Below are 57,671 nucleotides of genomic sequence, written 5' to 3' on the forward strand. Positions count from 1 at the left end.
AGTCGCGCACGATGCAACAAATGCTCCCGGTCCGATCACGACGTCGGACGAGACCACTGCACTGGGATGGACAACGGTACCCCAGCGCTCCTCTGGAATTTCAAGGCTATTGATGCGCGCCACGCGCGCCTGCATATCTTTCACCTTCTGAACCGCCGGAGAGAACAGAATGTCGTTGTCCAGCTTTCTCCAATCCTCGAACCGTCCGAGAACCGGCACGCCCTGAAGGATTTCACCGGGGGGCAACACATCGTTGAGGAAGCCCACGAGCTCAACCGCATGACCGGCCCGCGCGGCGTGATGCAATGCCTCTGCAACGACAAGACCATCGCCCGGACCTCCGAGCACCACGAAACGTTTCTGGAGCACTCCACTCACCATATTTTCTCAGTACCGCGGCAGTTGATCAGCACGTGCGCGCTTCTGCTATCGTCCCTCTGAACCGCGAGACGAAGCAGGCATCATTGGCTTGGTCACGATGCACTCCCAGACCCGCAAATTCCCCTGAAAATGGAGATCATGCAAAGGTCTTATCTGCGAGTCCGCTCTGTCCGAATCCAACGACAACGAAGCGTCGCGCCCCCAACGGAAGTTCGTAAAGCCGACGGATTGTGCGATCCGCTCGAACTCTTCCGGGCCGTATGGCCTATTATAAAGAGGAATATCCGTCGTATCGAGCGCTTGCTCGCCGCTTGTGCCCCGAAGGCGATTTCGCAACCACGCCCGCACCGGTCGCAATCGTTGCTTGACGTATTCTTCCAGCGTGACGTCCGCTTGCTTCTTCGACGGACTGGCCCATCCAACGCGCTTCAGGATGGTATTGGCCAATGCGAACAGAGTGTAATCTGAAAAGCGCTGAATTGTCTCTGCCACTTGCTTTCGATTCTCATCGAGAGCGAGGGTAGGAAGCAGCTCGACCAAAGCCTCGCGATCCCGGCTATTCAGGACACGCTTGAGCTTCTCCAAGAGGCGCGAGCGCGCCCGCAAGCTGCGCACACCACCACAGCGCGCCACATACGCATTGCATAGCGCTTCGACGTAAAGCTGCCTCTCCTCGTCAGCACGATCTTTTAGACGATCCTCGACGAGATATTGATACCATCCATCCCCGTTCACCGACAGGAAGCACGACGCTCCGGGTTTCAACACGCGGTAAAGCTCCTTCAGGGCGGGGATCGACTGCACGAGGAAGATGACCCCGTAACATATCGCGAAGTCGAAATGGTCATCCGGATAACCGGAGGCGTAGATGTCGCGAACTGAAAAGTCGATGTCGACGCGCGCGGCCTGCGCGATGCGTTGGCCCATGGCAATGGCGTCCGCACTCGAGTCGAACCCGACCACTTCATCGAAGCGCTCGGTAAGGCACAGTGACCACTGCCCGACCCCGCATCCTGCGTCGAGCGCTCGCTGCCCCCTGGGATTCAGATGGTCTATGCGAGACTGAAAGTAAGGAGCCGTGTGGGTGTGAAACTGCACGTAGTAATGCTGGTCGGCATCGCTCGCCCGGTCTCGTGAATATATGCGGGCTATTCTATCGATCTCGACGATCGGCGCCTTGCTGGCCTCCTCATCCAGCAAGTCGGCGAGACGGACCACCTCTATCTTGCCGTCCGTCCGCTTGCTGTTCAGCCATTCCAGCGCGCGGACTGACTCTTCAGTCAACGGATGACCGTCTGGCGCATACGCCCAGCGGTTCTCGTCGTGGTGACATCCCCAATGCTGATAGATAATTATGTTTTGATCGTTGGCGAGCCAATGATTTAGATTGTCGTCATTGAGTTGAAGCTGGAAGTTCTGACCGTTCGGCGCCCATGGCATGACGCCCATGAAGCGGGTGAACACCTGGATGGTGTGTCCGCTGCGCGTGCGCTCGGGCGCGACGAGGCGAGCCGGGGTCCCAGGATGGACGATCAACCTTTCATCGGTCCAAAAGTACTTCACGCCCGCGTCGAGAAACAGATCCAGGATATAGCAGTCCGAAGCGGGATCATCCCCTAAACGATATCTCGGAGCACTGCTGCCGGCGATGTTGTCTACACAAAGCTCATCGCCATGGTTCGTCCAGACGCGGGGAATCCGGGCGTGCTTCGCCAAGTACTCGACTGCCTGGCCAATCGCCTTGCGATCGGGCCTCAATCCTCCACCAAACCGGCTCGAATATTGACCGGCGCTATGAAACACGTCGATTCGGCCAGCCCGGACCTCCTCAAGGATCTCGTCGTGGCGAGGACCTTTTTCGGTGCAGTCGCGGCGAAACAGGCCCATGTCCCGACCGGAAGGGTCGAACAACCAGAACGAATCGCCGGCCGGTATTCCCATTCCGTCCAGGGTGGCGTGCACCGAACGGTATCCCTCCCAGGTCTGCAGATCGCAATCGTTGCAGAATGCCAGCTTGATCACTGCATCTCTCTTTCGCTTGCAACCTGGTCCTTGGCAGAGAAGCTCACCGGCACTTTCACGTTAACGAGCCCGCCAGCGAACGGCCGGTTCAGCGCAACCGTGAAGCGCTCCCCAATACGCTTGTCATAGATATCCGATGGCGGCCCCGTTTCCGCGGAGAACGAGTTTGTCACGAACGTATTGATCTCGTATTCGCCAGCCCCGAGCGGATTGGGATCGAACTCGAATTCCACCAGGTCGACCTCATCGGCCGCCCCGAGGGTCCGGTCGAAGCAGCTTGCCTGATAGAAAACGTACACGCCATCCGATCGGAATATGTTGATGCTCGCATTCAGCGTATCGACCGGTTCGTTGCGTTTGAGCGCAACTTGAATCTTGAACGGTTCATTCTCCCGCAGATGAAACAGGGCGCCGCTTGCCGCTCGGACCGTTACGCTGACAATTTCCACCGGAAGCCGGTGCTCTTCCGTGGAACGTTCCACGAGAGCCCGGTGCGCAGTCTCGCTAGGTACTTGCACCTTTCCGCCGACGACGACCCGCTGCCATCCGTCTTTCTGCTTCTCTCGCGCGCGCAGATCGAGCCGCGACCACTCTCCGTCGGCAATATTCAGCACGTCGGCCGTCAGCTGCTCGTCGCCGTCAGCACATGAATGCTCAAATGAACACTGGATCGAAACGGGGCCACTCGAACCGGGCGCGCGTCTGACGAGGATGTAGCCTCCTTTGCGGACGCCTATCTTGGAAGACAGAATTCTGCTCGGCTCACCCAACCTGTCGAACATTCGACCCCACTCGCACGACAAGGTGTCGAGTGCGGCCGCAACATCCGGTCGCCTGATATCGAGGATTTCGAGAGGTACGTCGAATTTTGCGCCATCAATCGCAACGCCGATGTCCTTGATGTAATGCGTTTGCGAAAGGTGGAGATCATTCATCGGGCGCACCCGAATACACCAGAGGTCATCAACCTTGAGGTCCTCCGGGGAAACGAGGTGCAACGACTTCTCGATTCGCGCCTTGTTTCCCTCGCGGTTTGCAGCCTCGTCCTTTCGAAGCATATCCTCTTCGTACTGGCGGACCACGGTTTCGGCTGGCCCTGACAGGCGGACGTTGCCGTTTTCGATCCAGATGCACCGCTGGCACATGGTTCGGACGTGATGGGTCGAGTGACTGACGAAGAGCAAGGCGCGTCCGCGCTCGCAAAACTTCTTCATTCGCGCCGCGGCCTTGGCGGCAAAGTACCCATCGCCGGTGCCAAGCACCTCGTCGATAATAAGGATCTCGGGATCCAAAGCGGTGGCGATCGCAAACGAAAGCCGCGCGCCCATACCCGTACTGTAGGTCTTGACCGGCCGCGAAAGAAAGGCGCCCAATTCCGTGAAGTCCGCGATGTCTTCCAACATCGTCCCGATTTGCCGATCCGACGCTCCCTGCATGGCGAGATTGAAACGTGCATTCTCGATGCCGCTCATTTCCTCGTTCCATGCCGGAACCATGCTCAGCAGAGAAGAAATTTTTCCGTGAACCGACACCCGACCGCTGGTCGGTGTCAGGTTGCCGGCGATCACCTTTAGGAGCGTGCTTTTCCCTGCGCCGTTCGGTCCAATAATGCCGACGCGCTCTCCTTCTGCGATCGTCAGTGATACGTCCCTCAACGCCCAGAACGTGTCGTGGCGCCGTCCTCCGAACAGTGCCTCGCGCAGAATGTCTGAAGGCTTGGAGTAGAGCTTGTAAGCAACGCTCAGGTCCGAGACCGAGATCGCAGTCGTCATAGGACCTTACCGAAGTATGGCTTCAACGCTTGAAACAGTCGGAAGCCGAAGGAAAAAACCAGCAAAGACATTGCAGCAAAGAATATCCATGCGCCAGGGTGTTCGATTCGTCCGAAATAGATCGCGTCCTGATAGACCCAGATCAACGAACTGAATGGGTTGAACTCAACGAACGGACGAAAGAGACGCGGCACCCACGCCGGCAGATAAACGACGGGAAGAATGTAAATTCCGGCCGTCACCAGAACCGCGGCGATATCTTTCATGTCGCGAACGAACACGCCGACCGCCGACAGCATCCAGCCCAACCCGATCGCGAAAAGCAGATTAAGTCCCAACACGAAGGGGAGCAGCAGGTAAGTCCAGGGCAAGGATCCGTTGACCGCGACCTCGTAAATCGCGGTCAGCACCATGCCGACCATCCAGAACACCATGGAAATCAGCACATCCTTGATCGGCAGGACTTCGGTCTGGAAGGTGAACTGCTTGACCAGCGTCGAATTGCTGAGAACCGATGAACAAAGGCCTGGCAGAGCGGAGCTGAGCGTGAGCCACGGGACCAGGCCGGACAGGATATAGGTGGTGTAGTCGCGCGGGAGCTCGACCGTGCCACCGATCCGCTGCTTAAACACCACGCCGAAGACGAATATAAAAACCAGCATCTGGAAGATCGGGTGGCCAACGATCCAGAATGCGCCAGCGAATTGCCCGGAATAGCGCGACCGAAGTTCGCGTACCGCCATTGCCGCCGCGAGCTTTCGCGACCTCCGCAGCAACCTCAGCCCCTCAACCAGATTCAGAAGAAAAGCCCTGGGACTCAATACGCCGGCGAGGCCGAGCCGATGCGACTGAATATCGAGTTCGCTCTGGTATTCCATCAGAAATACGCGTCCATTAACTGCTCCAGATTGAGCAGTGACCAGATCAGCAAGCGGCGATTTTGACGGCCCCCAAGATGGTCATCGACCAGATTCTTGACGACCTCGTAATCCAGCAGGCTGTAGATCTTGGCTTGCGGGTTCATCACCCTTCGCCTCACATATTCAATGCTTTCGCCCTTGAACCAGCTGGCGTCCGGCGCTGAAAACCCTTGCTTCTCCCGGCTCGCAACATCAGCCGGGATATGACGTTCCATCATCGTGCGAAGTGCGAGCTTGCCGTCCCGCGTGCGCTGGTAATAGCGCTCGGCCTTTCCGCCCGGCTCGTTCTCGTTGAGCGAGACGACGTCGGTCAGGTTTCCAAGCTTCATATGCGCTGGCAGCCGCATCGCGAAGTCGGCCAGGTCATTGTCCAGGAAAGGTACCCTGCTCTCCAGTCCATGCGCCATTGCCAGCTTGTCGTCGACGACCAATAGTCCGTTGAGAAACGTCTTGGCCTCAAAGTACAGCGAGTGATTGACGTAATCTTCCGGACGCGTCAGCGTCGCGGCGTGCTCATGGAATACGTTGCGGAAGATGTCCTCCGGCGACACATCCTTCGCGTCGTTCCAGACCGGGGCGAGGAGTCGCGGCAGCACGTCGGCGGGCACCAGGCGCTGCCAGAAACCGAAATACTTCTGGACGTAGTGATCGAAATCGTCGTTCACGACGGCGCGGTAGTAACGCCAGGGATAGCCCGCAAAGAGCTCGTCGCCCCCGGTGCCGGACAGGACCACCTTTCCGAACTTCGAAGCCAGCTTGGCCGCATAGTAGTTGGGGTAGGACTGGCCGACGCGCGGTTCTTCAAGATGCCAGGCAAGGCTAGGCAGGGCTCGCTCCATGTCGCCCGCCTTCAAGACCATCTCATAGTGCTCGGTCTTGAAGAGATAGGACATGTATTCGGCCTTGGCCCGCTCATCGTAGCCAAGTTCGACGCCCGAGGCCGAGTTCAGATCAAAGCCGATCGTGAAAGTCCGCATGAACGGCAATTGCGCCGCAGCCAGCGCCGTGATCGAGCCTGAGTCCATGCCTCCGGACAGGTAAGAACCAACCTCGACGTCGCTCACCAACTGTCGGTTGACCGCCTGACGAAACAGACGATCAAGCTCCTCAACGACTTCGGCCTCATCGACAGTCCCGCAAGGCTCCTCGAAACTGAAGTCCCAATAGCGCCTAGGCACCACGCTATCTCGGCCGTCGAGGCCGATCTGAATGTAGCAGCCAGCTGGAAGCAGCCGAGCTCCCTCGAAAATAGTGCGCTCGGTAAAGAAGTTCTGGAATGTCAGATACTCAGCCAAGCCCTTCGCATCGGGACGCGCCGTGAAGCGGGGATAGGCCCGAAATGCCTTGATCTCGGAGGCAAACAGAAACACGCCATCGATCTCGGCATAGTAGACCGGTTTCACCCCGAACCGATCACGCGCAATCGTCAGCCGCCGCTCCTCCGTATCCCAAATTGCAAAGGCAAACATGCCGTTGAATTTCAGGAGAGCGTCGAGCCCCCATTCGGCAAAGGCGTGCAGCAAGACTTCACTGTCGCCCGTCGAGTTGAAACGATGTCCGCGCGCTGAAAGCTGGACCTTCAATTCCTTGAAATTGTAGATCTCGCCATTGTAGGTCAGGACATATCGGCCATCCTGCGTCTCCATCGGCTGACGCGCGGCATCCGTCAGGTCAATGATCGACAAGCGCCGATGACCGAGCCCAACGGGGCCATCACAATAATGGCCTTGGCCGTCGGGGCCCCGATGAGCAATGATATCGGTCATGGCCGTGAGCGTCCTGATCGACGCTGGACGACCGTCCCTATGGAAGATGCCGGCGATACCGCACATACCGAAATCCTCTTGCCGCGATGGCCTGTCAGGAAACTCTAGATCTGCGCCTTGGCGCGGCGCTGGTCGACCTGGTCGATATGGCTTCGACGCCAGTCGATCAGCCTGCGCAGCCCTTCATCGAGATCGATTGCCGCCGTGAAGCCGATCTCCTCCTGCGCGCGCTTGGGCGATCCAATCCGGTTGCGGACAAGCGTGGCCTGGCTGCGAGGGGCATAGTTGATCGGCTGGTTCGAACCGGTGAGGTTCAGCAGCTTCTCGGCGATTTGCTTCAACGAGGTGCGCTTGCCGGTTCCCACGTTGTAGAAGCGATCCGTCGCAGCCGCTCCCATGGCGCAGAGGTTGGCGCGGGCACAATCCTCGACGGCAACAAAGTCGAAGGCTTCAGAGCCGTCACCGAGAATGGTCGGGCCCTCTCCCTTGTCGATCGCATCCAGCATCTTCATGATGACGGCGATATAGGCGCCCCGGTAATCCTGGCGCGGCCCATACACGTTCATGTAGCGCAGGCCGACATAGTCGAGGCCGTAGCGGAAGTGGTAGGCGCGTGCCATCGCCTCGCCGCAGATCTTGGTGGCGCCGTAGAAGTTCTTGTTGTTGAACGGATGATCTTCGGTCATCGGCTCTTCGACCGCGTCGCCATAAACCGACGCCGACGACGACCATACCAACCGCTTGACACCGTTGCGCACGCAGCCATCGAGGATGTTGAACATCCCTTTCACGTTCACATCGAACGCGGTCCGCGGAAATTCATGACACTGCAAGAGCCAGAGCGCTGCGAACTGAAAAACGCCGTCGGCTCCCTTCAGCGCAGCATCGAGAATATCCGTTTGCGTGATGTCGCCGCCGGCCTCGAAGATCCTGACCCGCGGATCGCGCAGCGCCCCGGCAAGATTCTCGTGCGTACCGCGTACGAAATTGTCGTAGATGACGATTTCGCCCACATCGGTCTTGGTCAATTGGTCGATCGCGTGCGACCCGATGAGCCCCGCTCCGCCGATGACGACGACTTTTTTACCGCGAATATCCATGTTTTTCAGCCTTCGATTTCCACAAGCGTTTCGTTGCGCAGCTCATAGCGGCGATGGGTACGTGGGCAAACGAGATCCCCTCCCAGCCGCTCACCGGCCGTGCTCATCCAGCCGAGCCTTCGCGCCGGATTTCCGGCCATCAAGGCGAAGTTCGGAACGTTTTTGGTGATCACTGCACCGGCACCGATGAAGCAATACTCTCCCAGCGAATGGCCGCAAACGATGGTCGCATTCGCTCCGATGCTCGCGCCGCGCCCGATCGGCGTTTTGCGAAACTCATCCTTTCGCGAGACGTCGGCGCGCGGATTGTTCACGTTGGTGAAGACGCAGCTCGGGCCACAGAACACGTCGTCAGAAAGCTCGACGCCGTCATAGATCGAGACATTGTTCTGGATCTTGCAGCCGTTGCCGATCTTGACGTTTGGACCGATCATCACGTTCTGGCCGATCGAGCAATTCTCGCCGATGACCGTGCGCGGCAGAATGTGGCAGAAGTGCCAGATCTTTGTACCGCGCCCGAGCACGGCGCCGTCGTCGACATAGCTTGACTGATGGATCAAGACGCCGGGAAAGCGCGGATCCTCGCGCATCTCGCTCATTTGTGCATCGCCCGCTGGGCAAAGGCGTGAACGCCGTTGCTCCTGACGATCGGCGCGTGGCGGAAGGTCGAGACGATGTCGATCGAGGGACGAACCTCATCCAGGCCGAAGCCGCGGCCGGCGACGATCTCTTCGTAGCTCCGCGTGTGCAGATCCGTGAAGCCCTCGGAGAACTCGACCTCCTCGCCGTCGACGGTGATGGAGCGATATGTCGTCTTCTTGCCCTTGACGCTCTCAGGCAGATCGTTGCGATCGAGCGACAGGAACCAGCTGACGTCGGCGCGCTCGCACTCGAGCGAGCCCGCTGCCCGCTCTTCTTCGCGCAGATGCGCCTCGTTGCGGCTGGCGGGCCCGAACACGAAGCTGAGCATGTCGAAGAAATGCACGCCGATGTTGGTGGCCACGCCACCTGATTTATCCCCCGCACCCTTCCAGGAGGTATGATACCAGCGCCCGCGCGAGGTGATGTAGGTCAGCTCAACCTTGTGGCGCTTGTTGGTGTTAGCGAAGCGATCTCGCAGCGCAATGATGGCGGGATGCAAACGCAGCTGGAGGATGGTGGAGATACGCTGTCCCGTCTCGCGCTCGATAGCAGCCAGGTCGTCGATATCGCCGGGATTGAGGACCAGCGGCTTCTCGCAGATGGCATCGACGCCCGAGCGGAGCGCGAACCGACAATGAGCGTCGTGGAGATAGTTCGGCGAACAGATGCTCATGTAGTCGAGCTTCCTGCCGCCGCGCCGCAGCGCGTCGACATGACGATCGAACAGCTCGAACTCGGTGAAGAATTCCGCATCGGGAAAATGGCTGTCCATAATTCCCACGGAGTCATTGGGATCATAGGCCACCGCCAGCCTGCCGCCGGTCTCGGCCATCGCCCGCATATGCCTTGGCGCGATGTAGCCGGCCGCGCCGATCAACGCATAGGTCGTCATGGAACTCTCTTTCAAGCTTCGCGCTTGCTTCAGGCAAGCTACCGCACTCGGGGTGAAACGACCTTCACTCCCCGAGCCAAATTTTCAACGACGCCTGCCAAGTGGCAGACGGACTTACGCGGCGGCGATCAGATCCGCCCCAACAAACACACGCACCTTGCGGCCGAGCAAATTCAGAAGTACGGCGACACGATGGTGATCGCTCACGTCTTCCACAAGCGCAAGACTGTCGACGAATGCACCTTCGACGATCCGCACCTTGTCGCCGGCAGAGAAGGCCGGCCGGGCTGCAAGCTTGATGAATCCCGCATCGTCTTCGCGCGCCTTCAGCGCACCGACAACGCCGTCCGCAACTTGAGCCGGCCGGTCTCCGACACAGACAAGATGCGAGATGCCAAGGGTGGACTGGATTGAGCGCCATCGCTGTGCCGCGAGATCGATGGCCACAAAGACGTAACGGGGAAAGAGCGGGCGCGCCACGGTCTCGATCTTCCGGGCATGGCTGCGACGCTTCAGGTATTGCGGAAGATAGATGGAGAAGCCCTGGCGCTCGAGATTGGCGGCCGCCTTTGCCTCGGAATTGACGTGCGTCTGCGCGACGTACCAACTGGCGCGATCCGTTGTCATCAGACCACTCCCTGCTGTTGTTTGGGACGCAAGCTCAGCAGATCGGGCACGAGCACCCTGTCTGCCCCGAATTGACCCACCGCGTCGTCAAACACCTTCCGCGCAGCCGTCAGATGGGTCACGACCACCGCATCAAAAGGCTCGCCAACCGACGCGTAGGAGGACACGACCTTGACGCCGATGAAGCTTCCCGCCGCAGCCGCATCGGAATCGACGATAGCGACGATTGAAACGGGCCCCTCGACCGCGCTCAAGATTGCGATCTCGCACAGGTCGGAGTACCCGGCGAGCACGATCCGCCTGAAGCCGAGCGCCTGGGCACGGTCCAGGATCTTCGCGTATTCCTGCTTCGCCTTGCGGAAGAGCAAAAATGAGTCCGAAAGGAATTGAATCGTCAGCCGGGATTTCTCGGAGAAGCCCTGCGGCGTGAGGTAGTAGGCATATCGCCGCGCTGGAGCCTGGCCGACTTTAACGAAGCCCTTCTTGACGGCACGTTTGAGGTAGGCGTTGACGAGGCCGAGCGCGACGCCGAGCTCGGCGGCGATCCGCCGCTGCGATCGCGCGCCGTCCGCTTCGACGGAGGTCAGCAGACCGAGCACGAGCCGATCGCTGTCCTTTTCGTCGGTTGGTAGCGTACCCGCCATCTTACCCCCTGCTGGACCGGGAGGTAGCGCGTTCAGACGGTGAACGTCAAGCGAATTCGTTCACGCCATGAACAATGCAAGTAACTGATAAGACATACATTTTTAAAAATGACCTGTATCATCCAAGTCACATTTCATTCGGAAGTGACCGCTTCCTCGAGGTAGCGCGCCGCGAGCCTCGAATAGCTGTACTGACGCGCGACCGCCAGCCGATCATCCGGCGGGCGCTCCGGATCCTTGAGTGCCGATGCCAGACAGGCCGCAAGCGCCGCAGGATCATCCGGCGCGCATCGCGAGGTCACCAGATCCTCAAGCCCGGCGAGCGCCCGGTCTTCGCAGGCGATGACAATGCGCGGCGCGAAGAGACAATAGTCGAACAGTTTGTTTGGGCTGATACCGTGATGATAAAGCGCATTCCGATGGAAGGACACGACTGCGCAATCGGATGCATTGAGCATGCCGTGCACAACTGCCCGCTCAACTTCATCGTGGAATTCCACGTTGGCAAGGCCTGCGGCCCGCTGCTTCAGTTCGGTGCGCGACGTGCCCGAGCCGATCAGGATGAAATGGATTTCGGAACTTGATTTCCCGAGCGCGGCCGCCGCATCGATGATGACCTCCATCGCATTGGGCGGCCCCATACCGCCCGCGTAAAGGACGACCCGTTTGCCCGCCCGCTTCATCTGCTGGATACGATCGATCAGCGGATGGTCGAGGTGATCTATTCTCAGCGCGCTCTGGATTTCCCCCTCTGAAACGCCATTGGGAATCCAGGTGAACCTGCCGGCCGGCAGTCCGCGCGCGCGCATATGGGATTCCGCGCCAGCCAGCAGGCAGATGACGCGGTCCGCCGAACGATAGGCGGAGCGCTCCATCCAGCCGAGCGCTTTCATCAGCGGATGCCATGCCGGGGTCATCCCGAGCGCCACGATGCTCTCCGGCCAGAGATCGCGCACCTCGACCCAGAACTTCGCGCCGAAGCGCCGCGCGATTGCATGCGCAGCCCCCACGAAGAACAAGTGCGGGCTCGACGCGATGACGATATCCGGCGCACCGAACTGCTTGGCAATTGATCCCGATTTCGATTTCAGCCCCGTCCCAAAACTCAAATTGTTCCAGAGACGGCCAACACTACCCTTGCCGTAGCGCGGCGTGTCCAGAAACCAGAAATCGACGCCCTCAATCCGCTGAGGACCCGGCGCGCGGGGCTCTCTGTGCAGGTGATGAAAGCCGGCGCTCACCACCACGACCGAATGGCCCATCTTGCCCCAAGCGTCTGCGAGCCAGAACGGCCGCCAATGTCGGCCCAATCCCGGTCCGCCCGCAAATGGATGCAGCAACCAGATGTTCATGGTGACGCGGCCGCCAGGGTCGACCACGCGGCCTCTCCGATCATCAAGGACATCATGGAGCCTGGACCCGGAAACGTTCGCCCCAGAGCGCCACGCAGTAGAGTCTCCAGCGCATCCCAAGATCGAGCCGATGAAATCTCTTCTTGAGCTCCGGCATGTCGACGTAACGGAGAAGAAGCGAACTGGCGACCACCTTGTCGTACATCGTGGCCGAGTGACGCGTTAGCCACAGTTTATCGGGAGCCGCAAAGCCAATCTTGTCCTTCCGCCAACAGATGCCGGCCGGGAGCATGTCAGTCACCGCCGCGCGCAACGGCCACTTGGTCCAACCATGATTCAGCTTTATCCGCGTCGGCAGCCGCAGCGCGAACTCGACAAAACGGTAGTCGAGAAACGGCAGGCGCGTTTCGATCCCGAACCGCATGGAATTCTTGTCTTCGAAACGCAGCAGCATCGGCAAGTTCGTCTCGGTGATCTCCAGCACTTGCATGGCTTGCGGGTCTCTCGTGGTGCGCGCGAAACGGCGCAGCGCATCGGGTAGATCCGGATTTCTCAGGAAGGAATAGCGCCAGCGATAGAACGTCGCGCGCAGGCTCGCTGAGCTCGCTCCGAACAAGTACATCAGCATACGCCGGGCCGGAATTCCGGCCTCAATTGCGGCCTTGAACGCGCGGACAAATCCGCGCAGCCCATCCTGGCGATAGTGTTCACGCAGCCACGCGGCGTAGTAACGATGATAGCCCAGCAAGGTCTCATCACCACCCTGACCGTCCAGGAGCACTGTCACCCCGTTCGCGCGCGCGGTCTTCATGACCTCGTACTGCATCATGATCGAGGGACCCGCGAAGGGTTCTTCCTGCACGTCCAGCATCGCCTCCGCGGAAGACGCAAAGTCTTCATAGCTGGGCTTGGTGCGCAACCAATTCAGTTCGGCGCTGGCTGCGACCTGGGCCGCATACGCCTCCTCATTGTTGCTGGCCTGTTCGCTGACGGCTGTGATCGCGAAAAAGCGTTCATTGGAACTCGCAGCATGACGTCGTGCGGCGAGCGTTGCGACACTCGAACTATCCAGCCCGCCCGACAAGCAGGTTCCGACGCGAACGTCAGAGCGCAGACGCAAACGGGTGGCATCATCGAGCAGGTCCCTCAATTGCTGGACGGCGTTATCCGCGCCGGCGGCCGTCGAACCAGGAGAGAGGGAATAGTATCGTGCGATCTCAATTTGGCCCGTCGACACGTCGACGCGCATCTGGTGTCCAGGAGGCAGCTTCTCGATTCCCTTGAAGAAGGTTCGAGCGGTATGATCGGTCAGACCACACACGAGAAACTCGCCGACCAGATCGTCGTCTGCGACCGCCCCTTCGATCAAGGGAAGGAGTTGGCGGATCTCCGAGCCGAATGCGAACTGCGCCGGGGTGTTGACATAGTAGAACGGCTTCACGCCAAAGCGGTCGCGGGCGCAAAATAGCGAATTGTCACGTTCGTCGTGGATCGCGAAGGCCCACATGCCATTGAACCGCTCGAGGCAATTCGTGCCCCAGCGGATATAGGCCGCCAAAAGGACTTCGGTATCGGACGCGGTATGGAAGACGTGCCCCAGCGCTTCGAGCTCCGCCCGAAGTTCAAGATAGTTGTAGATTTCGCCGTTATACGTAATCCAGATCGGAAGAGACCGGTCGCGCATCGGCTGTGCGCCGTCGTCGCTCAGATCGATGATGGCCAGCCGTCGGTGGCCCAAGCCGACATTGCCATTCACCCTCACGCCCCGTCCGTCGGGCCCGCGGTGGGCAACCAGATCGGTGAGCCGCTCCACCTGCTTCGCATCAACCGGTCCGGTCTTGCTAAGGAGGCCGAAGATCCCGCACACGCGCTCACCTATCTTGTCGACGATTGCGGGCCCGTGTCCGCAGAAAGAAGGACCGTCGGAACCCTTCAAACCAAGCGCAACCGGGCACCAATGCAAAATTGTTGGCGGACCCTAGCGTGTTCATGCGATGAACGTCAACCTGGTCGGCGCGCACATGGTCGGCCGGTCCCGAAAGTTTCGCACAAGAGCGAGCTGCGCGTGCGGGGAAAATCATTGTTGTCATGCGTCCTGTCAGGGTGAGATGCCGGGGCAAAGCGTTCCCGGGGGGCCCATCAAGGACTTGCAATTGGGGTAGATATGACGGATGCAACTGGCGCACGATGATCTCTGACATGACCGCAGCACCGATTGAGAAGGGCACGCGCCGGGCAACGCCTTCAGAAGGACCGCAGCGCTTGAGCCAAGGCCTCCGGGAACCATCAAAGCCCGGCTTCCGGGCTTCGATGCTCAAGCACTACCGCCTCGCGAAGGCCAACGCCGCTCTCAAGCTGACGAATGCTGTGGTCGAGAAGGCCCGGAGTGCCACGCAGAGACGACTCGCGCGCGGGACAGTCCGTACGCTTTGGGCGTCCACCCCGATTCTGACACTTCCCATCCTCGCCCGCTGTGACCGCCTGCTCGGATTCCGTTCATCGTCGCTCGTCTTCAACACCTACTACATCACGAGATCATTCGACATAAACCTCATTCTATTCGAGGGCGCGCTCAGACTGACGCGGAGCAGACGAAGCCTGGCGCTGTTTCGCTGGCTCGTGTTCGCATGGGCTTTGCTGCGCTTCGATATCTTCAACTATTTTTACGATCGAGGCCTGCTTCTGAGCGACCAACGTTACGGGATCAATCCGGACGAGCTCGATCTGCTTTCGAGGTCAGGCAAGCGCCTTTACACCTATGCGTACGGCGCGGACGTCAGGAGCCAGGAGCTGACGTTAGCCCTGGGCACCCCAAACCTGTGCGAGGAATGCCCGCAGCCGGGAAAATATTGTGTTTGCACCACCGAAACGCTCGGCTCCTCGCTCGAGCGGCTCGCCGGGCGAGCCACGGCGCAAATCGCCATGGGCGATATGACGGCCTATGTGCCTGGCTGCCGCGACATTCACTATTGGCCGCTCGACATCAGCAAATTCGTCGCGATTCCGCCGATTTTTCGGGCCGGCGAGACCTTGAGGATCGCGCATGCGCCGAACCACAGTCATTTCAAGGGAACGCGTCACCTCATGCAGGCGATCGATCGATTGATCGCGGAAGGTGAGAAGATCGAGCTCGTGTCGATCCAGGGCGTCTCCAACAAGAAGGTCCTGGAGTTGTTCGGCGCCTGCCATGTGGTCGCCGATCAATTCGTAGCAGGCTTTCACGGCTACACCGCCCTTGAAGCAATGGCGATGGCGAGGCCCGTTCTCTGCTATCTGCGCAACGATCGCATGATGATCGATCCGGCGACGTGCCCCATTATCAAGACATCTCCCGGTGAGATTTACGACACGCTCAAAAAGTGCCTGCAAGGCAAGATTGACCTCGAAGCCATCGGCCGAAGCGGACGCCAGTATGTAGAGAGGTACTACAGCATCGAAGCTGTGGCCGCCCGCCTCGGAAGACTCTATGCGGAGACCGCCCGCTTTCCCGACGAACTCAATGCAAGGCTTGAAAAGCGGATCGACACGCTTGTGAACGAGCATCATCTCTTGCAGAGCGGGCCTCAGCCGCCGGTCGGCACGCCATGAAAATTCTTCATGGTCCGGTCAACGTCGGGAACCAACCCTGGGTGCTCTCTCGCGCCGAGCGCCGGCTTGGCGCCGCCAGCGAACTCGTGATCCGCAACGACACCTGGTTGAAATATCCCGCCGACGTCGTGCTTGCGGGGGAGAAAGCGGGTTTCGCCGAAGTCGCGATGCGAAGCATCGCCTATGGCCTGCTCAAGGAGTGGAGCTACGACGTCCTGCACTTCTATTTCGGACAGACCTTCCTTCTGCCCGGATTTCCGGTCTCTGGTAACAAGACGATGAACGGCATCATCAGCCGATTGACGAGCGCCGACCTTCGGCTTTGCCGCTCGCTCGGAAAGAAGCTGTTCATGACGCTGCAAGGGTGCGACGTCCGGCTGGCGCAGGAAGGCAACCGAAGAAACGAGTGGACCATGTGCGCGAGCCAGCATTGCGAGCTGTTTCAGCGCTGCGTCGGCGTGCTGGACCAACAGCGGCGCCATCTTGCGGCGAACGTGCTTCCCCTGTTTGATCGCGTGTTCTATCTCAATCCGGAGCTCGGCCACATCGCGACCACCGCGCAATTTCTGCCCTATGCGAATGTGGAAATTGGCAACTACGCAGTCACGCCTCCTTCGCCGCGCGGCAGGCCCAGGATTGTCCATGCGCCGAGCGTTGGGCGCATCAAGGGGACGCCGCTCATTCTCGATGCGCTGAAGAAGCTGGAATCCAGCTACGATTTCGAGCTCGTCCTGGTCGAGAAGAAATCCCACGACGAAGCACTCGAACTGTATCGCTCCGCCGATATCGCGATCGATCAGGTCTTGGCCGGATGGTACGGAGGCTTTGCCGTGGAAATGATGGCCATGGGTAAACCGGTCGGTTGCTACGTCCGCGAGAGCGACTTGAAGTTCGTCCCCGAGGCCATGAGGCAGGAGCTTCCGGTCTTCAATCTCGACCCCGGCAATCTTGCCGAAAGTATCGCCGCGATGCTCGATCGTCGTTCTGAGTGGGAATGGCGCGGACAGCAGTCACGACGATACGTCGAGCGTTGGCACAACCCCGACCTCATCGCCAAGGAAATGCTGCGGGCCTATGCACGGCCCGATAGCCGCTTCGAGCTCGAGGTTTCCGATTAAACGCCGTTTGCATCGTCAGACTACGATGTGAACCATCCAGTAGATGACGCTCAGTGGGGCAACGAGGAGCGCTCCGGCTCGCATGGTAAGACCCAAACAATCGACGAGACCGGTGCAGGACGACCAGTTCGCCGACAAGTAATAGCCCGCCGTAAACAGGCCTATGGCAATCGAGATGATGGCTCTGCGATCGGTTTCCCAGGCAACGTGCCCCATGCCCTCGAGCGTGGCGCTCACCCCTTGCGTGACGAGCCACCACGCAGGCCACATCGCAGCGTAGAGCAGGTGCCGAAAAAGCAATGCCCCGCCGCGGTCACGATAAAACTTGCCCAAAGTTCCCAGCGCACCAACCGAATAAACGAGAACGGCTCCCAAAATCCAACAAGGAATCAAAGCACACCCCCAAAGCTGTAGTCGCGCAATATAGCTCGCAAAAGTAGGCAGGCGATACGTCGATGAATCTAGCAACCATATTGGTCGCACCAAGCCTTCCCGACGAACGGGGTCAGCCGCCGCGCCGCTTCGGTAAATCGCCGATCCTTGCTGATGATACCGGCGGCCTGCAACATGGCCCACATAGGCCAGCGGTAACCATCAGGCATCGTGCCGCCGTACATAGAGAAACGTAAGTCGCCGTCAGGAGCTGTGTAGAGATCGAGTTGCATGGAGAGGCTCGCGAAATAGCGTGCAGAAATCCGAAGCATATCGCTGTTCCCCAGGAGGCGCGCCGCATCGAAGATTGCAATTGCGGTATCGAGCTCGCCATCAAAGACGCGCACATTCGGAATGGGCGGGGTTGGATAGACGTATTCGGCTGGCAGCCTAAGGCCAGCCACCTCGTATTCCGCGCCACCTTGTGCGATCGGCGTTCTGATGAACTTGAACGCGTCCTCAGCGAGCGCCTTGTATTTGTCTTTTCCCGTGAGGCGGTAGAGTAGTGCGCAGACGCTCAGAACCTGGCTGTTCGCGAAAGCCGAGTACCAGGGAGGACTGAGCTTGATCCCCCAGTTGATGGTCCATTCAAATTGGTAAGGCCATGCGAAGAGACCCGGTGCAACTTCGTGCTTCTGGCCGATGACGTAGCTCTGCACAAACGTTTCCGCCGCGGCAACGGCAGCAGCTTTTTGTTCGGACGGAATATCCTCTCCAAGAGCGGTGAACAGCATCCCCCGCGCCGTGGAAGCAGCAAAGAGCGGATGAACTCCACCTTGATTGCCGCCAGACAGTTCCGCGGCGTAGCGCTCCGGCTTCGACAACAGATCTATTAGCCGGGCAAACTCAGTTCGGTCATGATTGACCGTCTGTTCGAAGAGCCTCACTCCGTCGACCTTGATCGAAGCATTGGCGAAAAAGCGGTCCGGATCGGAGGCCACGACCAAGTCTCCACCGACGGGCTCTGTCTCACCGAGCACTGTCTCGAGCGTGAGATAGCCGTCGGGCTTGCCGGCCCGTCGGATCTTTACGAAAGGTGCACCTACCCCGAAGTCGTAAAGAACATCATCGACCAATTGAACCTCTTGACCTGGGAAAATGCCCCAGAGGCCATCGGCGCCGTCGAACGTCTGCCAGGACAGGATCTGCCGTCCGCCGATGTCCGCAGGAAACCACATCATATCCGGCTGGTTTGTCGAAAAGATGTTGCGCACATAGCGTAAGCGAACACCCGCACGCAGTGCGGAGTAAGGCTGAAAGAAGCCCGCGTTCTTGTGTTCGACTACGGCTGGAATTCCGAGGTAGGAAGACAATCCGGTTGCGGTCGCCGCATTAAGCGGGGGGATGAAACGCGGCGTAAACCGTAGCACTCCGGCAATTGCAATTGCTGCAACAGCCAATCCGAACAGACCTGCGTAGTAGCCCGATCGGCCGACTGAGCGCTTTACCATTTGCTCCCCCAAAGCTAGCGACGATCCCATCGCTATGACATTGCGCAGTCCTTCGTACTTGCCCGAGAAACGAATTGGCAGACCTAACGCTGCTCAAGACGACAAGACTCGGAGCCGATGATCTCGCGACCGGGAACATGGTGGCGTAAGTCGCACCGGGCGGGAATTCATAGCTATTGCCTATCGTCGGCTATGACACAAGTAAACGCGCTATGTCTTAGTCTTTCGAAGGGTTAGAGCGCATCAGTTCCAATTGTAGGAGCTCGAACGGCCGGACGAATGTGGGTGAAGACGGCAAGATTTGCCAGCGTCTAAAGACGCAGGTGTGGTCCCTTGAAAATCAGTTTTCGGTTTCCGCCGCGCGGGAGATCTATACAAAAACCAAATGATCGTACACGAGAGCATGGTTGAGCGGATCGACCGCATGGTTGTCGATGGTATTCACAGAAGAGTCGAACATTTGGTGGACCTGTGGCTGGGCCGCTGCCCATGTCGATTGGGGCGTCGACTGATGGGAGAGGATAAGCTCGTTTACATCGGCCGGATGGCTTGTGCCGGTCGTTTGTCGGAAGGAAAAGTTCTCTTCCTGTGGAGATTGAGGTCCAGAGGGAGTCGGCGATGCCGGCTGTTGATTTGCGGAAATGCCGCTCGCAGCACTTAGATTCTGGTGGAAGGTGGCGCTAAGGCTCACAAGAGCTGAACTTGTGCCGGATACATTCGCTGCAAGCAAAGCGAGAAAATTACCGCCGCTATCGGTCGTCCAAATTGTATATTGATCCGCGGCGGCATTCTTCCACGCGACATCGAAACCGCCTGCTGTTTGCTCCGCTGCAATGGGAGCCCAGGTGCCCGCTTGTCCAGCCACAACAGCCGCCCCGGCGTTGCTTAGTTCGGGCCCCGTTCCGCCCGCGAGAGGGTTGAGAAAGTAGTTCGATCCGACCTGCACCAACGCTGTCGACCCGACCGCCTCGATCACCGTAGTGACCGGCCCGGTAACCCCATCCCCATTGAGATCCTGATGAAAGGCGGTTTCCAGATTCTCCAAAGTTGAGTTCATGCCGGACACGTTGGCTGCAAGCAGAGAAAGAAAATTGCCTCCGCTGTCAGTTGTCCAAATGGTATATTGATCTGCGGCCGCATTCTTCCAGACGACCTCGAAACCGCCCACAACCTGCTCCGCACCAATCGGTGCCCACGTGCTGGATTGTCCGGCCGCTACAGCCGATCCAGCGTATTTTAGTTCAGGCCCTGTTCCACCCGCGGCAGGGTTGAGAAAGTAGTTTGCTCCGACCTGCTCCAACGTTGTCGACCCGAACGCCTCGATCGCCCTTGTGATCGGGCCAGTGACGCCATCACCATTGAGATCTTGATGAAACGTGGTTTCTAAATTCTCTAGAATCGAGCTCGTGCCGGACACATTTGCCGCGAGCAGCGAGAGAAAGTTGCCCCCGCTGTCGGTCGTCCAAATGGTATACTGATCCGCAGCGGCGTTCTTCCACACGACCTCAAAACCGCCCCCAACCTGTTCCGTGCCAATCGGTGCCCACGTGCCGGATTGTCCGGCCACTACACCCGATCCTGCGTATTTCAGTTCTGGCCCGGTTCCACCGGATACCGGATCGAGAAAATAGTAGCCGCCAGCCCGTACCAGTTCGGTCAAGCCGAAGGCCTCCATCACGACCGGCGTATTGCTCGTGAGATGAAACCCGAGTGCCGCGAGCTGTTTTAAATCGATACCAGTCAGCCCCTGAGCGGTACTGCCGGTATAATATTCATTGAACGGGTCGTTCGCCCCTTGCACACCGGTGTTCAGGAAATCACTGGGGTCGGAATATTGGCCGTAGTCCGCCAGCTTCGTGCTCCCGCCATCCAGCGAAAAGTACGCGGCAGGCGCGGTCGCGCCGCCTGAAAAGAGGCGTACGCCTGGACTGGCAAACCGGTAGAAATCAAAAACGTCGGGCGCCGATCCGTAGGGCACTCGCCCCAACGCATGCGTCAGCTCGTGTAGCGCGACGCCCACCAGGAGGTTCGAGTTAATGTCCGTGGCAAAGGTGGCACTCCCGTCGTCGGTTGTTGTGTCATTGGCACCGATGACGCCCCAGAGCTTGAGCTCAGCATTCCAGACTGCGACGTTTGACTGACCTTGGATTGAAGAGCCCGTCGGGAGGTTCGCGAAAGTGGTATCGCCGGCGCTCGCATTGTTGATCAGCTCGGAGCGGACCCAGGAGTAATTCTCGTAATATCCTGAATCCGGCCCTGCAGCAGCGCCACCTCCGGTTCCGCTATAATCGATGTTGATGTTCACCGTGATCTTGTCGGTGATGTTGGCGGCCATGATTGCGACGGCTTGTTGCAAGCCGGATTTAAAGCTGGCCGGCGCAGCCTGCGCGGCTGCATCCAGGATAAGATTGATCGTGATGCCGCCCGAGGAGACCGACATCGAAGAGCCCGAAACTGAGCCGCTGGACGAGGAACTTCCGGAACTCACAGGGATGTAGCTGCCCGCGATGCTGCGGCCAGTAACCGTGTAGAACAAGTCATCCGAGAGCAGGTCGTCCTGAGCCGTTTTCGAATTCATCTTTCCACCAGCGGCGAAGCCGGCACGGATACGCTTTCAGCCAACGGTGAGATTGGCCCGTGCCGGACTAGTCGTCGTCCATCGTGAGCGATTTCGGTTAATTCTTCTCGACCGTGGAGAAATTTGGGCGCACTCCTGCGGTGCCGTAGTGCTACGGATAGGAACCACCAATTCGATTTTGCCGCTCCTGACAATTTGACAGGTTTTCTGTTTCGCGCCGCATTCTGCTATTGACCTCCCTGATTGCCCCCGAAGGTCTGACTGATGCGTGTCCTCACATTGAACGCCGATTATCCGCGCTTTCTCGCATGGCTCTATAGACAGCGACCGGACCTCGAGAACGAGACCTACGCGGCGCAGATGACCGTGCGGAACGGCAGCCTGTTCGGCGTCGCGGACTTTTACTCGCGCAATTTTGCCGGCCTCGGGCATGCCGCAGCGGATATTCATGTCAACAATCCCTGGATGAGAGCAGCATGGGCGCGCGAGCACGGCATTGCCGTCGCCGAGCCGCCACCACCCGGCGCCCGGCCGGCGGGCGGCGCCATTCCGGGCTGGCTGCAGCGCACGGTAGCGCCATTCAAGCCGGTGCTGCGGCCGCTCGCACGCCAGGTCGGACTGAGCCCGCGCCTCGATCCGGAAGCGGAAAAGGTCTTGCTGGCCCAGATCGAGGACTTCAAGCCTGATCTCGTCCTCAACCAGGATCTGTTTCACGTCGACACCCGCCTCGCGCGCCGGATCAAACAGATCGGACACCCGATCCTGATCGGCCAGACCGGCATCTCTCCGCCGCGCGGCGAGGACTGGTCGGTTTATGCCCTCATGGTCTCGCAGATGAGATCAGTCGTCGAATTCTTCCGTAAGCACGGCGCCCGCGCTGAATTGGTGCATCTTGCCTTCGAGCCTGCAATTCTCGACATCTTGCCGCCACCGCCACCACAGCAATTCGATGTCACCTTCGTAGGTACGGTGTCAGCGGATCACCAGAGCCGCGTCGCGCAGCTCGAGGCGGTGGCACGGCGCTATGATCTGAAACTGTTCGGTAGCGGCCTGGACACGCTTCCCACCTCCTCACCGCTGCACCGCTGCTACCAAGGCGAGGTGTGGGGCGCGGCGATGTACCAGGCGCTGCGCGCCTCACGCGTCACGCTCAACTCGCACATCGATATGGCCGGCCTCGACGCCGGCAATGCGCGACTGTTCGAAGCGACCGGCGTTGGCACATTCCTGCTCACCGACTTCAAGGACAATCTGGATACCCTGTTTGCACCTCAACGCGAGGTCGCGACATGGCGCGATCCCAACGATTGCCTTGCCATGATCGATCATTATCTCGCCGACGAGGCAGCGCGCGTGGTCATTGCCCAGGCCGGCCAAACCAGGACGTTCGCTGCCCACACCTTTCGCCGGCGCATTGAACAAATCCTTGGGTTCTTCGGCTGAATCCCGATCGAGCGACATATCGTGACCGGTCCTCCCTCGACACCCATCTCGGGGAGCAGAACCAGCCAAAGCCAAGATTTTTTTTGCCAAGAAGACGCTGCGTCGCCGACACTGGACCTTGTTAAGACCGCCCCAGGTCCGGTAAAGCGGAATTGGCGAGATGCTCGGGACAAGGTCTGGCGCAAGCCTTTTCTGTTAAGGCCGCAGCCTGCAATCTCACTTCGGAAGGAAGCTGGTTATGCCCATGGAATTTATTGATTTGAAGGCGCAGCTGCGATCAATTCGAGGGACGATTGACGTGCGCATGCAACGCGTGCTCGACCACGGCCAGTACATTATGGGCCCTGAAGTCGCCGAGATGGAGCAGCGGCTCGCCACCTACACCGGTGCCAAGCATTGCATCAGTGTGGCTTCGGGTACTGAAGCGCTTCTGATTGCCCTGATGGCGTTAGGCGTGGGACCAGGTGACGAAGTCATCACGACTCCCTTTACGTTTGTCGCGACCGCCGAGGTCATCGTTTTGCTTGGCGCAACCCCCGTGCTCGTCGACGTCGAGCCGGACACCTGCAATCTCGACGCCGAAAAGATTGAGAGCGCGATCACGTCGCGCACAAAGGCGATCATGCCAGTATCTCTTTACGGCGCTACCGCTGACATGGACGAAATCAACGCGATCGGCGAAAAACACGGAATTCCCGTGATCGAGGACGCGGCCCAGAGCTTTGGTGCCGAGTACCGCTCACGCAAGAGCTGCAACGTCTCCTCGATAGGCTGCACCAGCTTCTTTCCCAGCAAGCCCCTCGGTTGCTTCGGTGATGGCGGCGCGATCTTTGTCTCCGACGACGCGCTGGCGAAAGCCATGAGGGAGATACGAACCCATGGCCAGGAAAAGCGATATTATCACACGCGCATTGGTGTGGGCGGTCGCATGGACACGCTGCAGTGCGCGGTGATCCTTGCGAAGCTTGATATCTTCGATTGGGAGATCGCAGAGCGGATCCGTATCGGGCGAACTTATCGCGACATGGTCTCGGAGATCCCCGGTATTCAGGCTCCGGTCGTTCGTAATGATCGGACCTGCGTCTGGGCCCAGTTTACGGTGAAGACGGACAAACGTGATGCTGTCGTCGCTGCACTGAAGGACGCTGGCGTGCCGACGGCAATTCACTATCCGATCCCCGTGCACAAGCAGCCGGCCTATCGGTCGCTGTGCCGTATCGCTGGCGAACCAGACGTTTCAGATCGCGTCTCCCAGCAAGTTCTCAGCCTTCCGATGCATCCCTATCTTGACGTCGAGACGATGCAGACGATTGTTCACGCACTCGACAAGGCCGCTCGATCGTCCTGACGCGCCGAGGGGAGCCTTACCTCTCTTCGCGCGCATTCGCCGCGACGATGAGGCGAGCGCAGCTCGTTCATCGAAGCGTTGACATGCCAACGTCGCTCGACCTGAGCCGGCCGCCTCGCCTGCTAGCTACGGTCCACCCTTGACGGTCCCGGCCAAAATGGCCAAAGTGCCGGAAACTGACGCTATATCACTCTAATCACAGCTATTTTTGTCGAGGCCTGAGATGGAACACGTCGAACATGTTCGATTCGGCGATCAGCTCTATGCGATCATCGTGCGCGCCTCGTTTCGCGAGCCCGGTGTCCACTTCTTTTCCTCGCCGGAACTGTCGCAGCAGCTCGCCTATATGAGCCATCCCAAGGGTAAGAGCATCGAGCCGCATCGCCACAACAAGGTGACGCGAGAGGTGCACTACACCCAGGAAGTGCTCCTGATCCAGAAGGGCAAGCTCCAGGTCGATTTCTATACCGTCGACGAAGAATATCTGGAAAGCCGCGTGCTCGGCGCTGGCGACATCATCCTGCTCTGCAGCGGCGCCCACGGCTTCCACGTGCTCGAGCCGCTCGAGATGTTCGAGATCAAGCAGGGCCCCTATTCCGGCGAGAACGACAAGACCCGCTTCCCCGAGGCCGCCCCGTCCGAAATCCGGATCAAGGGTCCCAATCTGTGATGTCGTCCGTGAGCGCGCCGTTCATTCCCGTCAACACGCCGCTGCTCGACGGCAACGAGGCCGACTATCTCGCCGAATGCATCCGCACGGGGTGGATCTCCTCGGAAGGACCGTTCATCAAGCGCTTCGAGCAGGCGATGGCGCAAGCTGCCGGACGTCGCCACGGCATCGCGGTGACCAACGGCTCGGTCGCGCTCGACATCGCCGTCCATGCGCTCGGCCTCGAGGAAGGCTCCGAGGTCATCCTCCCGACCTTCACGATCATCAGCTGCGCGGCAGCCATCGTGCGCGCGGGTCTCGTGCCTGTGGGCGTCGACTGCGATGCCGCGACCTGGAACATGACGGTCGAGGGCGTGGAGGCCGCGATCACGCCGCGCACGCGCGCGATCATGTTGGTGCACATCTACGGCCTGCCGGTCGATCTCGAACCGATCCTGGCGCTCGCCCGCAGGCGTGATCTGAAGGTGATCGAGGACGCCGCCGAGATGCACGGCCAGACCTATCGCGGCACGCCCTGCGGCAGCTTCGGCGAAGTCTCGACCTTCAGTTTCTATCCCAACAAGCACGTCACGACAGGTGAAGGCGGTATGATCCTCACCGACGATGGCGCCCTTGCCGATCGCCTGCAAGGCTATCGCAATCTCTGTTTCCAGCCGCAGCAGCGCTTCGTCCACGAGGAGTTCGGCTGGAACGCGCGCATGACCAACCTCCAGGCCGCGCTCGGCGTCGCCCAGGTGGAACGCCTGCCGCGCACGGTCGAACTCAAGCGCCGGATCGGCCGGCTGTATGACGAGCATTTCGGCGGTCTCAACAGCATCCGCCGTCCGCTCGCCCACACCTCCTATGCCGACAACATTTACTGGGTCTACGGCATTGTGCTGAACGACGACGTGCCGTTCGACGCCAAGGAGGCGATCCGCCGTCTCGGCGAAAAGGGCATTGGGACGCGGCCGTTCTTCTGGTGCATGCACGAGCAGCCCGTGCTTCGCAAAATGGGCCTGATGCAGGGCGAGAGCCATCCGAACGCGGAATACATCGCGCGTCGCGGCTTTTACCTGCCGAGCGGACTCGGCCTGACCGACGACGAGATCGCGCGCTCCGCGCAGGCGCTCAAGGAGATCCTGGCGTGACTGTCTTCGCCGACTACGCGCCCTGGTACGACCTGCTATATCAGGACAAGGATTATGCGGCGGAGACGGCCTTCGTCGCAGCGCGCCTGCGCGACCACGGTGTCTCCTCGGGCAGGCTGCTCGATCTCGGCTGCGGCACCGGCCTGCATGCGCTCGCGTTTGCCCGCCACGGGTGGCACGTTGCCGGCATCGATCTCAGCCACGAGATGATCGCAAGTGCCAAGGCGCGTGCGGCGCAGGCCGGGCTCTCGATTCCGTTCCGCCAGGGCGATGCCTGTGAGACCGGCCCCGAGCGCGACTTCGACGCGGTGGTGTCGCTCTTTCACGTCGCCAGCTACCAGACTAGCCGCGATGCACTGGCGGCCATGTTTCGCACGGCGCACGCCGCGCTGAAACCTGATGGCGTTTTCTTCTTCGACTATTGGTACGGCGGCGCCGTGCTGGCGCAAGGCGTCGAGACCCGCGTCAAGGTGATCGAGCAGAAGCCGCTGCGGCTCACCCGCATCGCGCAATCCGACCATGACGAACAGGCAGCGACCGTCACCGTGACCTACACGTTGTTCTGCGAGGACACGGATCGTGCCACGATACGGCGCGTCGATGAAGCGCACCGCATGCGCTACTGGTTTCCGTTCGAGATCGATGCGGCGCTCAAAGCAAGTGGCTTCCAGCCCGCCAACCACGCCGCATGGCTGACGCAGGACGCCCCCAACTCGAAGATCTGGGCGGCCTACTCGATCGCCAGAAAGAGCGGCACGCCGTGAGAGCACTGCGGCTCGCGATCATGCTGGAGCAGGCGCTCGAGGTCGGCGGCGGCTTTCAGCAGCCGCTCAACGACATGCTCTGGCTGCGGGACTGGGCGGCCGAATCCGGCAACGAGATCGTGGTCTACTCGCCCTATCCGAAGACGCTGGAGATCCTGAAGGAGTTTGGCGTTGCGGCCCGCCTGCTCAAGTTCGGCGCGCTCGACCACGCCTACCTGTTTCTCAAATATATTGGGCCGTTTGACCTCGTCCAGTTTGCCCTGGAGCTGAAATCGGCTTTTGAGCGCACGCTGATCCGCGATGGCATCGATGTCGTGCATTTCACCTCGACCTCGAAGCGGCACCTGCTGCTCAACCAGCTTCCCTTCATCATCACGATCTTCGACGGCTGCCATCGCGACGCGCCGGAGTTTCCGGAAGTGAGGAGCTTCGGCGAGTTCGAGCGCCGCGAGATCCTGTTCGGACTTGCCAGCACCAAGGCCGCGGTGGTCATCGTGAACGCACCTTCGCTGGTCGACGATCTCTCCCGCCGCTATGCGATTGAGCGGGATCGCGCGGTCTGCATCCCGTTCTCGCCGTCGACCTATGTCACGAGGTCTGCACTCGATGCCGCCGCCGACGCGGCCGTGCTGGCGAGATACCGGCTCGAGCCGGGCTATTTGTTCTATCCGGCGCAATTCTGGCCGCACAAGAACCACATGACGTTGCTCGCGGCGCTCGCGCACTTGCGCGAACGGGGCGTCACCGAACGGCTGGTGCTGTGCGGCTCGGATCGTGGCGGCCGCGACAAGATCGATGCGGCAATCCGCACTTACGGATTGTCGGACCAGATCTCGATCGTCGGCTTCGTCGAGTCCGCCGAGCTCGGCGCACTCTATCGCGGCGCCTCGGCGCTGGTGATGCCGAGCTATTTCGGCCCGACCAATCTGCCGCCGATGGAGGCCTGGGCGGTCGGCACGCCTGTGATCTACCCCGAGGCCTTCAAGGCGCAGGCCGGCGATGCCGCGATCCTGTTCGACTATGACGACCCGCACTCGCTTGCCGACGCCATCGTCAGCCTCCGTGCCGAGGGCACGCGCGAGCGCCTCGCCGCGGCGGGACAACAGCGGCTCGCGCAGTTCCGCGACGAGACCAAGGCCGGCCACCGCGCGTTCGCCCACCATCTCGAACGTTTGAAGCACCGGCTGGCGCTGACGCCGCGCCGAGGTTGAGAAACCAATCGACGGCACTTTGAATATTGCGACGCTGCCACGCCATCGTAATACGACGGCACACGGCACTCGTTCTAGTTTATTAAACCGGCAGCGATGAGGCGTGCGTAAGAGAGGCTGCTGACCTGCAGGCGAATTCCGTCCAGTCGTGATTGCGATCGTACCCGGCAATATTGCTGAGGCCACGTATGGCGAGGACTCGCGTCGTGCCGGCCCCGGCCATATAGATTCCGCCCAGCTCCATTTCAACCGCGCTCGCATGGCGCGCCGATTGCCCCCATTGCCGGGCAAGTGCAGTGTCTTTCACGAGCGTGTTGCTTGCGATGGTAGCTGCAACGAGGTAACGGGGCGGCGATGGGCTGCCTCACCCGCAAAATTGGCCTTAATGGATTTGTAAACCTTCGCTTTCCACTTCGCATCGCCATAGTAACGCTTGCCCGGTGCACGGGGTACCGTCTCAACCGGCCTCGCCATTCCCAAAGACTCCACCAAATTCCAGTCGCCGAAATCCTTTTCCATCGCCGAGAGATGGGCCAGGAGCTTGTTGACCTCATATGCGGAGGTCCTCCTTGCTGTTGATACGCGGATGCCCCTCCCTCAAAAGCCGCCGTTACGGAAAAGTCGTAGACCCTGCTTGAAAGCACGACATCGCCAAGTGAATATTCAGCGTCCGGAATCCCTCCAGCGATCCCAACCAAAAGAATCCATCGCGGCGCAAGCTCCATAATCATATTGTTGGCTGTCGCTTGAGCCGCGATCTGCCCCTGTTCAGGAGACTTGGTGATGGCAACACCGATCTCATCCCCGTCCCGAGGCCGTGCGTGTTCGTAATATTGGTTCTTTCCTTCGGCGCGGGTGGTCCAAAACGGAGCGAAACTCATCAGGCCGAATGGCGATAATTCCGATCTGGGTAGCCGCTTTGAGGGAACCTGCGGGTAGCATTTCGTTTGATTTCGCGTGCTGAGCTTTCATAATTGAAACCATCTCGTTAACAGACTCCCTGGTTTCCGGATTCAACACCTTGTTCAGCTCTTCGGTGTGCTGCTCGCAAATGCGGCCCGAGGACAGCGACTTTTCAAGGTCGCGCCGGTGCCCTTTGAAGTCAAAGAAGCAATCGCGGGTCTCACGGTGAGACTTGATTTTGGGGTCGACAAAGCTCAGCGCATAGCGGATGAAATAATAACACAAGAAGGAGCGGTGAGAATCTGCATAGAAATGCCAATCTCGCAAAGTGATGGCTGCGAGTCCGCGACAAGCTCGGTTTGCTCCAAACAGGTTCCCCATCTGTCCGACCGGAGCTTCTGGTCGACCACGGCAATGACGTAAGGCCGCGGGGCTCTGGCCGCTGTACGATACTCGTCGAGACGACTCCACATCTCCGTTGAGAGATACTCCTCCCTTGTAAAATCATAGGCGAACGAGCGGAGGCGCTCGGGTGCCAAGGCGAACTCGAAATCTTTCTGGACCGAGTTGAGGATGCTGACAGCGTCCAGAATCTTGGCATCGAGGTTGGCGCCAAAACTGAGACCTCGATATGATAAAGCATCTCAGGCGCACTATGGCTGACTGACGATCAGTTTCGGATCTTCGTCTTCGATATCGACGTCAGTATCGGCATCGGTGACGCTGATGCCGTACTTGTATTCGCCGGGATCTTCCGCAACGAACGGCCCTATGACACCGGAGTGATTGGTATTGCCGACGGAAGTCGGATTACCGGTCGTCGTTTGAAGATCTAGCTCACGAAAGGGCCCAAAATAGATCGTCCAGCGAACGAGCCGGGTGGGAGAGTTCGGCCATGAAAGTAACCATGTCACCTTCTCACCAAGCTTAACTTTTGCAGGGTCCGGGTCGATCGACCATTGCGCGGTGTCAAGATGTTGGCTTCACAACCTAAGCTAGGCCGGCACCAGCGCCCGCAGGCGCTCGCGGAGCGCCTTGCTCAACAGCGGGCTTGCAAGCGCACCGACGACGACCAGCCAGGCCGCGCATTCCGCGATGAAGTGCGCGAGCCCACTCCCCGGCACGAGCGAGGTGATCACGCGGCCGATCAGCCAGCCCGACGCCACGATGGCGACGGCCATGAGCAGCAGGAACGCAATGTGCCTGAACGGTCCGCGCAAGGTTTGCCGCATGATCACCCATCCGAGCAGGCCGAACTGGATGAGGATGTCGCTCGCGACCACCGCGAACGCAGCGCCGAGCGGTCCGAGCCGCGGGATCAGCGCGAACGACAAAGTCAGGAACACGACGAGCTGAAGCCCCTTGATCCGGATCAGGAGCTCGCCGCGATTGCTGTGACTGGCGAAGACCAGCGCCAGCAGCGACGGCGCGACCGCAGCCGACCCGAGCAGCAGCGTCACCGCAAGCGGACCGTCATAGGGAATGCTGCCGTGGGTCCATAGCGCGAAGAAGTCGGGCCAGAACGGCAGCATGGCAGAAACGACGAGGCACGCGAGCCCCGTCACGAAAACCGATCCATAGGCGTAGTGGCGGCGCAGCCGCTCGATGTCGCCGATCGCGTAATCGTGGCCGAGCTCGGCGCCGAACGGTAAGGCGACCTGGAGACAGAGCCCGCGCACCAGGCTCGCGATCACGCGCGTTAGTCCCCATTGCGCCACCGTGACGCGGTCGGCGACGAGCGCAGAGACGAGCAGGACCGGAACGTTGACGAGCGCAAGCTCGGTGACGTTGGCGACCGCAAAGGGCAGCGCACGTCCGAGCTGTCCCATGCTCCAGCGCCATGACGAGGCGACATGAGCAGGCTTCGTGGCCCGGCCCAGGAACGGAAACAGGCGCGGCGCGTCGAAGGCGACGACGAAGATCGTGAACAGCAGCTGCATCGCGACGTATGCGATCGCCACCGCGAGCAGGCTTCCGACCGTGAACAGCGCGACAAGCTGCGCGATCTGGCCAAGCAGCAGGGCGGCGTTTTGCAGCCAGATGACGCGGCCGTAAAAGCCGCGCACGCGATAGAGACCGGAGGCAAGGTTGGCGGGCAGGCACAAGACCATGCCGAGCGTCATCACCAGCATCGCGGCATCGAAGGTCGGCGTCGCGTGAAAACCAAGTACTGCCGAGGGCGGCGCCAGCGAAATGGCCGCGCACAAGAGCACGGCGAGACCTGCGACAATGGCAAGATAGATCCGCAGCATGGCGCGGTAGAAACGCGCGGTGCGCCCGTCGCAATCGGCGCAGGACCTGAAGACGAGAAACCGGTTGATCGCGCGAAGCTGCAGGCCTCCGTCCGCCAAGACGACGAGGCCGCCCGCGGCATAGATGGCGAGCCACGCCGCGAGCATGTCGCCGCTCCATACATGCAGGAATGCCGGGATCAGCAGCAATTGCTGCGTCAGCCCCAGCCCCATCTGCGCCAGGTTCGCCGACCAGCCGTGAATGAGCCGGCGGGCGCGCCCGGCACCATCAGGACCATCGGCCTTGCCGGGCGCGTCAGTCTGCGTGTCGGTCAAGCCGCATCCTTCCCGGCGATCAGGGCGTTGAAGCCGCCTCTTAAGGCGGTTGAAGGGCTTGCGCAATGGCGTCCGATTCGCCTCCGGCACGCGGTCCGGTGCAGCGCGCTCAGAGCCCGTCCGCCTCGCCGTTCTTCGGCGTCGAGCGCGACACGAAGGGCGCGAACGACGTGTTGGCGTTGGTCGGCATCGTCAGCTTGCCGCCGCCATCCCGGGGCGCCGCATTTGTTGCGGGCGATCCCGCAGGGGCCGTCGTCCCGTCCGGCCGCTGGAGTGCAATCACCTCGCTCCGATCGCCCTGCTTGAACGTCACCTCGCGCGGCTGCACCGAGGTCAATGACCAGCCACCGACCGATTCGCCTTGGCGCAGGCGGACGACCTTCTGGTCGGTGCGGTTGACCAGGATCGCGATGGCATCGCCCTCGCCCACCACGGCCCCGACCAGCGCCAGCGGCGGCGGCGCTTCAACGGGCTTTGGCAGCGACGGCGCGCGAGCCTCGTCGACCGGCGCGGCTGCGACCGCAGGCGGCGGCGGCCGCCGCGTGGCGGAGAAGATCGGTCGCTCCTGGGTGACTGTCAGCACCGACAGCGGCACCGACCACAGCGGGTTGCCGCGGGGGGCCGGCTTGCTTTCATTTCGCTCGGTGCGGACGATCGGCCTGACCGCGCCGACCTCAACGCTCTCGGCGGGGCTGCCGGCAGTCTCGTCGGGGAGAATGTCCAAGCGCGAGGAGGTCGCAGCGATAGCCCCGGCAACGCCGAACACCGCGCATAGCGCGGCAACCCCTGTCGCTCTCAGCCATCTCGACATCGAAAGTCCCTTGTAGCCAACCCGGCCCGCGGCAACCCTGCTGGAGCAACCTAGTTCTGATGGGCCTCGCCATCAACCCGCTCCGCGGCGGTTCATCGCACGTCATGCTGCGATGCACCCAAAATGTTGCCCAATGGCCACGATCGCTGAAATTGCAAAGGAAACAGGCAGGAACTTCAAGCAAATTGACGCCCGTTCATTGCTGCTCGCCGCGACGCTGTGGGATCATTGCGCCGGGGCGGACTCGCTCCCGATTTGCTTTAGCGATTTGCGAAGGGCCGATGGCTGATTCGATCATTGCGCCTGGAAGGGTTGGTGGCCGGCTGCGCGCCGTCATCAAGCATTCACTGGCGACCTTGCTGGCGACCACGGCGCTCGGCGTCGTCGTTGCGCATGCGGTGGACGGCAACTGGGTTGGCGCCACCTCCGACTGGACCGATCCGGCGAACTGGTCGAGCCCCACCGTGCCGGACGGGACCGCAACCTTCGGCAACACCGGAAGCGCGGCCGTCGACAACAACAACGGCATCATCACGATCGGCACGGTCCTGTTCAACGGCACCGCTCAGGCCTATACGGTCACGGTCGGTAACCCGTTCATCATCAACGGGACAGGCATTATCAACAATTCCGGCAATACGCAGAATTTCGCGGTCACGTCCGGCAACAATCTGGTGTTTCAGCAGAACAGCACCGCGAGCGGCGGCACCGGTGCGGTGATCATCACCAACGCGACCGGCGGTACCGTCAACTTCATCCAGAACAGCACGGCTGGAACGGTCACCCTCATCAACAACAGCTTCGTGACGTTCGAGGATTTCGCCTCGGCTGGCACCTCGCAAATCACCAACAATGCGAACGGCCAGATCGACTTCTTCATCAACGCGACGGCCGCCGGCTCCACGATCAACAACGCGGCATCCGCAACGCTGAACTTCCACAACAACACCACCGCTGGCACCTCAAGCATCGCCAACAGCGGCTCGCTGAACTTCGACGGTTCCGCCACCGGGGGCAATTCCACCATAACGACCAACAATCTCGCCACCACGACCTTCAGCGGCACGGCGAGCGGCGGCAACGCACGCTTCATCACCAATGCCGGCGGCACGGTCGACTTTTCCGGCCTGACCAATGGCGGCACGACCGCAGGCTCGATCGAAGGCGCAGGCAACTATGTGCTCGGCGCCAGCACGCTGACCACCGGCAGCCTCAACACCTCGACCCAGGTCGACGGCGTCATCTCCGGCACCGGCGGCGGCCTGACCAAGGTCGGCACCGGCACGCTGACGCTGACCGGCGGCAATACCTACACCGGCGCGACGACGGTCTCGGCGGGAACGCTGGCGCTGTCAGGCTTCGCCGACATCTCGTCATCGAGCGTCGTGACGGTGAACGCGACGTTCGATGTTTCCGGGATGAATCCGGGAGTTCCCGCCGTGATCAACACGCTCGCCGGCAATTCGAGCGGCATCGTCAATTTGGGCAACACGAACCTGTTCATCGTTAACGGCTCGACCGAGTTCGCGGGCGTGATCCAGGGCACCGGCGGGTCCGAGGTCTTCGGGGGAACACAGACGCTGTCCGGCGTGAACACCTACACGAACGCGACGCAGATCGATGCGGGCGCGACTCTGGCGCTGAAAGGCAGCGGATCGATCGCGAGCTCGGCGAGCGTCACGTTCACGCCCGGCGCTGGCGGGACATTCGACATTTCGCAGACGACCTCCGGCGCGACCGCGAACGCGCTGGTCTCCGCCACCAGCGGCAGCTTCGTTTCGCTGGGATCGAAGACGCTGACGATCACCACCGGAAGCCTGTACGGCGGCGTGATCCAGGATGGTGGCATCGCGGGCGGCACCGGCGGCAACCTCGTCATCGCGAACGGCGCCTTGCAGCAGCTCTCCGGCATCAATACCTACACCGGCACCACGACCATCGCGGCAGGCGGCGAGCTCGATCTCACCAACGGCGGCAGCGACGGCAGCATTGCGACCTCGAGCAATGTCATCGCCAACGGCATCTTCGACATCTCGGGCCTGGCCGCCGGCACCTCGATCAAATCGCTGTCGGGCTCGGGCAACGTCAATCTCGGCGCCGACACGCTGACCATCACGGGCGGCAACAGCACCTTCGCCGGCATCATCGGCGACGGCGGCGCGGGCGGCGGCCTCACCATGGCCGGCGGCGCGGAAACCCTGACCGGCGCCAACACCTACACCGGCGCGACCACTGTCAACGGCGGCAGGCTGCAGGTCGACGGCTCGATCGTCAGCGCCAGCACCGTCAATGCCGGCGGCACGCTCGCAGGCACCGGCACCGTCGGCAACGTCGCGGTCACCGGCGGCACGCTGGCGCCGGGCCACGCGGGCGCGATCGGCACGCTGGCGGTCAACGGGTCGCTGAGCTTCACCGCCGCCTCGACCTATATGGTGCACGTTTCCTCCAGCACTGCCAGCCTCACCAACGTCACAGGCGCGGCCACGCTCGGCGGCGCGACGGTGAGCGCGATCTTCGGCTCCGGCAGCGTCAAGAAGCAGTACACGATCCTGACCGCCGCCGGCGGCCTCGGCGGCACCACCTTCAATCCGGCCGTCGTCTCCAACATGCCGACGATCAACGCGACGCTGAGCTACGTCGGCAACAACGTCTTCCTCAACATCGGCGTCGACTTCACGCCGAGCGGCGGCAGCCTCAGCGTCAATCAGCAAAACGTCGCGAACGCGCTTGCCAGCTTCTTCAATTCCAATGGCAGCATCCCGGCGGCCTTCGTCGCGCTGACGCCGTCCGGGCTGACCACCGCCTCGGGCGAGCTCGGCACCGGCATCATCCAGTCCGCGATCAATGCCGACGGCCAGTTCCTCAACCTGATGCTCGATCCGACCATCGCGGGCCGCTCGAGCGGCTTCACCAAGGCGGGCAGCGTCGCGCAATTCGCCGAGAGCGATGACGCCGATGCTTATGCCTCGATGCGCCCGGCCACCGCGCGCGAGCGCGAGGCCTTTGCGATGGCGACCAAGGCGCCGCTGTTGTCGGCGCAGCCGATCAATCGCTGGAGCGTCTGGACGGCCGGCTATGGCGGCTCGGCGCAGGTCGGCGGCAATGCCGCGGTCGGCTCGCAGGATCTGACGGCACGGGTCTGGGGCGGTGCGGCCGGCGCCGACTACAGGATTTCGATGGATACGCTGGTCGGCTTTGCGCTCGGCGGCGGCGGGCTGAACTACTCGCTTGCCAATGCGATGGGCACGGGCTCGGCTGACTTGTTCCAGGCCGGCGCCTACGGCCGACACAATTTCGGACCCGCCTATATTTCGGCCGCCCTCGCCTATGGCTGGCACGACGTCACCACCAACCGCACCGTGATCGGCGCCGACCAGCTCCAGGGCCGCTTCAAGGCCGACACGTTCTCCGCGCGCTTCGAGGGCGGCTATCGCTTCACCACGCCGCTGGTCGGCATCACGCCCTACGCGGCCGCGCAGGTCACGAACTTCAACCTGCCCAACTATTCCGAAGTCAGCCTCAATGGCGGCGGCCTGTTTGCGCTGAACTACGCCTCGCAATCGCTGACCGATACCCGCTCCGAGCTCGGCCTGCGCACCGACAAATCCTATGCGATGCAGAACGGTGTTCTGACCTTGCGCGGCCGCGCCGCCTGGGCGCACGACTACAATCCGAGCCGCGCCGTCACCGCGCTGTTCCAGACGCTGCCCGGCACCAGCTTCGTCGTCAACGGCGCCAGGGTCGACGCCGATTCCGCGCTGGTGAGCGCCAGCGCCGAGATGAAATGGCTGAACGGCTTCTCGATCGCCGGCACATTCGACGGCGAGTTCTCCGGCAACGTCACCAGCTACTCCGGCAAGGGCGTGTTCAAGTACTCGTGGTGAGCTGCCTTCCTACTTCACCGCCTGCCACTGGCCGGAAACACCCAAAATCACCCTGACGCGGCCGCTCGGGGCATCGCTCAGTGCCGTGGTCTGCGGCACCTGGACGTCGAGCTGATCGACGAACAGGAACGGCATCCCGGCTTCGAGGTCGTAGAGCACCTTCTGCAGCGCGGGTTGCTCGAGCTCGCAGCTGACGACAAGGCCGACGAAGCCATCCTTGGTCTGCGCGCCCGACACGTCCACCTGCGAGGACTGCACCGAGCCGCCCTGATTGCCCACGGCGGCCGCAACCCGCTGCAACAGATTGGCGCCCGCCACCGTCACCGTCGGCCCTTCCAGGAATGGCGTGCCGGGATGCTCGGCCAGGGCGGCCGCGGCGTTCTTGGCGGCGCCCTTGCGACCGCGCAGCTGGTCGAGCAGGTCGGAGGTCTGCGCCAGGGCCTGGCGATGGGTGATCACGTCGGCGATCGACAGCCCCGCCATCAAGAGCAGCGCGCCCGTCACCGCGAGATAGAGCGTGACCGCGATCAGCGGCGAGCTCAGCCACCGCACCAGCGCGTTTCCGCTTGCGATCCCGCTGCTGCTCACGCCGCTCTTCATTGCGCTGGTCATGGCGCGTTCCTCGCCTCGACCTGCGCTTCGATGTGGAAACGCTCGCCGGGATCGGAGGGGCTGCGCGTCGTCGGAGCGTAGAAGGTCGCGCGGGTGAAGTGCTGGGACTGCTCGATCAGCGGGATCAGCGAGGGCGCATCGCGGGTGATACCGGCGATCTGGAGCTTGTTACCGGCCAGATGCATCTCGGTGACGTAGGTGTGGTCAGGCAACAACCGGCTCAGCGATTCCAGCACGACCACGCTCGCCGGCGTCTCGTATTTGCGCCGCTCCAGCAACGCCAGCGGCGAGCGCTCGCCGCCGTCGGCACCACGGATCGCGGCGCGGCGCTGGGTGATCTGCTGCTCGAGCTCGCTCTCCTGCGCACTCAGACTGTCGGCCAGATAGCCTGCGACGACTGAGCCCAGCACGGCGGTGACCGCGGCGACGGCCAGCACCACTTGCAGGGTCCGGCTGAGCCGCACCGGATCGATCGCGCCGCGCGATTTCTGCTCGAACACTTTGATGCGGCCGCCTTCAGCCGCCTCGGTCAGGACCGCGATCGCGGACGGATGAAAGCCGGACAGCGCCCCGACATAGCCCATCGCCATCAGGCGCGGCGCCGCCGCAATCATCGTGGTGATGCTCTCGCTGCCCTGCGCCACCGGCGCGCCGCAACCGAACACCGCCTCCGCGGCGCTCCACGGCGTCAGCCGGTCGATCTGCGCCCGCACGATGCCGTCGAGGAAATCGGCCGCGCGCGCCGGCAGCTCCAGCGGGCGGAACAGGAAGCGGGCCGGCCGCAGCACGATCTCGACGCGGCAGCCGCGGACAATTGGCGCGAGATTGGCGCCGGTGAACTTGCCGTCCTCGAACGCGACTTCCTTGGGCGCATTCTCCGGCTTCGAGGCCTCCAGCGCGAACGCGCCGCTCTCGCTCTCGACCAGCCGTACCAGGCGCGGCGACACCATCCGCTCCAGTCCGGAGACCGCGGCACCCGCCACCGTGCCGGTCCAGGCATCGAAAACGGCGCTGATGGAACTGAGCGAACTCATCTCACAGAGGCTTTCCGGCGGAACCATCAAAGGCGTTGTGCCACGACAATACACGATAGGGCTCATCGCCGCTTTCGAGAAGCAGGATGACGATCTCGGCCGAACTCCGCCGGTGCGACGGCGCTTCCGCTGCGACCGTCACACGGTAGGTCTTCGAGCCCTCGATCGTCGCGCTCGCGCTGCCGGCCAGCCCGACCAGCGATTGCGGGTCGACCCTGGGATCGGCGCGGTCGCGCAGCAGCCGTTGCAGGGTCTCCGGGGTCATGCCGGGCAGCGCCGCCAACACCTGCGGCGCGGCGTCGAGCACGTTCACGGTGCGCATGTTGCTGAACACCGTGACGAAGGGCAGCATGCGGTCGATCACGTTGGGGGGAATGCCGCGCACCAGCCACAGCTCGTCACTGTGCTGAAACGGTGCATGGCGCGGCAAATAGGACGCGCCGAGCGTGCGGTAGTAGGAGTCCTCCGGATTGTCCTGGCCGGGCTCCGTCGAGGTCCGCCACGCCAGGATCCGGTCGGCATAATCAGGCGCATCCGCCGCCGATACGCCGAGCCCGGTCATCAGGCCAATGAAGATTGCTTTCGGCGCCGCGTTGAGATCGATGCGCGCAGCCTCCGAGCGGAACGTCACGGCTATCAGGCCTGCCCCGACGCGGGCGTTGAAGGTGCCGCTGGTCGAGCGCGTCGCCTCGCTCTGCGCGGTAAGCCGATAGGCCGTAAGCTCGAGCCCCGCGTTCATCAGCGCGTCGGCCTGCAGTCGGTCGGTGTTCACGGCCACCGTCACCGCCGTGTTGGTGACATAGGTCAGGTAGATCAGCGCGAGCGTGGCGAGCGCGGCCAGCATCCAGAGCACCACGACGACGATGAAGCCGCGATCGTCGCCAATTGCAGCTCGATCCTGAGCCCTGCCGCTCACAGCTGCGGCTCCTGCTTCTGTGCCTGCTGCGGATTTGGGCCCGTCACGCAGGTCGTCGGATTCTTGGCCCGCGCGCATTCGGCGGGCGCATTGATGTGCGGCACCGTCGCCGCCGACACCGCCAGCACCTGGCCGGAGGCGCCGTCCCGCACCGTGATGCGGATGCGTTCAGGCAATTGCGACTGGCCGCGCCAGGTCGGCTGCCAGGTCCTATCAGGACCGGCATAGCCGAAGCTGACCCGGAACGGCGCGCGGATCAGCACCACCTGGTCGATGAAGCGTATCTGGCCGTCGCTGGGCATCGGCTGGAACGGCGCGCGCTCGCGGACCAGCGCCAACCCCTGTGCGTCGGCCTTCTCGATGAAGCGGATGAATTCCAGGCCCGGGCGGGCGCTCGGGCCGAGCGAGGTACGCAGAAACGTCACCGACAGTTCGGCACCATCGAACAGCGGCAGCTTGGCGTCGCCATTGATGGTCATCTGCTCGGCAACGGAGAGGTCTGCAACGATGCGGTCGAGCCCCGTGGCGAGACGCTCCGCGCGCTGCACCCGCGCGATGCCACGATTCCAGTTCGGCAGCCACTGCGCCGTGACTGTCGCGAGCGCGGCCAGGATCACGGTCATCAGCAATGTCGCCAGCAGGACTTCGAGCAGCGTGAAACCCGCCTCGGAGGCGACCACGCGGCGCAGGCGTTGCGTCATCCGTTTCGTTGCGCAGGTCATTGCGTGGGTCATTGCGTCGACCTTGGCACCAGCTTCACCGTCGTCACCTGGATCGCGCCGCCGTCAGCGCCCTGGAGGCGGAGATTGACCGCAAGCGGCACGAAACGGTCGGTGGCGGGATTACCGCCGGCGACATTCATCGGCGTGATGTCGGCCCGCCAGCGGCTGCCGGCCAGCTGACCGTTCAGACGGCCGGGCTTGAGAAGTCCGCGCGCGGGCAAGTCTGCAAGCAATGTCTCCGCCGTGCCTGACAGGGCCAGACGCTGGTCGATCGAGCGCGTGCCCCTGACCGTGACCGAGATCACCGAGCCGATGGTTCCAAGCACGATGGCGATGATCGCGAGCGCGACCAGCGTCTCGATCAAGGTGAAGCCGGCGGCGCCGCTAGAGCAGCTTCTGCGGGACAATCTCGACACCTCCGGTCAGCCAGTTGACCCGCACCTCATAGCCCATGCCGGGTCGCGCCAGCACGATCGTCCCGCCGCACGACATGCCCGACGGAAAGAAGTCGATCGACTGCCCCGTGGCGCGATCGGCGCAGCGCGCGGCCAGCGTCGCCTGCACCACGACATCGCGCGGCAGGCGGATGGTCTGTCCGGTGACGCCGGAGCGGATCGCGCGCGCCTCCGCATCGACCAGAGTTGCAACCCTGACCTGGCGACGCAGCGCGGAGTTGCGATCGGATTTGAGCAGCGCCGCGGTCTCGACCGCATAGCTTTCGAGCTTGGCGCGGGTGGTCGTGCGCGGGATCGCCGGCAGGATGATCGCTGCGAGCAGGCCGATGATCGCGAGCACGCACAGGATCTCGATCAGCGCGAAGCCCCGCTGATCGCAGCCTTGCACATCACCATCAGGTTCAGCGCGCGCCGCTGACGATGTCGGCTGCTGTTCCACTGCCGCCTTCCTGCCCGTCTGATCCGAGCGAGATAATGTCGTAGGGGGCGCTCGCGCCCGGTGACCGATAGACGTAGCCGTGGCCCCAGGGATCGTTGGGCACCACGCCACCGCGCAGGTAGGGCCCGTTCCAGCCGGCGTGGTTGTTGCTCCGCGTCAGTCCGGCGAGGCCTTCATTCGAGGTCGGATAGCGGCCGAGATCGAGGTAGTAGAGATCGAGCGCACTGGAGAAGCTTTCGATCTGGATCTTCGCCGCCTTGGCCTTGGACTCGCTGAGATAGTTCAGCACGCGCGGGCCGACCAGCGCCATGATCATGCCGATGATGGTGATGACGACGAGCATCTCGACCAGGGTGAAGCCAGCCTCGCCGCGGGCCTCGCGCCGCGGACGACGCCTCGACGGTGGATGTCTGGTCACTTCATGCCTCCCATTCCCTTCTCTAACCGATGATCTGGCTCACCGACATCAGTGCGGTCATCACCGATGTGATCAGACCGCCGACGACGAGCGAGATCGCAATGATCGCCGCGGGCCCGGCAATGCCGACCGCGCGGTCGAGCGTGCGTTGCAGTTTCGATTCGTAGAATTCGGCGACACGGCCTGACAGCATCGGCAACTGCCCGGTTTCGTCACCCAATCGCAGCATGCGGACCGCCATGGGCGGCAACGCCTCCGTCTCCGCAAGCGCATCGGAGAGTTTCGAGCCGTGGCGGACGCGGTCGGCGGCGTCGCTCCAGACCGTGGACGCCCCTGTTGTCGCCATCATGTCAATGAGAATGCGCAGCGTCGTGGTGAGATTGACGCCGCTCCCGAGCAGCAGGCCGAGGTTGCGGCAGAACAGCGCTGTACGATACGCGCCCATCACGTTGCGGATGGCCGGCAGCCGCACAAACGCATTGGTCAAACCGCGGCGGACACGCTCCTGCCGCAGCACGAGCCACAACGTTGCGACAGTCGCAGCAAGACAGGCCAGCACGATCTCCGAATTGCCGCGCAGGAAGGTCGAGATGTTCAGGAACACGCCGACAACAGGATCGACCTTGGCGCCGAAATCCTGCAGGACGCTGGCAAATTGCGGCAGCACGAATGTCAGGAAGAACAGCAGCACGCAGCCGGCCGCGCCGAGCACGAAGAGCGGATAACGGATCGCATCGGTCAGGCGCCGCCTCAGCGCTTCGGCGCGCGCGCGTTCGCCTGACAACACCTCCAGCACCTGGTCCAGCGAACCCGACGCCTCGCCGACCCGCACCAGCGCAATATACATCGGCGGAAACAATCCCTCATGCCGTGCCAACGCTTCTGCAAAGCTCTCGCCGGAGACGACACGCGCACGGATGTCGGCGACGACAGGCAGCAACCGTCCGAAGTCCGGATCGGCCGCGAGCAGCTCGAGCGCGTCGTTGATGCGGGCGCCCGCGCGCAGCAGCAACGCGAGGTCGCGCGTGAGAATGGTGACGTCTTCCGGCTTCGGCCTGTTGAAGAGCCTGAGCACGCTGCCCGCCGCGCCGCCCTCCTCGGGGGTGACATTGTCGACCAGCACCAGGCCGAGCCGCTCGATCCGCGATGCCACGTCACCCGGCGCCGGCGCGGCGATGGCTCCGGAGACCAGTTCGCCGTTGGCATTGAGGGCGCGGTAGCGATAGTTCGGCATTATGTCTAGCGCTCCTGGGCCTAGCGCACCGTCGTGACGCGGAAGACTTCGGGCACCGTCGTCAGTCCGGCCCGGCATTTGGCGACCGCATCCTCCAGCATCGTCGTCATGCCGCCGCGCATCGCGGCGGCGTCGATGGAGTGCGAGTCGGTCTGTGGCCCGATCAGTGCACGCACATCGTCGGACATTTCGAGGATCTCGAATACGCCGTTGCGGCCGCGATAGCCAGTGCCGCCGCAGCGTTCGCAGCCGCCGGCCTCGTGCACGACCTCGCCGCACTTGAAGCCGATCACGGCAAAGCGCGGGTCCCTGGCGAGATCGGCCTCGGTCAGCGCGTGCGGCACCTTGCAACGGTCGCACAGCATGCGCACCAGCCGCTGCGCCACGACGGCGCGCAGCGTCGATTTGAGCAGGAACCCTTCGATGCCGAGATCGATCAGGCGCGGCACGGCCGCAGCCGCCGTCTCGGTATGAAGCGTCGTCAGAACGAGATGGCCGGTGAGCGCGGCATGGATCGCGATATGCGCCGTCTCGGCGTCGCGGACCTCGCCGACCATGATGACGTCGGGGTCCTGGCGCACGAAGGCGCGCATGGCGGAGGCGAAGGTCAGGCCGATCGACGGCTTGACCTGGGACTGGTTGATGCCGGGAATCTCGTACTCGACCGGGTCCTCGATGGTGAGGATCTTCCGCGTCGGCTCGTTGAGGATCGACAGCATGGTGGCAAGCGTCGTGGTCTTGCCGCTGCCGGTCGGACCGGTGATCACGATCATGCCGTGCGGCATGGCGAGCAGCCGCGTCATCACACTCTCGTCGCGCGCGCCGAGCCCGAGCTTGCTCATCTCCAGCAGTCCGCGGTCGCGCGGCAACAGGCGGATGACCGCGCTCTCGCCATGCTGCGTCGGCATGGTGGCGACGCGGACGTCGAGTTCGCTGCGGCCGACGCGCACGCGCGCCGCGCCGTCCTGCGGCAGGCGCCGTTCTGCGATGTTGAGGCTGGCCAGAATCTTGATGCGCGAGATCAGCGCCTGTGGCGGAATGCCATGCGGCGACGGCAGCGCACGCAGGAGACCGTCGACGCGCATGCGCACTACCAGCCCGGCACGGAACGGCTCGACGTGAATGTCGCTGGCACGCAGGTCGACCGCGCGCTCCAGGAGATCGTTGAGGGCGCGAACCACCGGCGCGCCGCTGGCGAGGTCGCGCAGGCTCTCGATGTCGTCGTCGGACTGCACCGCACGGCCAGTGCCCTGGTCTGCATTCGCATCGTCGGCATCGGCTCGCTGATCGAGGACCGTCGTAATGTCCTCATATGACGCCACGACGACATCGACCGGCGTTCCGAACACGATTTCCGCAGCCCTGATAGCGGCCGTATCGGAGGGATCGGCGACGGCCAGGCGAAATCCGCCGTCCGGCGCGCCAAACGGAAAGATGGTGGATTCTCGCAGGAATCGGCGCGAAAAACCTTCGAGGCGAGGCGTCGTCGTCAGCAGTTGCGGAAGACTTAGCCGCGGCAGGGCAAAATAATCCGACACCTCGTCGGCGAATTCGGCCGCCGACAAATCGGTGGCCTCCCAAAACTCGCGTAACGGACGTATCAGCGCCGGATTGGCCGTCTTTTCTACACGGACATGCGCGCGCGGCGGCAGTGAGTATTTTTCAAGAAGGTGCTGCCGGAAGCTATCGGCGGAACGGTCTCGCATCGCATTCACAGCGTTGACCTTGTTACTTGAATGCAACAGCTTCAGGGGGCACGGGAGGCCCTTTGCCCTTGACTTATTTCTTAGCAAAAACATAATCGTGGCGCAAATTATTGCGCGTCCGAACCAAGGGGGATCGGATGCCGTTTCCAGTCACTTCCAGAGTTGGCAGGCGTATCTTGTTTGAAGTGGTCCAACCGCTTTTGCGCCGCCGCGCAGCGTTGACTGGAACGATTGTGCTGTTGTCGACGGCCGTCCTGCTGACGGGGTGCATCGTCACCGCCGACCAGTCGGTCGAAGCCGATCCAAGGGATCCACGCGCCCAGGATCTTGTCGACAAGATCCGCGGCATCGATCTCCAGCCGCGCCAACCAGCGGATATGGGAAGCAGCGGCATCTCGCAGCCGAAATCGTCGAAGCCTGCGATTTATCTGAGCGATGGTGCAACGCCGCAAGGCGGTGCGCTGGCCGAGCGCGACGATGGCGGCGGCAGCGGCTACGACCTCAATTTCGAGAACGCACCGGTGGCGACCGTCGCAAAGGTCATCCTCGGTGACGTTCTCAACGTCGGCTACACCATCGATCCGCGCGTGCAGGGCACCGTGACGCTTGCCTCGGTGCGACCAGTCCCCAAGGCGGACGCGGTCTATGTGCTGGAGAATGCGCTGCGCATGTCCGGCGTCGCGCTGGTCCGCGACCGCACCGGCTATCGTCTGCTGCCGGCGCCGGAGGCCGGCCCCGGCGGCATCGACCGTTCGGCGAGCACTGAAGCCGGCCAGGGCATCACCGTCGTGCCACTGCGCTACACCTCGGCGCAAAATATCTTCAAGCTGCTCGATGCCTTCGGCGTGAAGGCTTCGACCATGCGTCCCGACAATTCGCGCAATACGCTCATCGTCAGCGGCAGCGGGACCGATCGCGCGACGGCAGTCGACACGATCCTGTCATTCGACGCCGACTGGATGCGCGGACAATCGGTCGGCATCTTCCCCGTGCGCAATTCGGCGCCCGAGCCCGTGATCTCCGAGATCGAGAAGATCATGGATTCCGGCGAAGGCGGGATGGGCCAGAACGTGATCAAGATGCAGCCGATCGCGCGGCTCAATTCGATCCTCGTCGTGAGCCAGAAGCCGGAATATCTCAAGCGCGCCCAGACCTGGATCGCCAGGCTCGATCGTTCCGACACCGACGGTGTGAACCTGAAGTCCTATCCGCTGCGCTACGGCAATTCCAAGCTGGTCGTCTCGATGTTGAACGATATGCTGTTCAACCAGAGCGCGGCGAGCAACACCTCGCTCGACAGCGCATCGAGCCAGGTCGCGCCCGGCGCGGGCCTCGCCACGTCGTCCTCCAGTTCCAGCAATCCGATCGCCTCGCTAAGTGCAATGCCGACGGCCGCATCCGGCGCGGCGACGCCGGTGACCGGACCTGCGGGATCCGCGCTCGGGGCCCGCCCCGCTCCGGCTGCGTCAGCAGCGCCGGCGCAGGCGCAGGACAACGGCCTCGGTGGACTGGGCGGAAGCAGTTCGAGGTCCGGCATCACCACCATCCTCCAGAACGTCCGGATCACCGCCGACGTCACCAACAATGCCGTCCTCGTCTATGCCAACCAGGACGCGCAGCGCATCGTCGAGCAGACCATCCGCCAGATCGACCGGCCGCAGCGCCAGATCGCGATCGAGGCGACGATTGCCGAGGTGACGCTGAACGACCAGTTGAACTACGGCGTGCAGTTCTTCCTGGCGAGCCAGAAGGGCTCGGTCTCCAACACCATATCCGGTGTCAGCAATGCGGCGTCTGTCGGCAGCGGCGCGGTCGAGGCGGCGTCCAACGCCGTCAACGCCGCGGGCGGCGCGCTGCTCGGACGAGTCTTGCCGGGCTTCAACTTCCTGGTCGGCTCCGAGAACTCGCCGCGTGTCATCCTCGACGCGTTGCACGGCGTCACCGACGTCAAGGTGCTGTCGAACCCGTCATTGGTGGTGCTGGACAACCAGGCCGCGACGTTGCAAGTCGGCGATCAGGTGCCGTTCTCCACGGGCACCGCGACCGTGCTGACCGCCAACAACACCGTCGTCAACACCATCGACTACAAGAACACCGGCATCATCCTGCGCGTGCTGCCGCGCGCCAACGCCAACGGCAACGTCGTGCTCGACATCGAGCAGGAAATCTCGAGCGTGGCCGCCGGCAGCGCCAACTCGCTGACGCCGACGATCTCGCAGCGTCGCGTCAAGAGTTCGATTGCGGTGACCAGCGGGCAGACGGTGCTGCTCGCCGGCCTGATCAGCGAGACCGAGAACAAGCAGCGCCAGGGCATTCCCGTCCTGGATTCCATTCCCGGCGTCGGCGATGCCTTCTCGCATCAGACCAACGCGCGCGCCCGGACCGAGCTGATCCTGTTCATCCGCCCGACCGTCATCAAGGACGGCGTCGATGCGCATGTCATCGCCGAGGAGATGCGCAGCAAGATGAACAGCCGTCTGGTCGGGACCAGCAATCCCGTGGTCACCGTGAGCCCGCCCAGGGCGGCGCGCTGACGGCGTGGCCGAGGACGACGCGCAGGACGGGATCCGCGCCCCGCTGGCCCTCAGCTGCGCGCTGCTCGTCGGGGTGCTCGCCAGCCTCGTGACGGCCCCCGCCGCGGAAGGCATCTTCGGTGCGTTCCTCGCCGCCTTGATGCTCGCCATCGCCGCGCATGATGCCCGCCACTATCTGATCCCCAACGAGCTGACGGGCGCGGCCTTCGCGCTTGCGCTGCTTCGCGCTGCCGCTGTCGTGCCCGATGTCGGCGCACAGGCGCTGCTTTGGCCGGTCGCGCGCCCCCTGGTCGTGGCGCTTCCACTGCTGCTCCTGATGCAGGCCTATCGGCGCTGGCGCGGCCGCGACGGGCTCGGGCTCGGCGACGTCAAGCTCGCGGCCCTCTGCGGGGCCTGGCTCGATCTTGCGACGGTGGCTGCGGTGATCGAGTTCGCCGCCCTGCTCGCGATCGGCGCCTATGTCGTCAATGCCGCACTGCAAAGAAAACCGCTGCGGGGGACAGCCTTCCTGCCGTTCGGGCTGTTCCTCGCGCCCTCGATCTGGATCGGTTGGCTGGGCGAGACCTGGTATCTGAACTGGCTCGGCGGCTGGCCCGGCTAACGCCCGAAGCACGCAGGCATCAGTGCTCGCGGCTTGGCGCCCATTCCAGTGCCCGCAGGCGGGCCTGGGCGATCTCTCCGCGCGTCATCTTGGTGGTGACGGCGTCGCGGATCCGGGCCCGGGACTCGCGCACCCGCGGCGGCGATGCCGCGGTCGACAGGTTCAGCCATTTGGAGGCTTCGACGATGTCCCGCGGCACGCCAAAGCCGCGGTCATAGAGCAGGCCCAGCGAATATTGGGCGCGGCTGTCACCCTGCTCCGCGGCCCGCCGGTACCACATCGCAGCTTCGGTGTAGTTCTGCGGCACGCCGCGGCCGGTCTCGAACAGGAAGCCGAGATAGGTCTGCGCAGCGGCGTTGCCGCGCTGGGCAAGCGGGATGAAGATGCGCGAGGCCGTCACATAGTCCTGGCGCTGGTAGGCTGACAGGCCTTGGCCGAGCGACTGGCCTTGGACTGGGATCGCGGGCAGAAGCAGCAATACCGCGGCAATGCATCGGGCCCACCGCAGCAGTCCGTCGCGGCGCCGGGACTCGCGATCGCACCCGCTGACAAATATCGTGCGTTCCTTCCACATGCGGACAACAATAGTCCGGCGATTTGACCGAATCCAGAGCGGCTGGTCATCGAGGAGCAGCGCGGCGCGCGCAGATGCTCGTTCGACTATTCTCAAAGTCGGCGCATGGCTGACCGCGCCGGCCGACACTTGCCGCATGATCTTTCGGCCCTATGGTGGGGCCGCAGTTTGTTGCCGGAGCCACCCTAGATGCCCTTCCCTCACGCTTCCGAAGCCCTTTCGCGGTTCACCGTGCTCGATCTGACCCGCGTCCGCTCCGGCCCGACCTGTGTGCGCCAGCTCGCCGATTGGGGCGCGACCGTGATCAAGATCGACGCGCTCACAGAGGATGCCGGCGGCGAGCAGCCGGGCGGGCCGCGCCGGGGCTCCGACTTCCAGAATTTGCACCGCAACAAGCGCGCCATGACGCTCAACCTGAAGGACGAGCGCGGGCTTGCCGTGTTTAAGCGCCTCGCCGTCAAGGCCGATGTCGTGGTCGAGAATTTCCGCCCCGACGTGAAGAAGAAGCTCGGCATCGACTATGACAGTCTCGCCGCGATCAACCCGCGCATCGTCTATGGCAGTATCTCGGGCTTCGGCCAGGACGGCCCCTATCACAAGCGGCCCGGCTTCGATCAGATCGCGCAAGGCATGGGCGGATTGATGTCGATCACGGGTGCGCCGGGCGAAGGCCCGATGCGGGTCGGCATTCCCGTCGCCGATCTCACCGCCGGCCTGTTCTGCGCCATCGGCATCCTCACCGCGCTGCTCGAGCGCGAGGTCTCCGGCAAGGGCCAATGGGTGCAGACCTCGCTGCTCCAGGCCCAGATCTTCATGCTCGACTTCCAGGCCGCGCGCTGGCTGATGGAGAAGGAAGTCGCCAAGCAGGCCGGCAACAATCATCCGACCAGCATTCCGACCGGCGTGTTCAAGACCTCGGACGGCTACATCAACATCGCCACGACCGGCGGACGGATCTGGGAGCGCTGCGCGCAGGCGATCGGCGCGCCAGAGCTTTACGGCCATCCCGATTATGCGACGGCCCCTGCCCGCTCCAAGAACCGCGACGCACTCAACGCCGAGATCGAGAAGCGCACCGTGACCAAGTCGACCGAGACCTGGGTCCGCGAGCTCAATCAGGCCGGCGTGCCGTGCGGGCCGATCTACGCCATCGACCAGATGTTCGAGGACGCACAGGTCAAGCATCTCGGCATTGCGCAGGACGTGCCCAACGACGAGAACCGCCACATTCGCCTGGTCGGCCAACCCGTGACGCTGTCGCGCACGCCGAGCAAGATGGTGGCGCGGCCGCCGGAATTCGGCGAACAGACCGACGAGGTGCTGAAGGAATTCGGCTTCGGCGCCGACGAGATCGCCGCGCTCAGGGCCGCCAAGGTAGTCTGAGGATCAAGGCCCGAAACGCAAAGGCCCAGCACAAGCGCCGGGCCTCCAAACAGGTCTGTCGAAGACCGTCAGTACCTGGCGACAACCGGTCCCGAGAACCGGTAGTTCACGCGGATACGGACGATGTTGTAGGTGAAGCGCGTACCGAAATTGCCCGTCGTGGTGGTCGTGGTAACGGTATTGAAACCGATCGCAGGCGTGCTGAGCGCGTTCGTAACCGTCGTCGCGGTCGTCGAACCACCGTTGAACGAGCCGAGATCCATGTAGAGGTATTCCACCTTCACGGACCAATTGCGATCAATCGCGAACTCGCCGCCAGCGCCGACCGTCCAGCCGGCCTTGGTCCCCAGCTGATACCCAAGGCAGGCGCGCTCGCGCCGAGATGTCAGTAGGCGAGACCGCCGGTCGCGTACAGAAGCACGCGCGGAGCTGCAACCCAGCCGACGCGACCACGGAGAGTCCCGAACCAATCGAGGTTGTAGTTGGCCGGATACAGCACCGAGCCCGCGGGGCATCCGATCGCCGAGCAGATATTGTTCGTCGACTTCTCGTCGCTGCCTTGGAAGTCGGCTTCAAGACCACAGCCAATTGCTCTGCTGCCAGTTGTAACCGAACTGGCCACCGCCGACCACGCCATTGACGTTTGAGCGTGCCCAGATCGTCTGCGCCGCCAGTGGTGTCACGACGGGGCCGCCGACAGGGGTGGGGCCAGCGGTGCGGAACACCTGCACGCTTTGCGTACCAGTCAGCGTGCCATCGTCACGCTCGCGGCCCCAGCTGTAGCCGACATTGCCGCCAACGTAGAAGCCGCTCCAATTGAAAGCAGGATCGACCATCGGGGGCGCCTTGACGTAGGGCCTCGCCGCCAGGTCGGCCGCCATTGCGCCGGTTGCAAACAGCGACATCGCCGCTGCCATTCCCATCACGATCCCGTTTCATGGACCGCACGATTTTGTCATCCGATAATACGCCTGCAAGCGCCTGATGAATGTGCCGCTCCTGCAATAACCGGGAACAATCAAGCAAAAACGGCCTCCACACCGGAGCACCAACCATTGTTTTCAAAGAAGATTGTCTTATCCCGTCAGCGCGATGTCGCGCTGGTCCGCCTCGTCCAGCCGACGCGGGCGAGCAGCCCGTCGATGACGGGCCAGAACAGCAGCAGAATCGCCAGCGTCGTGATCGAACCGACCAGGCCGTTCGACCAGAACAACTTTAGGTCGCCGCCTGAGCCGATCATCGAGAGACGGAAGGCGTCTTCGGCGCGGTTGCCGAGGACGAGCGCCAGCGTGAACGGCGCCAAGGGAATACCGATCTTCTTGAAGACGTAGCCGACGACACCGAAGCCGAGCATCAGCCAGATGTCGAACATCGCGTTCTGGATCGCATAAGCTCCGATGGCGCAGGACACCACGATCATCGGCGCCACCGCCGCAAACGGCACGCGCAGGATCGAGGCGAAGATCGGCACTGTCGTCAGCACCAGCACGAGGCCGACGACATTGCCGAGATACATCGAGGCGATCAGGCCCCAGACGAAGTCCTTGTGCTCGACGAACAGCAAGGGGCCCGGATTGAGTCCCCATACCATCAACCCGCCGAGCAGGATCGCGGCTGTGCCGGAGCCGGGAATGCCGAGCGCGAGCATCGGCAACAGCGCCGAGGTGCCGGAGGCGTGTGCTGCCGTCTCCGGCGCGAACACGCCTTCGATACGGCCTTTGCCAAAGCTCGCCGGATCCTTGGCGAAGCGTTTTGCCAGATTGTAGCCCATGAAGGACGCCGCGATCGCGCCGCCCGGCGTGATGCCTAGCCAGCAGCCGATGAAGGACGAGCGCAGCAGCGTCACCCAGTATTTCGGCAAGTCCTTCCACACGCTCAGCACCACGCGCAGCGAGATGCTCGCGGCATGGCCGCGCAGCGCCAGGCGTTCCTCCATCGTCAGCAGGATCTCGCTGATCCCGAACAGACCGATGACGGCGACGAGGAAGTTGATGCCGCGCAAGAGCTCGGACGAGCCGAAGGTCATGCGCAGCTGGCCCGACACCGTGTCCATGCCGACGCCGGCCAGCAGCAGGCCGAGCGACATCGAGATGACGGTCTTGTGCTTGGCCTCGCGCCCGAGGCCCACGAAGGAGCAGAAAGTCAGCAGATACACCGCGAAGAACTCAGGCGGGCCGAACTTCAGCGCAAAGGACGAGATCATCGGCGCGAGGAAGGTAATTAGCAGCACCGCGACCAGCGACCCGATGAAGGACGACGTAAACGCCGCCGTCAGTGCCTCGGCCGCCCTGCCCTGCTGCGCCATCGGATAGCCGTCGAAAGTGGTCGCGACCGACCAGGCCTCGCCCGGGATGTTGAACAGGATCGAGGTGATCGCACCGCCGAACAGGGCACCCCAATAGATGCAGGACAGCATCACGATCGCCGAGGTCGGATCCATCGTGAAGGTGAGCGGCAACAGGATGGCAACGCCGTTGGGACCGCCGAGGCCCGGCAACACGCCGACGAAGATGCCGAGCACGAGCCCGACCACCATCAGCACGAGCGTTTTCCACGTCAGCAGGACGGCAAAGCCATGAAGCAGGAGACCGAAAGCTTCCATCGGGGGGCCGCCTAGTAGCCGAAGGCCGCTTCGAGCGGCCCTTTCGGCATGATGACGTCGAAGGCGACGTCGAAGGTGACGAACATGATCGCCGTGAACAGGAAAGCGGTGAGCAGCGACTTCCACAGCGCGATCTTGCCGATCAGCCGCATGAAGCCCGCGATCAGCAGGAAGCTCGCGACATAGAGGCCGAGGAATTGCGTCACCAGGCAGAACAGCAGCGTCGGCACGAACACCGCCAGCACGCGGCGTGCCTGCGCGCGCGTGACGAAAGTTTCGGAGGCCGCGCGGCGCACGAGGAGCGCGGCAATCAGGCCGTAGAGGCTGCCGCCGCCCAGGATGACGGAGAGATAGAACGGGAAATAACCGGGCTCGGGCCCGGTCGAATCCCAGGACGCGCCGGTTCGCCAATTGTCGTAACCGAGGATGGCGGCCAGCGCGAGCAGCAGCAGGCACACGACAATTTCGACCGTGTCGGACGAGACGACCGAAGGCGAATCGTCTTCAGGTGCGGTCGGATCGTCGACGACGATTTCATGATCGGTTTGGGACATTGGATTTCAACAAACGCTCTGACCAATTCCCCTCTACCGGCTCACGGGGAGAGGGTTCGGGTGAGGGGGAGTCTCCACGGGGACGGTGACAGCGGGACTCGGGGAGAGTCGCCCTCACCCGCATCGCTTCTGAGCTTCTGCGAAGCGACCTCTCGCCGCAAGCGGGCGAGGTGAAGACCCGCTACTTCGCGACGAAACCTGCTTCCGTCATCAGCGCCTTGTTGGCGGCGTCGTCCTCTTCAAGGAACTGCACCATGTCTTTGCCCGTGAGGAAGATCGGCTTCAACGCCTGCTTTTCCATGTAATCCCTGTATTCGGCGGTCTGTGTCACCTTGTGGAATAGCTCGACATAGAACGCCTGCTGCTCCGGCGTGACCTTGCCGGGCAGGAACATCGCGCGCAGCATCAGATACTGGACGTCGACGTCCTCCTCCTTGCAGGTAGGGATATCGGCCCAGGACTGCGTGTCCGTCACCTTGGCTGTGTAGGAGATGCGCTCCTTGTCGAACACGCAGAGCGGCCGCACCTGACCGGCGCGCCAGACTTCGAGATTTTCGGATGGGTTGTTGACGTTGGATTCGATGTGATTGCCGACGAGCTGGGTCGCGGCCTCACCGCCGGACTTGTAGGGCAGATAGGAGAACTTCGCGCCGGTCTTCTGCTCGAGGAAGACGGTAAGCACGTGATCCTCGCGCTTGGAGCCGGTGCCGCCCATCTTGAACGGCGAGCTCGCGGCCTTTGCGGCCTCGACGAACTCCTTCACCGTCTTGGGACCGGCGCTGTTGTCCCACAGCACGAACTCGTCGAGCGCGATCACAGAGACCGGGGTCAGCTCACGCCAGTTGAACGGGATCTTGGCCGAGAGCGGCAGCATGTAGATCAGCGAATAGGCGATCAGCACCTTGTTCGGGTCGCCCTCGCTGGACTTCATGTACATCAGCGCTTCGGCGCCCGATGCACCGCCCTTGAGCGAGACCACCATGGGCTGCTTGATCAGATTGTTCTTCTGGATCGCGGCCTGCATCATCCGCGCCATCTGATCGGAGGCGCCGCCCGCGCCTGCCGCCACCACGATCTCGACCGGTTTGGTCGGCTCCCAGCCCGCGAGTGCCGGCGCCACCCAAAGCGAAGCCAGCAACGTGGCTGCGGCCTTCATTCCATGTCCCACGCGCGTCAACTCCAAATTCTTGTCTATGTTCGGATTGGCTATTCGTGAAAGCCCGAGAAGAGCCGTATTGTGCGGGCGAACGCCGGCCAGTTCAAGCCGCCCGGCATCGCCCCGCTTATGACTTTGGAATGAGATCGTTTGCAAGCGCGGTGGCGCCGCAAAAAAACGCGGCCCCTGCGGAGCCCACGCGTATCTCGCAAAGCCGATGCGTGCGTCTAGACAACCAGGATGTCGTGCGGGTTGATCACCGCAGCCGCCTGACCGGCGACGATCGCATGCGCCGAGCCTTGCGTACCATCCGCGCTGAAATAGAGCGTTTGGTTGGCCGTGTCGAAGTGAAATTGGCCGCACCGAGAAGTTGTTGTCGGCCGAGCTCTCGAATGTCGACGTCACGTCAATGCCCGCCGTCAGACCGCCACTGAAGCCGCCCGCGGAGATCGTGATGCGATCGTGCTGGCTCGCGTTGTTGAACTCGGTGATCTGACCGGGCGCAGTCGGCACCTGGAGAAATGCGAAGGTGTCGTTGCCGCCGCCTCCGGTCATGACGTTGCCGCTGGCGGTGCCGATGAGGACATCATTGCCCGCTCCGGTCTGCGTCGAGACGCCGCCGGCGTGATCGTCGAGCTGCACGGTGTAGGTGATGTCGAGATGCTGCGCCGCCGCGAGATAGTCGAAGGCGAGATCGGGTGCCGAGAACGTGGTGTTGATGGTGCCGGCGCTCGAGCCGGAATTCTTGATGACGTTGTCGACATGATAGAACGCCATCAGCTCGGCGTCGCCGAGCGGGCCCGGCAAGAGCCCAGCAGTGGCGCCGGAGGCGGAAACACCGATCACGGTCGCTGTGTGGCCGGTATTGGTGAGATCGCCGTCGGTGAAGTTCAGGGCAACATGGACGGTGTCCGGCGACAGCGACAGCGTCTGGTTCAGCTGCTCGGTGACGGTCGCCGCCGTCGTCATGTTGATGACAGGCCTATCGTCGGTGCCTGTTACGACGACCTTTACGGTCTGGATCGCGGTGCCGCCATGGTTGTCGGAGACCGTGATGTCGTAGGTCAGCGTCAGCGTCTGATTTTTGGCGAGAAAGTCGAAGTCATCGTTAGCATCGCTTGAAATTCCATTGGAGCTGGCCCGAGCCGTTGGAGTCGCTGACGATCTGCGAATGCATCGCGGTCTGGAAATGCGTCAGGGACGTGGCCCGACAGCGTTTGCAGCGCAGTCGAATCGGTGGTGTCAGCCAATTTGGTGAAGCCGCCCGTCGCGGACGACGAGTTGAAAACCGGCGAACGATTGGTCATGGAGAAAATCCCTGCCTGCGTTTGCCCACGAAAGACGTCGCCGCATCGAGCACGCGGCGACGCGACTAGTCGGCCCGAGAAATCGGACGTGCCTCAGCCTTCCTGACTTAAAGCCTTGTCAGTCTTGGTTTAAGAGTCTTGGCTTGTTCGCGAGGCCGTGCTGGCGTCGGGATGGTCAGCAGCAATGAATTCTGGCGCAGCTCGCGTCGTCGAACGTACTTGGCTACTTTTTCAGTTCAATTTCACTTCAATGACGTCCGGTTGAGCTACGCATCACTCAAATCGCTCAATTCGACTGGACTTGAAATCACCCGGCCCGCATCAAAAACGGAACGGTGGAATGCAACCTCTGCGATCTTATGCCCGAGCTCGCTGTGCCGTCAATGTGAACGCGCGTAATGACAGCCGCACGTTTGCGGTCTAGGAGACGGAACCGCCTGACAAATCTATATAACTGCAACGCGAGAAACGACTGACGGTTGACGTCAGTGATCGCTTCGCTGTCGCGCCACCACAAAGCAGCGGCGCAAGAAGCACAGCGCGAGGCTACTTGCCCTTCCAGACCGGCGCGCGCTTGTTGAGGAAGGCGTCCATGCCCTCGCGGAAATCCTCGCTCATATAGGCCTTGAGGATCAGGTCCTCGCCCTGTTCGCGCGACAGCGTGGGGCGGATGCGGCGCACCGCTTCCTTGGTCGTCTCCAGCGTCAGCGGCGCATGGCTCGCGACAAGCCTTGCGGTTTCATCCGCGCGGCGCTGCAGCGTCTCGACATCAGGCACGATTTCGGAGAGCAGGCCGAGCGACAATGCTTCCTGCGCCTCGACCAGACGCGCCCTGAAAATCAGGTCCTTGGTGCGGGCGGGACCGACCAGCGAGACGACGCGGCTGATATTCGACATCGACAGGCAGTTGCCGAGCGTGCGTGCGATCGGAAAGCCCATGCGCGTCGTCTCGGTGCCGATGCGAAGATCGCAGCAGGCGGCGATGCCGGCGCCGCCGCCGGTGCAAGCGCCCGCAATGGCCGCGATCACGGGCACGCGGCACTGTTCGAGCGTGCCGAGCACGCGGTCGATCCGCGCCTCGTAATCGAGCGCATCCTGCGCCGTCTTGAAGGCGCGGAACTGGGAAATGTCGGTGCCTGACGCAAACGCCTTGTCACCGGCACCGGTGAGGATCAGCGCCTTGATCGAACGATCGGCGTTGATCTCCTGGCAGATCTCCGCCATGCGGTCATACATGGCGAAGGTCATGGCGTTGCGCGCCTGGGGGCGGTTGAAGGTGATCCGCGCGATGCCGTCCGTGACGGAGTAGAGGAGGTCTTCGTTCGTCGTCGGTGCGTTCATCGCGCGCTCACTTATTCTTCAGCTAGATAGATCAGGCCACTTTGGCCTTTTAGCCACCTGGCCTTTAAGCCACTTGGGCCTTGGCCATCGGCACCGCGTCACGTCCTTTCAGGACGTCCATGGCTGCCAGCACGCCACCACTCCGGTGCGGAATCTTGGCAAGATCCAGGCCCATCTCGACGCCGGCGAGCGTGCCCATCAGCATCAGGTCGTTGAAATGGCCGATATGGCCGATGCGGAACACCTTGCCCTTGACCTTGTTCAGGCCGGTGCCGAGCGACATGTCGAAGTTTTCGAGCACCACCTTGCGGAAGGCGTCGGCGTCAAAGCCGTCAGGCACGCGCACGCCGGTCAGCGCCGGCGAGTGCGCGGCGGGATCCACGCACTGCGTCTCCAGGCCCCAGACCTTGGCCGCGGCGCGCGTCGCCGCGCTGTGGCGCTTGTGGCGGGACCAGACATTCTCGAGGCCCTCCTCCTCGATCATCTTCACCGCTTCGCGCAGGCCGTACAGCAGATTGGTAGCCGGCGTATAGGGGAAGGTGCCGAGCTTGTTGAAGCTGATGACTTCCTGCCAGTCCCAATAGGAGCGCATGCCGGGATTGGTCTTGGCAACGTTGAGCGCCTTCTCCGAGACGGCGTTGAAGCCGAGGCCCGGCGGCAGCATCAGGCCCTTCTGCGACCCGGCGACCGAGACGTCGATGCCCCAGGCATCGTGCTCATATTCCATCGAGCCGAGACCGGAGATGGTGTCGACCATCAACAGCGCCGGATGCTTGACGCGATCCAGCAGCTTGCGCACCTCCAAAGGCGGCGTGACGCAGCCGGTCGAGGTCTCGTTGTGGACGATGCAGACCGCCTTGATCGCGTGCTGCTTGTCGGCGGCAAGGCGCTTCTCGATCTCGGCGAGGTCGGCGCCATGGCGCCAGTCGCTGGGGATGAAGTCGACGTCGAGCTTGAACTTGTCGGCGATGCCGCGCCACAGCACGGCGAACTGGCCCGTCTCGCACATCAGCACCTTGTCGCCGGGAGCGAACACGTTGACCATGGCCGCTTCCCAGGCGCCGGTGCCGGACGAAGGGAAGATGATCACGGGCTGCTTGGTGCGGAACACCCGCTGCATCGAGGCGAGGACCGCAAAACCGAGCTCGGCGAACTCCGGACCGCGATGGTCCAGCGTCGGCATGTCCATCGCCCGCAGCACGCGGTCGGGCACGTTGGTCGGTCCTGGAATCTGGAGAAAATGCCTTCCAGTATGCACGGTCATAGGCGTCCTTCCCGGTCTTTGGGGCTGTCTTGCTTGAGCGCGGCCCGCATTAAGGGCTCCGCCGAGCCGCTCGCATATCACTATTCGCCGGGCTTGTCCCTCGCCCGGCGGGGTCCGTCAATGCACAAGAAGCAGGGCTCGCTTGCCAAGGGCCGCGACGGGAGGCAAGAGGGTGCCTGCGAATAGGCGAGAGTGGGTTATGGCTGGGGAAGTGGCTGGAATATCACCGGAATCAGTCCGAACGGACCGTCTGGCGGCTCGTCTTGCCCGGGACCTCACCGGTGACGTCCTATTCGACAGCTTCAGCCGCGGCCGCTATGCCACCGACGCCTCGTTCTACCAGATCATTCCGTCAGGCGTGGTCGTGCCGAAGACCATGGACGAGGCCTTGCGAGCCCTGGCCATCGCCCGGGACGAGGGTGTGAAGGTCACCCCACGCGGCGGAGGCACCTCGCAATGCGGCCAGACCGTCAATGACGGTCTCGTGGTCGACCTCTCGAAGCACCTCAACAAGATCCTGTCGCTCGACGTCACGGGGCGAACCTGCGTGGTTGAGCCCGGCATCGTGCTCGACGACCTCAACCGGCAGCTCAAAAAGCACGGCCTGTGGTTTCCGGTCGACGTCTCCACGGCCTCGCGCGCCACCATCGGCGGCATGGCGGGCAACAATTCCTGCGGCGGCCGCTCGCTGCGCTACGGCACCATGCGCGACAACACGCTGTCGCTCGAGGCCTCGCTCGCCGACGGCACATTGAGCCGGTTCGGTGAGGTTTCGCGCGATCTCTCGGACAGCGACGCCGGCG

At 62.4% G+C, this 57,671-nt stretch carries 51 protein-coding genes and 1 pseudogene (2 of these 52 only partly in view); 14 read left to right on the forward strand and 38 right to left on the reverse strand.

Going from position 1 to position 57,671, the window contains the following annotated elements; translation table 11 throughout:
- The 12 genes from L6639_RS30635 to asnB (L6639_RS30690) all read right to left on the reverse strand — a co-directional run.
- Positions 1 to 369, reverse strand: partial view of an acetyltransferase gene (locus L6639_RS30635; RefSeq protein WP_237865100.1) — the 5' portion only. Its footprint begins 306 nt before the window's first position; the window shows 369 of its 675 coding nt (coding positions 1-369); its start codon is at positions 367 to 369; the stop codon falls past the left edge of the window.
- 57 nt (positions 370 to 426) lie between these two features.
- Complete coding sequence (locus tag L6639_RS30640) at positions 427 to 2,403, reverse strand: class I SAM-dependent methyltransferase (RefSeq protein ID WP_237865102.1); 1,977 nt, start codon at positions 2,401 to 2,403, stop codon at positions 427 to 429.
- The gene (locus L6639_RS30645; RefSeq protein WP_237865104.1) at positions 2,400 to 4,175 is read right to left on the reverse strand and encodes an ABC transporter ATP-binding protein; all 1,776 of its coding nucleotides are present in this window, start codon (positions 4,173 to 4,175) and stop codon (positions 2,400 to 2,402) included. The genes L6639_RS30640 and L6639_RS30645 overlap by 4 nt, the downstream gene beginning before the upstream one ends.
- Positions 4,172 to 5,053 carry an ABC transporter permease gene (locus L6639_RS30650; RefSeq protein WP_237865105.1) on the reverse strand — a complete coding sequence of 294 codons (882 nt, stop codon included), beginning with the start codon at positions 5,051 to 5,053 and terminating at the stop codon, positions 4,172 to 4,174. The genes L6639_RS30645 and L6639_RS30650 overlap by 4 nt, the downstream gene beginning before the upstream one ends.
- Positions 5,053 to 6,927, reverse strand: a complete 1,875-nt coding sequence (gene asnB / locus L6639_RS30655) for an asparagine synthase (glutamine-hydrolyzing) (RefSeq protein ID WP_237865106.1) — start codon at positions 6,925 to 6,927, stop codon at positions 5,053 to 5,055. Before asnB (L6639_RS30655) ends, L6639_RS30650 begins: the two co-directional genes overlap by 1 nt.
- A 38-nt stretch (positions 6,928 to 6,965) precedes the next feature.
- On the reverse strand, positions 6,966 to 7,961 hold the full coding sequence (locus L6639_RS30660; protein WP_237865107.1) for an NAD-dependent epimerase/dehydratase family protein: 996 nt from the start codon (positions 7,959 to 7,961) through the stop codon (positions 6,966 to 6,968).
- A gap of 5 nt (positions 7,962 to 7,966) precedes the next feature.
- On the reverse strand, positions 7,967 to 8,560 hold the full coding sequence (locus L6639_RS30665) for an acyltransferase (RefSeq protein ID WP_237865108.1): 594 nt from the start codon (positions 8,558 to 8,560) through the stop codon (positions 7,967 to 7,969).
- Complete coding sequence (locus L6639_RS30670; protein ID WP_237865109.1) at positions 8,557 to 9,495, reverse strand: Gfo/Idh/MocA family oxidoreductase; 939 nt, start codon at positions 9,493 to 9,495, stop codon at positions 8,557 to 8,559. Before L6639_RS30670 ends, L6639_RS30665 begins: the two co-directional genes overlap by 4 nt.
- A gap of 114 nt (positions 9,496 to 9,609) precedes the next feature.
- Positions 9,610 to 10,122, reverse strand: coding sequence for a transcription termination/antitermination protein NusG (nusG, locus tag L6639_RS30675; RefSeq protein WP_237865110.1), 513 nt, complete (start codon positions 10,120 to 10,122; stop codon positions 9,610 to 9,612).
- Complete coding sequence (locus tag L6639_RS30680; RefSeq protein WP_237865111.1) at positions 10,122 to 10,766, reverse strand: winged helix-turn-helix transcriptional regulator; 645 nt, start codon at positions 10,764 to 10,766, stop codon at positions 10,122 to 10,124. Before L6639_RS30680 ends, nusG begins: the two co-directional genes overlap by 1 nt.
- A gap of 134 nt (positions 10,767 to 10,900) precedes the next feature.
- Positions 10,901 to 12,118 (reverse strand): glycosyltransferase family 4 protein, encoded by a 1,218-nt coding sequence (locus L6639_RS30685; protein WP_276576256.1) that lies wholly within the window; start codon positions 12,116 to 12,118, stop codon positions 10,901 to 10,903.
- Between the two features lie 52 nt (positions 12,119 to 12,170).
- Positions 12,171 to 14,054, reverse strand: coding sequence for an asparagine synthase (glutamine-hydrolyzing) (gene asnB, locus L6639_RS30690; RefSeq protein ID WP_237865113.1), 1,884 nt, complete (start codon positions 14,052 to 14,054; stop codon positions 12,171 to 12,173).
- Positions 14,055 to 14,380: 326 nt separating this feature from the next.
- Between asnB (L6639_RS30690) and L6639_RS30695 the strand changes: the two genes are divergently transcribed.
- Together L6639_RS30695 and L6639_RS30700 are read left to right on the forward strand one after the other, a co-directional pair.
- Complete coding sequence (locus L6639_RS30695) at positions 14,381 to 15,706, forward strand: glycosyltransferase (protein ID WP_237865114.1); 1,326 nt, start codon at positions 14,381 to 14,383, stop codon at positions 15,704 to 15,706.
- Positions 15,703 to 16,824, forward strand: coding sequence for a glycosyltransferase family protein (locus L6639_RS30700; RefSeq protein ID WP_237865115.1), 1,122 nt, complete (start codon positions 15,703 to 15,705; stop codon positions 16,822 to 16,824). The genes L6639_RS30695 and L6639_RS30700 overlap by 4 nt, the downstream gene beginning before the upstream one ends.
- Before the next feature lie 461 nt (positions 16,825 to 17,285).
- On the opposite strand, the gene L6639_RS30705 is transcribed toward L6639_RS30700, so the two are convergent.
- Positions 17,286 to 18,707, reverse strand: a complete 1,422-nt coding sequence (locus tag L6639_RS30705) for a D-glucuronyl C5-epimerase family protein (protein ID WP_237865117.1) — start codon at positions 18,705 to 18,707, stop codon at positions 17,286 to 17,288.
- Between the two features lie 370 nt (positions 18,708 to 19,077).
- Positions 19,078 to 21,285, reverse strand: coding sequence for an NF038122 family metalloprotease (locus tag L6639_RS30710; protein WP_237865118.1), 2,208 nt, complete (start codon positions 21,283 to 21,285; stop codon positions 19,078 to 19,080).
- Positions 21,286 to 21,549: 264 nt separating this feature from the next.
- Between L6639_RS30710 and L6639_RS30715 the strand changes: the two genes are divergently transcribed.
- The 6 genes from L6639_RS30715 (at position 21,550) to L6639_RS30740 (ending at position 27,851) form a co-directional block, all read left to right on the forward strand.
- Positions 21,550 to 22,728: a CgeB family protein gene (locus tag L6639_RS30715; RefSeq protein ID WP_237865119.1), complete on the forward strand. Its 1,179-nt coding sequence runs from the start codon at positions 21,550 to 21,552 to the stop codon at positions 22,726 to 22,728.
- A gap of 244 nt (positions 22,729 to 22,972) precedes the next feature.
- Positions 22,973 to 24,076 (forward strand): DegT/DnrJ/EryC1/StrS family aminotransferase, encoded by a 1,104-nt coding sequence (locus tag L6639_RS30720; RefSeq protein WP_237865120.1) that lies wholly within the window; start codon positions 22,973 to 22,975, stop codon positions 24,074 to 24,076.
- 223 nt (positions 24,077 to 24,299) lie between these two features.
- A complete protein-coding gene (locus L6639_RS30725; protein ID WP_237865121.1) occupies positions 24,300 to 24,746 on the forward strand; it encodes a cupin domain-containing protein in 447 nt (148 codons plus the stop codon).
- Complete coding sequence (locus L6639_RS30730) at positions 24,746 to 25,876, forward strand: DegT/DnrJ/EryC1/StrS family aminotransferase (protein WP_237865122.1); 1,131 nt, start codon at positions 24,746 to 24,748, stop codon at positions 25,874 to 25,876. Before L6639_RS30725 ends, L6639_RS30730 begins: the two co-directional genes overlap by 1 nt.
- Positions 25,873 to 26,640: a class I SAM-dependent DNA methyltransferase gene (locus L6639_RS30735; RefSeq protein ID WP_237865123.1), complete on the forward strand. Its 768-nt coding sequence runs from the start codon at positions 25,873 to 25,875 to the stop codon at positions 26,638 to 26,640. The genes L6639_RS30730 and L6639_RS30735 overlap by 4 nt, the downstream gene beginning before the upstream one ends.
- On the forward strand, positions 26,637 to 27,851 hold the full coding sequence (locus L6639_RS30740) for a glycosyltransferase (RefSeq protein ID WP_237865124.1): 1,215 nt from the start codon (positions 26,637 to 26,639) through the stop codon (positions 27,849 to 27,851). The genes L6639_RS30735 and L6639_RS30740 overlap by 4 nt, the downstream gene beginning before the upstream one ends.
- Positions 27,852 to 28,096: 245 nt before the next feature.
- Here L6639_RS30740 and L6639_RS43530 read toward each other — a convergent pair whose 3' ends face one another.
- The 5 genes from L6639_RS43530 to L6639_RS30760 all read right to left on the reverse strand — a co-directional run bounded on the left by L6639_RS43530 (position 28,097) and on the right by L6639_RS30760 (position 32,132).
- Complete coding sequence (locus tag L6639_RS43530; RefSeq protein ID WP_377818987.1) at positions 28,097 to 28,732, reverse strand: phosphorylase family protein; 636 nt, start codon at positions 28,730 to 28,732, stop codon at positions 28,097 to 28,099.
- Positions 28,650 to 29,135 carry a hypothetical protein gene (locus tag L6639_RS30745; protein ID WP_237865125.1) on the reverse strand — a complete coding sequence of 162 codons (486 nt, stop codon included), beginning with the start codon at positions 29,133 to 29,135 and terminating at the stop codon, positions 28,650 to 28,652. Before L6639_RS30745 ends, L6639_RS43530 begins: the two co-directional genes overlap by 83 nt.
- Positions 29,136 to 29,407: 272 nt before the next feature.
- A complete protein-coding gene (locus tag L6639_RS30750) occupies positions 29,408 to 29,668 on the reverse strand; it encodes a hypothetical protein (protein ID WP_237865126.1) in 261 nt (86 codons plus the stop codon).
- An 81-nt stretch (positions 29,669 to 29,749) separates the two neighbouring features.
- The gene (locus L6639_RS30755) at positions 29,750 to 31,321 is read right to left on the reverse strand and encodes a polysaccharide biosynthesis protein (protein ID WP_237865127.1); all 1,572 of its coding nucleotides are present in this window, start codon (positions 31,319 to 31,321) and stop codon (positions 29,750 to 29,752) included.
- 109 nt (positions 31,322 to 31,430) lie between these two features.
- A complete protein-coding gene (locus L6639_RS30760) occupies positions 31,431 to 32,132 on the reverse strand; it encodes a hypothetical protein (RefSeq protein WP_237865128.1) in 702 nt (233 codons plus the stop codon).
- 133 nt (positions 32,133 to 32,265) lie between these two features.
- On the opposite strand from L6639_RS30760, the gene L6639_RS30765 reads away from it, so the two are divergent.
- A complete protein-coding gene (locus tag L6639_RS30765; protein WP_237865129.1) occupies positions 32,266 to 32,421 on the forward strand; it encodes a hypothetical protein in 156 nt (51 codons plus the stop codon).
- Entirely contained in the window at positions 32,414 to 36,016 is a 3,603-nt protein-coding gene (locus tag L6639_RS30770; protein WP_237865130.1) for an autotransporter outer membrane beta-barrel domain-containing protein, read from the forward strand. Before L6639_RS30765 ends, L6639_RS30770 begins: the two co-directional genes overlap by 8 nt.
- A gap of 9 nt (positions 36,017 to 36,025) precedes the next feature.
- Here L6639_RS30770 and gspM read toward each other — a convergent pair whose 3' ends face one another.
- Genes gspM through L6639_RS30815 form a run of 9 tightly spaced genes read right to left on the reverse strand, consistent with a single transcriptional unit; the run spans position 36,026 to position 43,552 of the window.
- Positions 36,026 to 36,628, reverse strand: a complete 603-nt coding sequence (gspM, locus tag L6639_RS30775; protein ID WP_237865132.1) for a type II secretion system protein GspM — start codon at positions 36,626 to 36,628, stop codon at positions 36,026 to 36,028.
- A complete protein-coding gene (locus L6639_RS30780) occupies positions 36,625 to 37,662 on the reverse strand; it encodes a PilN domain-containing protein (RefSeq protein ID WP_237865133.1) in 1,038 nt (345 codons plus the stop codon). The genes gspM and L6639_RS30780 overlap by 4 nt, the downstream gene beginning before the upstream one ends.
- Before the next feature lies 1 nt (position 37,663).
- A complete protein-coding gene (locus L6639_RS30785) occupies positions 37,664 to 38,578 on the reverse strand; it encodes a type II secretion system minor pseudopilin (RefSeq protein ID WP_237865134.1) in 915 nt (304 codons plus the stop codon).
- Positions 38,575 to 39,279 carry a general secretion pathway protein GspJ gene (locus tag L6639_RS30790; RefSeq protein ID WP_237865135.1) on the reverse strand — a complete coding sequence of 235 codons (705 nt, stop codon included), beginning with the start codon at positions 39,277 to 39,279 and terminating at the stop codon, positions 38,575 to 38,577. Before L6639_RS30790 ends, L6639_RS30785 begins: the two co-directional genes overlap by 4 nt.
- A gap of 29 nt (positions 39,280 to 39,308) precedes the next feature.
- Complete coding sequence (locus L6639_RS30795; RefSeq protein WP_237865136.1) at positions 39,309 to 39,707, reverse strand: type IV pilus modification PilV family protein; 399 nt, start codon at positions 39,705 to 39,707, stop codon at positions 39,309 to 39,311.
- Complete coding sequence (locus tag L6639_RS30800; RefSeq protein ID WP_237865137.1) at positions 39,685 to 40,194, reverse strand: prepilin-type N-terminal cleavage/methylation domain-containing protein; 510 nt, start codon at positions 40,192 to 40,194, stop codon at positions 39,685 to 39,687. Before L6639_RS30800 ends, L6639_RS30795 begins: the two co-directional genes overlap by 23 nt.
- Positions 40,157 to 40,612 carry a type II secretion system major pseudopilin GspG gene (gene gspG, locus L6639_RS30805; protein ID WP_237865138.1) on the reverse strand — a complete coding sequence of 152 codons (456 nt, stop codon included), beginning with the start codon at positions 40,610 to 40,612 and terminating at the stop codon, positions 40,157 to 40,159. Before gspG ends, L6639_RS30800 begins: the two co-directional genes overlap by 38 nt.
- A 22-nt stretch (positions 40,613 to 40,634) precedes the next feature.
- The gene (locus L6639_RS30810; protein ID WP_237865139.1) at positions 40,635 to 41,846 is read right to left on the reverse strand and encodes a type II secretion system F family protein; all 1,212 of its coding nucleotides are present in this window, start codon (positions 41,844 to 41,846) and stop codon (positions 40,635 to 40,637) included.
- A 20-nt stretch (positions 41,847 to 41,866) separates the two neighbouring features.
- On the reverse strand, positions 41,867 to 43,552 hold the full coding sequence (locus L6639_RS30815) for a GspE/PulE family protein (protein WP_249798407.1): 1,686 nt from the start codon (positions 43,550 to 43,552) through the stop codon (positions 41,867 to 41,869).
- Positions 43,553 to 43,689: 137 nt separating this feature from the next.
- Here L6639_RS30815 and gspD point away from each other — a divergent pair, with 137 nt between their 5' ends.
- Together gspD and L6639_RS30825 are read left to right on the forward strand one after the other, a co-directional pair.
- Complete coding sequence (gene gspD / locus L6639_RS30820; protein WP_377818990.1) at positions 43,690 to 46,086, forward strand: type II secretion system secretin GspD; 2,397 nt, start codon at positions 43,690 to 43,692, stop codon at positions 46,084 to 46,086.
- A gap of 4 nt (positions 46,087 to 46,090) precedes the next feature.
- Positions 46,091 to 46,687, forward strand: a complete 597-nt coding sequence (locus tag L6639_RS30825) for a prepilin peptidase (RefSeq protein WP_237865142.1) — start codon at positions 46,091 to 46,093, stop codon at positions 46,685 to 46,687.
- A gap of 19 nt (positions 46,688 to 46,706) precedes the next feature.
- Here the strand turns inward: L6639_RS30825 and L6639_RS30830 are convergent, their stop codons facing one another.
- Complete coding sequence (locus tag L6639_RS30830) at positions 46,707 to 47,165, reverse strand: tetratricopeptide repeat protein (RefSeq protein WP_237865143.1); 459 nt, start codon at positions 47,163 to 47,165, stop codon at positions 46,707 to 46,709.
- Positions 47,166 to 47,450: 285 nt separating this feature from the next.
- Between L6639_RS30830 and L6639_RS30835 the strand changes: the two genes are divergently transcribed.
- Entirely contained in the window at positions 47,451 to 48,644 is a 1,194-nt protein-coding gene (locus L6639_RS30835; protein ID WP_237865144.1) for a CaiB/BaiF CoA transferase family protein, read from the forward strand.
- A gap of 68 nt (positions 48,645 to 48,712) precedes the next feature.
- Here L6639_RS30835 and L6639_RS30840 read toward each other — a convergent pair whose 3' ends face one another.
- From L6639_RS30840 to L6639_RS30880, 9 genes and pseudogenes are all read right to left on the reverse strand, one after another.
- On the reverse strand, positions 48,713 to 49,159 hold the full coding sequence (locus L6639_RS30840) for an outer membrane protein (protein WP_237865145.1): 447 nt from the start codon (positions 49,157 to 49,159) through the stop codon (positions 48,713 to 48,715).
- Positions 49,160 to 49,216: 57 nt separating this feature from the next.
- Positions 49,217 to 49,561, reverse strand: coding sequence for a hypothetical protein (locus tag L6639_RS30845; RefSeq protein WP_237865146.1), 345 nt, complete (start codon positions 49,559 to 49,561; stop codon positions 49,217 to 49,219).
- Positions 49,562 to 49,728: 167 nt separating this feature from the next.
- Positions 49,729 to 51,246: a tripartite tricarboxylate transporter permease gene (locus L6639_RS30850; protein ID WP_237865147.1), complete on the reverse strand. Its 1,518-nt coding sequence runs from the start codon at positions 51,244 to 51,246 to the stop codon at positions 49,729 to 49,731.
- A gap of 11 nt (positions 51,247 to 51,257) precedes the next feature.
- Positions 51,258 to 51,800, reverse strand: a complete 543-nt coding sequence (locus L6639_RS30855) for a tripartite tricarboxylate transporter TctB family protein (protein ID WP_237865149.1) — start codon at positions 51,798 to 51,800, stop codon at positions 51,258 to 51,260.
- A gap of 181 nt (positions 51,801 to 51,981) precedes the next feature.
- The gene (locus L6639_RS30860; protein ID WP_237865164.1) at positions 51,982 to 52,956 is read right to left on the reverse strand and encodes a Bug family tripartite tricarboxylate transporter substrate binding protein; all 975 of its coding nucleotides are present in this window, start codon (positions 52,954 to 52,956) and stop codon (positions 51,982 to 51,984) included.
- A 999-nt stretch (positions 52,957 to 53,955) separates the two neighbouring features.
- Positions 53,956 to 54,081, reverse strand: a pseudogene (locus L6639_RS43340) (hypothetical protein); the annotation flags it as partial.
- Positions 54,027 to 54,263 (reverse strand): hypothetical protein, encoded by a 237-nt coding sequence (locus tag L6639_RS30870; RefSeq protein ID WP_237865150.1) that lies wholly within the window; start codon positions 54,261 to 54,263, stop codon positions 54,027 to 54,029. The gene L6639_RS30870 and the pseudogene L6639_RS43340, both read right to left, overlap by 55 nt.
- A 546-nt stretch (positions 54,264 to 54,809) precedes the next feature.
- Positions 54,810 to 55,604, reverse strand: a complete 795-nt coding sequence (locus L6639_RS30875) for an enoyl-CoA hydratase/isomerase family protein (RefSeq protein WP_237865151.1) — start codon at positions 55,602 to 55,604, stop codon at positions 54,810 to 54,812.
- Positions 55,605 to 55,668: 64 nt separating this feature from the next.
- On the reverse strand, positions 55,669 to 56,868 hold the full coding sequence (locus tag L6639_RS30880) for a pyridoxal-phosphate-dependent aminotransferase family protein (protein ID WP_237865152.1): 1,200 nt from the start codon (positions 56,866 to 56,868) through the stop codon (positions 55,669 to 55,671).
- A gap of 199 nt (positions 56,869 to 57,067) precedes the next feature.
- Here L6639_RS30880 and L6639_RS30885 point away from each other — a divergent pair, with 199 nt between their 5' ends.
- On the forward strand, positions 57,068 to 57,671 hold the 5' portion of the coding sequence (locus L6639_RS30885; protein WP_237865153.1) for an FAD-binding and (Fe-S)-binding domain-containing protein. It continues 2,402 nt past the right edge of the window; only the first 604 of its 3,006 coding nucleotides appear in the window; its start codon is at positions 57,068 to 57,070; its stop codon lies off the right edge, out of view.

Source organism: Bradyrhizobium zhengyangense (assembly GCF_022012555.1).
Lineage (GTDB): Bacteria > Pseudomonadota > Alphaproteobacteria > Rhizobiales > Xanthobacteraceae > Bradyrhizobium > Bradyrhizobium zhengyangense.

Coding starts and splice junctions, on each gene's coding strand:
- L6639_RS43530 (WP_377818987.1), bottom strand. CDS start 28,732: ATGAGTTTCGCTCCGTTTTGGACCACCCGCGCCGAAGGAAAGAACCAA.
- L6639_RS30710 (WP_237865118.1), bottom strand. CDS start 21,285: ATGAATTCGAAAACGGCTCAGGACGACCTGCTCTCGGATGACTTGTTC.
- L6639_RS30780 (WP_237865133.1), bottom strand. CDS start 37,662: ATGAGTTCGCTCAGTTCCATCAGCGCCGTTTTCGATGCCTGGACCGGC.
- L6639_RS30705 (WP_237865117.1), bottom strand. CDS start 18,707: ATGGTAAAGCGCTCAGTCGGCCGATCGGGCTACTACGCAGGTCTGTTC.
- L6639_RS30760 (WP_237865128.1), bottom strand. CDS start 32,132: ATGTCGAGATGGCTGAGAGCGACAGGGGTTGCCGCGCTATGCGCGGTG.
- L6639_RS30875 (WP_237865151.1), bottom strand. CDS start 55,604: ATGAACGCACCGACGACGAACGAAGACCTCCTCTACTCCGTCACGGAC.
- L6639_RS30790 (WP_237865135.1), bottom strand. CDS start 39,279: ATGACGCAACGCCTGCGCCGCGTGGTCGCCTCCGAGGCGGGTTTCACG.
- gspM (WP_237865132.1), bottom strand. CDS start 36,628: ATGACCAGCGCAATGAAGAGCGGCGTGAGCAGCAGCGGGATCGCAAGC.
- L6639_RS30725 (WP_237865121.1), top strand. CDS start 24,300: ATGGAACACGTCGAACATGTTCGATTCGGCGATCAGCTCTATGCGATC.
- L6639_RS30715 (WP_237865119.1), top strand. CDS start 21,550: ATGCGTGTCCTCACATTGAACGCCGATTATCCGCGCTTTCTCGCATGG.
- L6639_RS30745 (WP_237865125.1), bottom strand. CDS start 29,135: ATGGGGAACCTGTTTGGAGCAAACCGAGCTTGTCGCGGACTCGCAGCC.
- L6639_RS30810 (WP_237865139.1), bottom strand. CDS start 41,846: ATGCCGAACTATCGCTACCGCGCCCTCAATGCCAACGGCGAACTGGTC.
- L6639_RS30855 (WP_237865149.1), bottom strand. CDS start 51,800: ATGTCCCAAACCGATCATGAAATCGTCGTCGACGATCCGACCGCACCT.
- L6639_RS30670 (WP_237865109.1), bottom strand. CDS start 9,495: ATGACGACCTATGCGTTGATCGGCGCGGCCGGCTACATCGCGCCAAGG.
- L6639_RS30770 (WP_237865130.1), top strand. CDS start 32,414: ATGGCTGATTCGATCATTGCGCCTGGAAGGGTTGGTGGCCGGCTGCGC.
- L6639_RS30870 (WP_237865150.1), bottom strand. CDS start 54,263: ATGACCAATCGTTCGCCGGTTTTCAACTCGTCGTCCGCGACGGGCGGC.
- L6639_RS30665 (WP_237865108.1), bottom strand. CDS start 8,560: ATGAGCGAGATGCGCGAGGATCCGCGCTTTCCCGGCGTCTTGATCCAT.
- L6639_RS30835 (WP_237865144.1), top strand. CDS start 47,451: ATGCCCTTCCCTCACGCTTCCGAAGCCCTTTCGCGGTTCACCGTGCTC.
- L6639_RS30645 (WP_237865104.1), bottom strand. CDS start 4,175: ATGACGACTGCGATCTCGGTCTCGGACCTGAGCGTTGCTTACAAGCTC.
- L6639_RS30700 (WP_237865115.1), top strand. CDS start 15,703: ATGAAAATTCTTCATGGTCCGGTCAACGTCGGGAACCAACCCTGGGTG.
- L6639_RS30660 (WP_237865107.1), bottom strand. CDS start 7,961: ATGGATATTCGCGGTAAAAAAGTCGTCGTCATCGGCGGAGCGGGGCTC.
- nusG (WP_237865110.1), bottom strand. CDS start 10,122: ATGACAACGGATCGCGCCAGTTGGTACGTCGCGCAGACGCACGTCAAT.
- asnB (WP_237865106.1), bottom strand. CDS start 6,927: ATGTGCGGTATCGCCGGCATCTTCCATAGGGACGGTCGTCCAGCGTCG.
- L6639_RS30880 (WP_237865152.1), bottom strand. CDS start 56,868: ATGACCGTGCATACTGGAAGGCATTTTCTCCAGATTCCAGGACCGACC.
- L6639_RS30685 (WP_276576256.1), bottom strand. CDS start 12,118: ATGAACATCTGGTTGCTGCATCCATTTGCGGGCGGACCGGGATTGGGC.
- L6639_RS30765 (WP_237865129.1), top strand. CDS start 32,266: ATGGCCACGATCGCTGAAATTGCAAAGGAAACAGGCAGGAACTTCAAG.
- L6639_RS30860 (WP_237865164.1), bottom strand. CDS start 52,956: ATGAAGGCCGCAGCCACGTTGCTGGCTTCGCTTTGGGTGGCGCCGGCA.
- L6639_RS30845 (WP_237865146.1), bottom strand. CDS start 49,561: ATGGCAGCGGCGATGTCGCTGTTTGCAACCGGCGCAATGGCGGCCGAC.
- L6639_RS30680 (WP_237865111.1), bottom strand. CDS start 10,766: ATGGCGGGTACGCTACCAACCGACGAAAAGGACAGCGATCGGCTCGTG.
- L6639_RS30850 (WP_237865147.1), bottom strand. CDS start 51,246: ATGGAAGCTTTCGGTCTCCTGCTTCATGGCTTTGCCGTCCTGCTGACG.
- L6639_RS30815 (WP_249798407.1), bottom strand. CDS start 43,552: ATGCGAGACCGTTCCGCCGATAGCTTCCGGCAGCACCTTCTTGAAAAA.
- gspD (WP_377818990.1), top strand. CDS start 43,690: ATGCCGTTTCCAGTCACTTCCAGAGTTGGCAGGCGTATCTTGTTTGAA.
- L6639_RS30840 (WP_237865145.1), bottom strand. CDS start 49,159: ATGCCCCGCGGGCTCGGTGCTGTATCCGGCCAACTACAACCTCGATTG.
- L6639_RS30650 (WP_237865105.1), bottom strand. CDS start 5,053: ATGGAATACCAGAGCGAACTCGATATTCAGTCGCATCGGCTCGGCCTC.
- L6639_RS30730 (WP_237865122.1), top strand. CDS start 24,746: ATGTCGTCCGTGAGCGCGCCGTTCATTCCCGTCAACACGCCGCTGCTC.
- L6639_RS30720 (WP_237865120.1), top strand. CDS start 22,973: ATGGAATTTATTGATTTGAAGGCGCAGCTGCGATCAATTCGAGGGACG.